We start from the raw sequence: 55255 nt of genomic DNA, 5'->3' as shown, positions 1-55255 counted from the left end.
CTTCCTGCCGCGCGAGGAGTTGCCCGCGTTTTACTCCGCGCTCGACGCGTTCGTCTTCCCGAGTCCGGTCGAGACGCAGGGGCTCGTCGCCCTGGAGGCGAACGCCTGCGGGACGCCCGTCATCGCTGTCGACGCCGGGGCGCTCTCGAACACGGTCGAATCCGGCGTTACGGGCTACCACTACGACCCCGGCGACGTCGCGGCCTGTCGCGAGGCGATCGATCGCGTCCTCGACGAACGGGCAGCGCTTTCGGCGGCCTGTCTGGACCGTCGCGAGGAGATGAGCGTCGAACACGCGGTCGACGAACTGTCGGCACTCTACGAGCGGGTCGTCGGCAAAAACCGCACTCGGCCGGTCGCCGAGTAGTCAGCGGACGGGCAGAAGACGGGAGCGGAACTTAGTCGTCGAGGTCCTCGACCGCTTGCGCGATCCGCTGGAGCTGTCGCGTCGCGTCGCGGACCTCGTCACGGAGCTGTCGGACCTCGCGAACGAGTTCCTCGTTGTCAGCGCCGCTTTCCTCCTGGCCGCTTCGCCCCGGCGGGCCGCCACCGCCGCCCATTCCCGGCGGGCCGCCACCGCCGCCCATCCCCGGCGGGCCGCCACCGCCGCCCATCATTCCGCTCATCATCTGTGCGAAGGGGTTGCCGCCGCCACCGCCGCCCATCATCTCCTCGGGGTCGGGGCGGTCGCCTTCTTCGCGTTCCTCCTCGCGCCGTTCGCGGATCTCCTCGACGCGTTCGCGGAAGGATTTCTCCTCGGCTTCGGACTCGGCGTCCGACGCTTTCTCGGCGTCCGGCGTTTCCTCGGCATCGTTCCCCTCGGCGGGGTCGTCTGTGTCGTCCGACATACCCCTGAGTTCAGTCTCCCCCCGCAAATGGCTGTTGGTCGGCGGTGGGATCGATCAGCCACGAGAAGAGACAGCCCGGAAGCCAGGACGGGGACGAACCGGTTACGCGACTGCGGAGTCCTCGTCGGGGTCGCCGACTGGTCCGGACATCTCCTCGATGACGTCGTGGAGGGTAACGTCGTTGACGAGGATGACATCGCCGACGGCGCGAATCCACCGGTACGGGAGGATGACGCCTTTCTCGGAGGTTACCAGATCGCCGAACAGTTCGTTGTTGACCTGCGTGAGCGCGAGTCCGGTGACCGCCTGTCGATCGACGAGATCGAGCCTGACGTCGGCGACCTCGCCGACGAAGACGCCTTCGTTCGAGTACACCTCGCGGCCGACGAGGTTGGTCATCTTCTGTGGGGTTTCGTCCATATGCCGATGGTCGGGAGCGTGCATCTTAATTGTTCGCTGCGAACGACCCCGGAGCTGCCGCGATGGGATCGGAGACGGCTGACAGGCGTCAGACGGGACAAATGGCCCGGTTTCGCGGGTCAAAACGGCGACGGCAACCCGACGTCAGACGGCGTCGAACTCCGCTTCGGTCACGCGGACGACGACCGTCTCCTCGACCGGGCGGAGATCGTAGGCGGGGACGGTGCCGTCGGGGCGACGCGTGACGTACATCGGCTCGACCGGGCGGCCGCCCTCCAGCCCGTAGACCGCGAGCAGCTCGCCGGTCTCCTCGGGTTGGACGTCGCCATCGCGGATCGCCGTCGCGAGCGAGCGGCTCAGCCACTCGTCGGCCGCGACGCTCGGCTCGCGGACGAGCGTGAGATCGACGAACCGAACGAGGTACCAGTTCAGGTCGTTACACAGCGAGACGGCCGCACCCAGACTCACCGTATCGACGGCAAGCGAGTTCTCGAAAGGTGTGTGCCGCTCGTACGTGGAGAGCGCCTCGCGGGCCGTCTCACGGGAGAGCAGTTCGTACTGGACGTTGACGTCCGGCGCTCCGACGAAACAGACCCGCGTCACGGTTGTGCTGGAGAGAGGAACTCATATATCGGTTGCGGTGCGGGAGAGGAGACGGCGGAGAACTGCGGGACTCATACTGATTACTCTCGTCTTTTCCCGCCGAGCGCATCCCCGCTGGCGGTGCTCGACGGTAACAAGTGAGAGTAATCAGTATCAGGGGCTCGCGGCACTGTCGAGCCACGCTGTCGCACAGGCCTCATCGCAGAAGGAGAGCAGTCGCCGCTCCCGCGTCAGTTTCATCTCCTGTCCGGGCGTCCGCTTGCGATCGAGTTCGACCTGATAGTGCGACTCGCGGCGGTCGACATCGTCGCCGCAGGTGGGGCACGGCTCGACAGCGGCGTCCCAGTCGGAGCGCGGGACCACTTGCCTCACGGTCCACTCCGCGTCGACGGTCGACGGGGAGGGACGGCACGTCTTTGACATCAAACAAACGTAGGGCCTGGAAGTACCTAAATCCATTTCAACCCGGTCTTTCACACAGATAGTATCGATCGTTAACGATCTCGCGAGGGAAGGTGAACAGACACACAACGTCAGTCGGTACACGTTCACACGGCTCAGATCAGGTGACGGTCGGACGCGCCTGACTGAGAGACGTCTGTGCGGTCCGGATCGGACGGCGGTCAGACGCGCCTGATCGAGAGGTCTCTGAACGATCCCGACTGAGAGGCGCTCAGCGGGATACTATTTCGGCCTGCCCGCCAGCCGCGTGCGCCAGTTCGAGGAGATCGTCCGGCTCAGCGTCGCGGACGGCCGCGAGCGTCGCGTTCGTCTCCGGATGCGCCGGCGCGATTCGATCGCAACCCACCGGCAGGGTCGCATCCGCGTAGGTCCCGAGATCACGCGCCTCCGCGACGATTTCGGGCTTGTCGACGGTCAAAAGCGGTCGGTGGACGGGCAGCGGGACGGCGGCCTCGGTGACTGCGAGGTTCGGGGCGGTTTGACTGGACTTCTGGCCCAGCGCCTCGCCCGTCGCGAGGCTGTGAGCATCCTCTGCTTCGGCGACACTCTCGGCGGCCGCGAGCATCGCTCGCCGGAGCGAGAGCATTCGCGTGGCCGTCGTGGATTCGACGACCAGCTCAACCAGGTCGGCGCCGTCGACAACCCGGGGCCGGAGGTCCGCTCGTGGGGCCCGCTCGGCGAGTGTGTCGATCACCTCCACTGCTCGCGCGCGATGATCGGCCCCGCCGTACTCGCCGAGATCAACGTAGACTGGGATCGCGACACAGCCGCGGCGGAGCAGCCGCCACATCGCCACCGGGGAGTCGATCCCGCCGCTAACGAGGACTGCGATGCGCCCCTGCGTCCCGACCGGCAGCCCACCCGGACCGTCGAATCGACGGGCGGAGACGAACGCTTCCGTCTCCCGTGCCTCGATCCGATACGTCCGGTCCGGGTCGTCGAGATCGACCGATGCACCGGTTGCCTCGCCGACGATGCGTCCCACCTCGACCTTCAGGTCGCGGTTCGAGAAGTCGTGTGTCGCCGCTGGGCCGATCCGGTCGCTGTCGATCGCATAGGACTCTTTGGGCGGGTGTGCGTCCGCCGCCAGCCGCCGGGCCGCCGCGCTGATCGCGGGCAATCGCGGGTCGACGGCGACCGCCGGGCGAGCAAAGGAGACACCGGGGAGGGTTGCGGCGATCTGCGCGGCGTCAGTCGGCCGATCAGTCCGTATCACGACCCGTGACCACAGCCGCTCGACCGTCGCGTCGATCCCGGCAGCGGCGAGCGCAGCCTCGATTTCGCCCGCGACGCGTTCTGCCATCTTCGCGCGGACGCCGCTGCTCTTCGCTCCGAAGTCGCCGTACCCGACGAGGACCGCGTTCGGGCCGTTCGCGTCCGGAGTGGCATCCGAGGAGTTCGTCACACTCGACGTTGGAGGCCGAATCGCTTCATACTGACTGTTGTACCTTTTTCGGGTGCTCGCTCCCTCCGGTAGCGGCGAGCACTGCGGAGAGACGACGACAGACAGTATCAGAACGTCGAAAGGTCGCCGTCGATCACGCGGCGCGTAACGTCGGTGACGTTGGCCAGCCGGTCGTCGATGATCGCGTGGATCTCCGGTTCGATCGCCGCCAGGTCGACGCCCGGTTCCGTGACGACCTTCGCGTCGGCAACGTGCGGCTCGTCGATGGGACGACCGATCTGTGAGAGGAGTCGGACCTGCAGGTCGCGGATGCCGTCGACCTCCGCGACGACGGCCTCGGCGATGTCGGTCGAAAGCAGGTTGTAGATCTTCCCGATGTGGTTGACGGGGTTCTTCCCCGAGGTCGCCTCCATACTCATCGGCCGGTTTGGCGTGATGAGTCCGTTGGCGCGGTTGCCGCGGCCGACGGAGCCGTCGTCGCCCATCTCCGCGCTGGTGCCGGTCACCGTGAGGTAGATCGATCCCTCGTCGTAGTCGTCGGCGGTGTTGACGTCGACGTGGACCTCGCGGTCGGTGAGCCCCCGGGCGACGTCGCCGACGTGTGAGCGGACGCGCTCGACGGCGTCGTCGTACGCATCCAGATCCGCGATGTGGGTGTCGACCATCGCTGCCGCGACCGTGATGTCGATCTTTTCACCCTCGCGCTTGCCCATCACCTTCACGTCGGGGCCGAGTTCCGGGTTGTCGGCCGCGTAGGGCCCGTTGAGTTCGGTCTCGACGGTCCGGACGATCTCCTCGGTTTCGGTCAGCGGCGCGTGACCCACGCCGTAGGATGTGTCGTTCGACATCGGGACCTCCGCGCTGTCCTCGCTGAAGACGTCCTGGAGATCGCCGGAGCCCTCGCCGATGCGGGTGTCGACGACGATGTCGGTTCCAACATCCAGTTCGGGGACGTGCTCGTTGAGATATTCGCGGGCGGCCGAGAGAGCAGTCGCGTCGATCGGAAGCCGCTGCCCGTCGTAACTCTTCGTCGCGCGGCCGACGATCAGGACGTAGATCGGTTCGACGACCTCACCGCCGCCGAAGCGGGGCGCCGACTCGCCGGCGACCAGCTGAGTTTCGTCGGTGTTGTAGTGGAGGACGCGGCCGACGCGGTCGAGATAGAGCTGTGAGAGCGCCCGCGAGACGTGCTCTGCGATCCCGTCGCAGATCGAGTCCGGATGGCCGATGCCCTTCCGCTCGACGATCTCCACCGCCTGATCCTCGACGGCGTCCCGGTCTGCAGCCTCGATCGTAATGTTCCGCTCAGTCATTGTGCTGGCCTTCTGTCCCGCGTGTTCTATAACTTGCGGAAAATTTCGATCCAGATATTATAACCCGAGTGTATGCGAGAGTCGCCTCCCGGCCAGCGGGGTCGACTCACTCGCCGCCCGGTGACTCCGAGTTCTCGCCGTCGAGCAGCAGACCGAGGTACGAGGTCCTGATCTGATCGGCCGGTTCCAGCCCGAGCCGTCTGAGGACCCCCGCCGCGCCATCTCTGACGGCGGCGACGTCCGCGCTGTCCTCGGCGTGCCCTTCGATCTCGACGAACTCGCCGAGGTCGGTGACGCTGTCGAGGGTGACCGTGTAGCCGTCGAGGGCGAAGAACTCCCGCTCCTTCTCGACGACGGCCGCCGGCTCGAAGCCCAGGCCGTCGAACACCGCCGCGGCGCCGTCGCCGTCGGCGACGACCGTCTCGTGTTCCTCCCGCGTCTTCGAGTCCGCGTCGACCAGCGGGCCCTTGTAGGTGAGTATCGCCGTTTCGGCGTCGCTGTTCGGTCCGTCGTTGGATCCGGAGTCCGACTCGCGCATCTCCCGACGCAGTCGGAGCGCCTCGTCGGTCTCGGCGAAATCGCGGTGGGGAGCGTCGTAGTAGGTGTCTACCTGTCTGACCCGCTCGACCCGCTCGGCGTCGGCGTCGAGCAGGGCCGGGCGGACGGCATCGTGGGACGCGGGGACCTTGATCTCGACCTCGTACATACGCCGACAGTCCGTCCGCGCGGGGAAAAACCGTCCCATCTGCGGAGTGGCAAGCGGCCCATCCGCCCGGGGAAAAACCGTCCCATCTGCGGAGTGACCCTCGGAAGGCTCCGGCCGGTCGACACCGCGAAAAACCATTACCATTTATCATTATGGATTGCGAAACGGTATCACAGAACAATGAGCGGCGAAACGTCGGAACCAACGACGACGGTTGATGAGGAACTGGTCGATTCCTTCGAGATACCGATCACCGGCCGCGTCGTGTTCGCCGCGATGGGTGGCGGCCTCCTCGGGACGGTAGCGATGCTGCCCGTTATCGTTGGCGTTCCCAGCTTTCTGGGCCTCTTCAGGACCGAACCGGTAACGAACTTCGCCGGGTTCGCGGAGTTCTTCGGGATCGAACCGACCGTCACCCTCGGCCTCGTCCTGTTCGCCCTCGGCGGAACAATCTTGCTCCCGCTGACGTTCCTCGTCGTTGGGGCGTTTCTCCCCCCGGAGTCGCCGCGGTATCTCCGTGGCGTGGCGTTCGCGACGATGTTCTGGACCGGGTTTGTCCCCGCGTTCTGGCCCGGGGCGGGGTTGGCGACGGGGGCCGCGTTCCTCGTGTTTTCCCTGGCAGGGCACTGGGTCTACGGACTCACGCTGGGCTACGTTCTGACGAGAACGACCGGGATTCCACAGCACGACGTCTGACACCGTCCACGCGGCGAGAGTCGTGTGGGGTTCCCGGCCCGGGCGTCGCTTCGCCCGGGGTCTACCCACACAATCTATAAGTATTGTTCAAGACAAATATTGCGAGTGGTGTGGTATCGATGTACACACACGTCGCCGGGGCGGTCGCGGGCTGGATCGCACAGGCGGGGCTGATCCCCCGGGGGACGCGAACGGCCGTCTTCGGCCGCATCTTCGAGGTGTTTCTCCTCCTCGGAACGCTCGTCGGCGTCGTGGTCGTCGCGTATATGGTCTACAACGCCTACAAGTACCGAGAGGGGGCATCGCACGACCACGACTTCGACCCTCCCCAACTCGGAGAGCTTCCCGGCGGAAGCGGCGGCGGTCGGAAGCTGTTCACCTCCTTCGCGCTCAGCACCGTCATCGTCGTCTCGCTTGTCGCCTGGACCTACGGAACGCTGCTCTACGTGGAAGACCCGCCGTCGCCGGAGATGGAAGTCGAGGTCGACGGCTACCGGTTCGGATGGGAGTTCACCTACCCGAACGGCCACCAGACCGACGGCGTTCTCCGGGTCCCGCGTGACGAGGTGATCCGGCTCCGCGTTACGTCGAGTGACGTCTTCCACAACTTCGGTGTGCCGGAGTTACGCGTGAAAAGCGACGCCGTCCCCGGTCAGACCACGACAACCTGGTTCGAGGCCGAGGAGACGGGGAACTACACGGCACAGTGTTACGAACTCTGCGGTAGCGGCCACTCGTATATGACGGCGACTGTCGTCGTGATGGAACCCGACGAGTACGACGAGTGGTACGCTAACACGACAACATCCGGCTCATGACGGACAGAGACAAAGAAGACGGGACTGGCACTGGAGCGCCCGACGGCGAGACGGCGGCCGCCGACGGGGCGACGAACGACGAGGGCTCCAACGGGGCGAAACCCGACGGTGGAACAGCCGTTGGAGGGGCCGATGAGGCGAAAGCCGACGCCGGAACGGCCACTGGAAGGTCCGAGGGAACCCCCGACGGCGGAACAGTCTCCCCGGAGGGATTGACGGGAGAAGAGCCCGTCCCGGGAGCCGTCACAGAGGGCTCTTACCCCTCCCGGGAGAGCGTCCGCTACTGGCTGACGACGACGAACCACAAGGACGTCGGCATCCTCTATATCGTCACCTCGGTTTTCTTCCTGTTTCTGGGCGGGCTGCTCGCGTGGCTGATGCGGATCCAGATGTGGGAGCCCCGTGCGGTCGGTGAGGGGGTCCTCAGCGCGATGGCGTACAATCAGGCGGTCTCGGCACACGGGCTGATAATGGTGTTTTGGTTCCTCTCGCCGTTCGCGTTCGGCTTCGCGAACTACGTCGTCCCCTTGCAGATGGGCGCCGACGACCTCGCGTTTCCGCGGCTGAACGCCCTGAGCTTCTGGCTGTACCTCGCCTCCGGGCTCCTGTTTGTCGCCTCCTTCTTCCAGGGTGGGACCTTCGCCGGCGGGTGGACGATGTACGCTCCGCTGAACCTCCCGACGTTCACCCCGGACGTGGGCGCAAACACCGCCATCCTCGCGCTCGTTCTCTTCGTCGCCTCGGTCACCGTCTCGTCGGTGAACTTCCTGACGACGATGCACCGGATGCGTGCGGAGGGACTGACGCTCAGACGGCTCCCGATCTTCACGTGGTCGATCCTGCTCACCGTCTGGATGATGCTTTTCGCCTTCGCGGCGCTTTTGGCCGCGCTGCTCATCCTCTCGTCGGACCGGATCCTGGGCACCGCCTACTTCGTCCAGGAGACGGCCGGGGGATCGCTCCTGTGGACGCACCTGTTCTGGTTCTTCGGCCATCCCGAGGTGTACATCGTCTTCTTCCCCGCGCTGGGAGTGATGGCCGAGGTGTTCCAGACGTTCACCGGCCGCCGGATCGTCGGCCGGAAGTGGTTCATCGCGGCGATGGTGCTCGTCGCGCTCCAGAGCTTCGTCGTCTGGATGCACCATATGTTCCTGACCGGGATCAACCTCCAGATCAAGACGCTGTTTATGGTGACCACGATCGGAATCTCCCTGCCCTTCGACCTGATGGTGTTCTCGCTGATCTACACGCTCGTGAAGGGACGCATCCGGTTTACGACGCCGTTTCTGTTCTCCTTCGGCGGCCTGTTGCTCTTCATCCTCGGGGGGATCACGGGTGTCTTCCTGGGCGCGATTGTCCTCGATTACGAGTTCCGCGGGACCTACTGGGTCGTCGCCCACTTCCATTACGTGATGGTCGGCGGCGTCACCGCGCTCATCGGGGGCCTCTACTACTGGTTCCCGAAGATCACCGGGCGGATGTACGACGAGTTCCTGGGGAAGGCGCACTTCGTCGCGTACTTCGTGGGCTTCAACCTGCTTTACTTCCCGATGTTCGTCGCCTGGGAGACCCCGCGGCGCGTCTTCCAGTACGACGCGTGGATGGCTCCCTGGCACAAACTCGCCACCGTCGGCGCGTTCATCCTCGGGCTGTCGTTCATCCTGATGGTGTACAACCTGACGAAGAGCGCCTTCGACGGCGAGCGCGTCGGCAACAAACCCTGGGAGTTCTCCCGCACCGCCGAGTGGGCAGTCCCCTCACCGCCCCCCGCGGGGAACTTCCCGGGCGTGCCGTCCTACAGCGGCGGACAGCTCTCGTTCCGGCGTGATGCCGCCGACGGCGGGAGTACGGGGACGGCCGACGGCGACACGGCCGCGTCGCCGCGAGCAGATGGCGGGGCCACAGCGGAGGCTCACGCGAGTGACCACGCCCACGGCGACCACACCAGCGTCTGGCCCCTCGCGGTCAGCGTCGGGGCGTTCCTGCTTTTCCTGGGCCTCTCGGGCGTCCGCGAGGGATCGCTCGTCGAGGGGATGGCCGGCACGGCCTACGCCTTCGCCGCCCTCGCCGGGGGCGTGATCGTTCTCGGATCGCTCGTCGCTTGGGCGATCGAGCCCTTCGAGGCCCCCGAGGGCGGCTTCGGGGAGGCCTGGCCGTTCGACGGGATCGAAAACGGAAAGGTCGGGATGTGGATCTTCCTCGCCTCCGACGTCGTCCTCTTCGGCGGCTTCATCGGCGCGTACGTCTTCACCCGCGTCGCGGCCGGGTGGACCGGATGGGAGCCGGTCCCAGCCGACCCGATCCCGGGACTCGTGAACACGTACATCCTGCTCGCGAGCAGTTTCACCGTCATCCTGGCGCTGGTCGCCGCTCAGAAGCGCCACCGGGGCGGGCTGATCGCGAGCCTGACGGTGACGTTCGTCCTGGGCGTCGGGTTCCTCGGCAACAAGGCCCTGGAGTGGCAGCACCTGTTCCACGAGGGAGTCGATCCGACCGCGACGGTCCGGACCTCGACGTTCTTCCTGACGACCGGGCTGCACGCCGCGCACGTGATCGCGGGGCTAATCGGGACGCTGTATCTCCTCGGACGCGCGATCGGCGGGTCCTACCTGACGGACCACCGGCCGGTCGAGTACTTCGGGCTCTACTGGCACTTCGTGGACATCGTCTGGCTGTTCCTCTTCCCGCTGTTCTACATCCTGTGAGGTGACCTATGACAAACACGAAACTGTACACGGCGGTGTTCGCGGTCCTATTCGTCTCGGCGACGATCCAGGTGCTCGTCGAGTTCGCGGGACTGGCCTACTGGACGGCGTTCGGAATCATCGTCGCGCTCTCGGCGTTCAAGGCCGTGCTCGTGGCGGCGTACTTCCAGCATCTCCGGTACGAGCCCCGCTCTTTGACGTACGTCGTCCTCATAGGGCTCGCGGCGGCACTGGCACTGACCCTCGCGGCGTCGTACTCGATCCTGTGACCGACGCCGATCGCACCGACTCCGAGGACTCGCGCAGACGGGTCGTCCTCGGGTACGCGCTCGTCTTCTCGCTCCCCGTCTGCGTCGGCGTCGCGGTGATGCTGCTCCAGGTGACCGGCTCCCGACCCGTGGACCCGATCGTCTTCGCGCCGAGCATCGTGCTCGCGGCTGCGGTGTTCGTCCTCGTCGTCGCCATCGGCGTGGGCGGTTCGACGGAGACGTGAGCGACAGTTCACTGGAACCGGAAGTGGCGGGTCCTCAGGATGGTGTGCGGTAGTCGCCGAGACGGTGAGTGACGGATGATAAGGAGGCTCCAGGAACGTCACCGGCAGCAGTCGGGGTCAGTTAAACGTCAACATTTACCACGGCCGAGCACCAATCCGGCGACGATGAACGGAACGACTCTCGCGCTCGCGGTCGCCGTCGCGCTCGTCGTGGGCGGGCTGGCGGCACTGCTCACAGCGGAGGCGATGGGCCTCGGGACGGCGATCGTCGCCGTCTTCGGGGCCGTCGTCGTCGGCGGCGTCGGCGTACTCACCGCCGTCGTCGCCCGCGCCCCCGAACCCGAGGGCGGCGAGGAACACGGAGTCTGAGTCCGCACCGCGGCGGCGACAAGCCGCCGATCGTTCAGCCCGGGAGGCTGAACGCCACGACCCCGGCAACGACGAACGCGGCGTACAGCAGGCCGATCGCGACGACTACCCGCAGGTGCAGGCGGAACAGTTCGTCGCTCTCTTCGCGCCGGGCGCGCTCGTAGGCCTGCTGTTCGGCCGCGGCCGGGTCGTGTCGCTCCCCCACGTGGATGGCGCGCTGGCGGTCGGTGACGAACGGCCGGTCACAGTACGGGCAGCGTGCGACCGCCGCTTCGTCGCCCACCGATTCGTCGTCCGGCAGCGCGGTCTCGGGAGGTGGCGTTCGGGACATACTACGCGAGTCCGGCCGCGGTCGGCTGTGCGACGATCCAGAGGCTCGTCGCCGTATAGCAGACGGCTACAGCTGCGAATGGGTACTGGCTCCTGACCGGCTGGACCCGGCCCGCGAACAACGCGAACGCGCGGGCGTGAGCGACCCAGACGGCGACGACGTGACCCACGACGACGGCGATGATCTGCACCGCGCCGAACCAGGGCGGCAGCGACAGCACGGTGAGGGCTGCCGGCGGCGCAAGCGGCGCCGCGGCGACCGAAAGCACCGTCGGCGCGAAAGAGAGGAGATAGCCGGCGAAGTGCGCGAGGTGGTAGCCGGCCGCGATCGGGATCAGCGCCGTGGCGAACCACCCCGCGAGGTACCGCGTCGTGACGTACGTCGGCGCAGTTCGTCTGACAGCGCGGGCGGCGAGCCAGTAGAGCCCCGCGAAGCAGCCGAACCCGCCACCGAGCGCAAGGAGCGTGAGCACCACCCGGGGAACGCCGACGCCCGCCGCGGCCGTCGCCACTCGTCCCCAGGCGGCCGTCGAGACGAGCCCGTCGAACGTCGTCGCCCACACGAGCGCGATCACGAACGCGACCTCGCCGCGGTCGTAGACGGTCGACTCGCGGATCAGCCCCGTCCCCGGGAGAGCGAGATCAAGGCCGGTTCCAGACCGGCGAACCGGCGCAAGCAGCCCGTAGCAGCGGAACGTCCGCGCCACCGGATCGACGCGCTCGAACCACGCGTCGCCGAAGACGACCGCACCACCGACTGTGACCGCAGAGTAACAGCCCACGGCGAGCGCGAGGAGTCGGGAGTCGGCCGCCAGCGGGCTCGACACCTCCGCAGTGACGAGCGCGAGGAGGCCAACGACGCTCGGCCACACCCCGACGCTGTCGGGGAGCGACCGCCGTTCGCTCGGGATGACTGACGCGACCGTTCGCCAGGGGTTCACCGCCGGCCAGCTGTTTCCGACGAGATACGTTGTCGCCGTATACCCGGCCCACCACACGATCCAGACCCCGAGCGTGAGCAGGTTCGCCCGCGGGGATTCGGGACCGACGATGCCGACCGCGACGGCGACGACCACGACACCCACCGCCGCCCATCTGAGGAGCGTCCGAGCGGGTGGGGCGATCGGTGCCAGCCACCGGACCGCTTGTGACGACCGGGCCCGCCGCGGGACCGCTTCGACGAGCGTCCGGTCGGTCAGCAGGCTCGTGAACAGGAACGACGCCCCGACCACGCCCACGCCGGTCCCGATAACCAGCCAAGACGGGATGGGGGCGGTCCGAGTGGTGCCGAAAGATCCGGCGTGTGCGACGGCCGGATCAGCGAGCAGCGCGGTCGCGAGCACACCGGCGATAGCAGTCGACAGCGGTCGGCGGAGCTCCCGGGCGCCGACCATCGGTCAGGCGAACCCGAGCAGGCTCGCGGCGACGGCGACAAGCACCAACAGTCCGAGCGCCCACGACCCGAACGCGGCAGCCTGCGCCGCGTGCAGTCCCCTGGCGCGCGCGGCGACGAACGTCCCGTAGAAGACGTACCCGACCACGAGGACCGTCCCGAGTGTGGCGAGCAGGGTAGTCGCTCCGGCGGAGACGTCCGTAGAGACGCCGTACCCGCCGACCGCGAGGACGGTCGCACCACCGGCCAGGAGGGTCAGGAGCACGAACGTGGCGGCCCATACCGCCGGCTTGCGCGTCGCCCGCCCGAGGCGCTGCGCGAGATTTCCGGATCCTGCAAGATCAGCCGAGTGATGGTATCGCCCGCGCGTGAGCAGGACGACGAGCCCCACCACGAGACCGATCCCGAGGAGGAAGCTCACGAGGAGCATCGTCTGTGCCATGGGAACACACCACTATATGCATCTTGTTCGTTCGTGATAAATCTTCGTCGCGACCGTAGCGCCGTCCATAGCCCCAGCCGAGGTATTTCGGCCCGAAAGCCGCCGGATCGGCCGCAGTACGGGCGCGGACCGAAACGTGATTCTTAAGAGTCGCACGGGTGATGGTTCGGATATGAGTGACGAACAGCGGGAAGACGCCGACGAATCGCAGGCTGACGCCGACGCTCCAGAGGAAGAGACAGAAGGATACGAGGACGTCGCCGAAGCGGACGATGTCGCAGAAGCGGAGGGCGACACCGAGGACGGAATCAGCGACGGTGACTTCGTCCGCCTCGCCTACACGCTCCGAACCGCAGACGACGGCACCGTCGTCGACACCACGGACGAGGAGACGGCCGAGGAAGCCGATATCGACACCGAGGAGTACGAGTTCGAGCCGCGGGTCGTCGTCGTCGGCGCCGGGCACGTCTTCGAGAGCGTCGACGAGGCGCTCCTCGGCGCGGAGGTCGGCGACTCAGGCACCGTCGAGGTCTCTGCCGCCGAGGCGTTCGGGGAGTACGACGACGACGAGGTCCGGACCGTCAGCGCCAACAAGATCGACGAGGACGAGCGCTACCCGGGCGCGCAGGTCCAGATCGACGGCGACCAGGGCCGGGTCGTGACGATGGTCGGCGGCCGCGCCCGCGTCGACTTCAACCACCCGCTCGCGGGCGAGGACCTCGAATACGAGTACGAGATCCTCGAAGTGGTCGAGGACCGCGAGGAGCAGGCCGCCAGTATGCTGGAGATGTACCTCCAGGAGGCCCCCGAGGTCTGGATCGAGACCGACACCGTCGAAGAAGAACAGGTCGTCGAGCCCGACGAGGACGAGGAGGAAGACGAAGAGGCCGAACCTGAGACCGAGACGGTCGAAGTCGAAAAAGAGACGCTGTACATCGAGGCGACGCCGCAGATGACGATGAACCAGCAGTGGATGTTCTCGAAACAGCAGATCGCCCAGGACGTGATGGATCGCCTGGATCTCGATCGCGTCATCGTCCAGGAGACCATCGAAGGGATGGGCGGGATGATGGGCGGCCTCGGCGGAATGATGGGCGGAGGCGGCGGCGCTGCGCCCGAGGACCTCGAAGAGGCGATCGAGGACGTCGACGTCGACGCAGACGAACTCGCCGACGAACTCGACGAGTAACGGCGGACTGACACTGCTTACGCTCACTGTTTCCGTCGAGCGCCACCCCCGTCGACGGCGCTCGGCAGGAGGAGACGAGCGTAAGCAGTATGAGAGGAGCGATCGCGTTTCCCGACCTGCAGACCGCTTCTGGGGGTCTCAGGCGGGTCCACACTGCCGCCAGCCATCCTGTAATGTCCGAAGAATCAACCGACTCCCCGCTCGCGGACGAGACGCTCGCCGCGACCGACGACCTGCGGGTCGCGGCTGTCGCCGCCGTCTGTACCGTGGCGCTGACGCTCGGACTCCGGTATGGGCTCGGCCGCGAGATCGCCGCACTTCCACGGTTGCTGCCGCTCGGGCCGTACTTTCTCTCGCTTTTCACGAGTCGACTCGACCTCGGCGGACTAGATACGCCCCGCAACTGGTCGCTTGTGACCGTCGCGGTCACGCTCGCGGCGTTCGGTTACTTCGGGGTCGTTGTCTGAACGCCGACAGCGTTCCCCCGCAGTTATGCGATGTCCCGACTGGTGTCGACGGTGACGCGGTCGCTGAGGCGGAGTTTGATGGTCTCCTCCGGGGGCTGGCCGCCGCGGAACTTCGGAACCGCGAGGCGGTTCTCGATGTCCGACCCTTTGACCTCCGTCCGGAGGTCGAAGACGACGTCGGTCATGTGCTTCGTGAAGCCCCGATTGCGCGGGTTCTCGTCGCTTTTCATCCCGTGTAGGACGGCCAGTCCGCCTGTGTTGACCATATGCGTCTGGAGTTCGTTCAGGAACTGGCGGTACCGCGCCGGTTCGGTCTCCTCTAAGACGTCGACGACGTCGATAATCAGGTTCGCACCCTCCGGCAGGTCCCGCACGAAGCGGTTCGCCGTATCCAGCGGCGCGTTGCCGCCGACGTCCCGGACCGTCGGGTCGCCGACGCGGCCGGGCGTCCGATCGACCGCGTCGAGAATGGCCTGATCCGACCGGATCGTCGTGAGATACAGCGTCGCGCGGACCGCAGTGAGTTCGTAGAGAAACAGCTCCGACTGGCTGGCGGGATCGGCCGTGAGGAGCACGATGCTCCCCGGCGGGATCCCCCCGTCGAGTTGGCGATCGAGGATGTTCACGCCGGTCGAGAGCCTGTCTGCCACACTGGGAATTAGAGGCCGATCGGCTTAGCCTTTCGGTCGCTCGCGGAGCGCGTCGGCGAGATTGTCGTACGCGCGTCTGACAGACGGGTCCGAAAGCGGAGTGGCAGCATTCCCGTCGGCAGCCCTCGGGATCGTTTCGAGCACGGGACAGCCGAGCAGGTCGTCGACGCCGGTTGGAGCGAGTCGCGCTCTCGTCAGTACGCCGCCGATCAGCGGCGTGCCGACCGCGCGGGCCATCGCCGCCGTCTTCGCTGCGTCCCGAAGCGCGGCGATACAGGGTGTCGAGACGACGAGCACGGCGTCCGCGATCCGGAGCGGCACTGTCGCGTCCGGCCCCGCACCGGCAGGGCAGTCGACCAGAACGCTCGGGGTATCGTCGGCGTCTTCGGCGTCGTGCAGCCGACGGAGCCGTTCGCCGACGCCGTCCGGTTCGTGGGACCGCGCCGGCAGAATCCGCGTCTCTGTTCCCCTCGCGTCCGGATCCGGATGACCGCAGGTACCGGTCGGCGGATCGCGCGGCACGCCCGCAAGTCGATGCAGGTTCGGGAGATCCGAGTCGGCGTCGACGGCGAGGGTCGGAGCGTCGATCGATCGCGCCAGGCCGAGTGTCGTGGTCGTCTTGCCGCTGCCGCCCTTGCCGCCGGCGATCGCGAGCATACCGGGCGTGGCCGCGGCTTCGTATATGAAGGCTCGGCGCTCTCGCGCCGAGTGAAAACGCAAACGACGGCGACGAGGACAGGTTCCCCTTCGAGCGCGCTGATTGCCGCCGCAGTGTGAGTTGCGCGGGCTCAGTCGTTACAGCAGCCGCCGGCTTCACCGCCGAAGTCGACCGCAAGCGGGTCTGAGATCGCCTCGTTGATAGCTTCGAGGCGGTTCTGTAGCTCCTCTTGGGCGTCGAGGAATTCGGCCATCTTCGGCATCGCGTGCAGTTCCTCCTGGGCCGACTGGACCTCACGGAGGTCCGCTTCGGTCGCGTTGCCGGTCTGTCTGGCGTGCATAAACTGATCGCGGAGATCGTGGAACGCCGAGATCTTCTCCTGGACCTCGTCGTCGGCCTCGACCGCCGCTTTCGCCTCCTCGAACGCCTCGTATTCGTCGGTCTCGGCGATCGCCTCGCCGAGTTCCTGCCCGAGTTCTTCGAGTCGATCTGTCTGAACGCTCATCGGTTGTGCTACGGCCGCCTCGCGTTTCAAACTGCCGGACGCGGCGACGTCGCCGACTCGTCTTCGAGACTCCGTCTCAGGGCCGTTTTCCGGAGTCTCGGAACCGCCGGCGTTATGCGTCTCGATCGGCAATGACGGTGTAATGAGCCAGGACGCCACGGAGGGAGACCTCCGAAACACCGGGATGTCGCTGAAACACGACCGGGAGTGGGACTACGAACTCGACCGCATCGTCGAAGCGGTCGACGAACGGGACGCAAAGCGAGTCGGACTGCAGTTCCCCGAGGGGCTGAAGCGTCGCGGCCCGGCGGTCGCCGACGACCTCCGGGAACTGTGCGACGACGACGTGACCTTCCTGCTCTCCGGACAGCCCTGCTACGGCGCCTGTGACCTCGATACGTATCTGATGCGCCGGACAGACGTCTTCGTCCACTTCGGGCACTCCCCGATGAAGGAGTCCGACAAGATCATCTACGTGCCGCTGTTCTCGAACGTCGACCCGTTCCCGATCCTCGAAGAGGCCGTCGGTGACCTGCCCGAGGAGGACGTCGGCCTCGTGACGACTGCCCAGCACATGAACCGCTTCGGCGAGATGGTCGAGTGGCTTGAAGACCGCGGTTACAACGTCCATACCCGCCGTGGCGACGAACGGCTGACCTACGAGGGGCAGGTGCTCGGGTGTAACTACGCCTCCGCGGACATCGACGCCGACCAGGTCCTCTACGTCGGCGGCGGGAAGTTCCACCCGCTCGGGCTGGCGATGGAGCACCCCGAGAAGAAGGTCCTGATCGCCGACCCGGTCAACAACGTCGTGACCGTCGCCGACACGGAGAAGTTTATGAAACAGCGGTACGGCGCGGTCCACCGGGCGATGGACGCCCAGAAGTGGGGCGTCATCTTCTGTACGAAGATCGGGCAGGGCCGGATGGAGATCGCCGAGGAGATCATCGCGGACAACGACGACGCCTACCTCATCACGATGGACGAGGTGACGCCGGACCGCCTGCGGAACTTCGATATGGACGCGTTCGTCAACACCGGCTGCCCCCGGATCACGACCGACGACGGCCCGCAGTTCCACAAGCCGATGCTCACGCCCGGCGAGTACCGGATCGCTGTCGGCGACAAACCGCTCGACTCCTTGGAGTTCGACACGTTCCACGGTACCTGGTGACGTACCGAGGCCGTCAGAGAACGTGGCCCGGTGGTTGTTTTGGGCGAAAAATACGCGAACCAGTCCGTAGAGTCAATGTGCGTCTCTTGCGACAGCGGTACTGTTGGGCTCCTCAATCACGGTTTGTACCCGACTGCAGGCGAGTTCCTTTGAGTTCGACGGTAGCAGGCGGTTCCGCCGTGGCGAGGATAAATTCCGTTCCATCTGTGTCCTCGAAACCGATGAACAGTTGCTCGATGTCGTCGGCTTCCTCCACACTGAGAGTCACTTCGATGGGGATAGTTTTCTCGGCCATACCACAGTGTGACTGACTTGGGTGTTTGTTATGGGTCGTATTCTGCCTGCAGCTATCCGGTATATGGTGTATAATTGGTTATATTTCCAACATTTATAGTTGAGAGAGCTTTACATCAAGAGAGTCTCTTCTCGATAGAATTGCCGATGGAGCGCCCGTCTACAGTATATTCCGATCGATGGTGGAGACCCCCTGACTCCCCCCGAAGTACCTGCAGGCGCCCCCGGTCCGTCGCGGTCCGCTCGACACTGATTCCCCGTGGCGCGTCTTTTCGAGCGCCGAAGCGGGCTCAACCGCTATTTTCGACCGCGTCCTCGACGTACTCGACAGCCGCTTCCGCCGTCTCGACAGGTTCGACGTGCGCGGCGTCGTGGGTCCCGATGCCGGCGGTCGGTCGATCGTAGACGGCGGCGTAGCCGAGTTCCGAGAGCGTGCCGCCGCCGCCGTCGACCGCGACGACTGCGTCGCCGTTCATCACCACGAGCGCGTTACGCGCGTGCCCCAGTCCCGTCGCGATAGCCTCGTCGACGAAGGCGTTGGCGTCGGCCCGGCGGTCAGTCGGGAGAATACCGATGGTGTGGCCGTCGGCCTCGGCAGCGCCCCGACAGACCGCCTCCATCACGCCGCCGAGGCCGCCGCAGACGACCGTGTGCCCGCGCCGAGCGAGGTGTCGGCCGAGCGCGGCCGCGGTTTCGGCCTCCGCCTCGTCTATCGTACTACCGCCGATAACACTAACTCGCATAGCGGCGGCTCGTGGCGACCGGTGGTAGTGGTTTCGGCTCGTGAGCACGGTGGTCCCAGGCGGGAGCCGTTACTCTCCGTCGGAGTGATCACCGACGGGCGATCCGTCGGGTCGCTTTGCGCCCTCGGAGTCGTGGACGACCACGCCGTCGACGTCCCGGGGCTCGTAGTTGTCGCGGACGGCGATCGCTTCCTCGATCTCCCGGACTGCCCGCTCTTTCAGCGCGGCGGCCAACTCCTCGGCGTCCTCGCGGGCGATGTCGCGGCCGAGTCCCTCACACTCGTGGGCGCGGACGATGCCCGCTTCGTCGACAGCCTCGCCCATCGGCTGGCTCGTCCCGCCCAGCGCGACGCTGAACGGGTACGTCTCGCAGATGAGCGGCCGGTCGTCGTGGACGCTGCAGGCGCCTTTCGGACTGCCGTCGGGACGCTCACCGACCTCCTCGTAGAAGACGCAGTCGCCGCAAGCATCGGTCTGCAGCGCCCACTCGAACGTCTCGCCCTCGGAGCCCTCGTCGCCCCCGACGAGGCCGTACGGCATCGGCCGGGCGACGTCCCGCCAGTCGTAAGTCTCCGCCGCCTCGCTCGTTCCAGTCCCGCCGCCGTCCGTCGTCTCACTCGCGGCGTCCTGCAACCGCCGCACCTCGTCCGGGAACACTGTCGCCGTGTGGGGTTCCCGATCACCACCGTCTTCGCTCGGATGGCCCCGACAGCACGCACCACAGCGCGTGCACTCGAAGCCGATCGACTCGATCGCGTCCGCCAGCGCCGCCACCGACAGGTCGCGAGCGCGGGCGAGTTCCGTCTCGAGCGTCGGGGCGTCGCTCATAGCCGTCTCTCGCGGCGGCGTGAACTAAACCCTCCCGGTCGGGGAATCGCGGCTTCGACAGGGACGTGGGCAGAGTCCTCACCGTGGTGTGACTGTCTCGGTCTCGCGATCGAATGCCACGTGCCTCTCCGCGTCAAGTTTCTCCAGGTGGGCGACGACCGCCGCGCGGGCGAACCTTCGAACCCCCGTGAGGTCGCGATCGTAGACCGCATCGAGGATGGCATCGATCTCGTCAACGCCGTCACGGACCGCAGCCAGGATCTCCCGTTCGCGGTCGAGGCGTCGGCGAAGGAGGCGCTCGCAGGTCGCCCGCGGGTCGTCGATAACCGGTCCGTGACCGGGGTAGAGTCGCGGCGGATCCCGGGCGTAGAGCCGCCGGAGCGCAACGAGGTACGCCCGGACGTCACCCTCGGGGGCGCCGACGGCCACGCTGCCCTCGGCGATTGCGACGTCCCCACAGAACGTCCCGGCGTCGGTCTCGAACGCGACGTGGTCAGGTGCGTGGCCAGGGACGTCGATCACGCCCACCCCGCCGGCGATCGGCAGTTCGCTGCCCTCGAGAAACGTCCGGTCGGGTGCGACCACCGCCGTCTCCGCAAATCGGTCCTCGCGGCCGCGGCGACACCAGACGGTTGCACCAGTCTCTGCGGCGTACGCCGCGATGCCGCCGACGTGGTCGGGGTGGGCGTGCGTGACCGCAATGTGTTCGACGTTCGCGGCCGTGACAGCCTCGTCGAGGTCGTCGGTTCGGCCGGGGGGGTCGATCAGGAGCGCCGGGTCCTTGCCGACGAGATACGCGTTCGTCGAACCGGACGGGACTGATGCGGAAACCGGAACAGAAACCCGGCGGATCGGAATCGCGGCGCGAGAAGAGCCAGTCACGGCTCATCGTTCCGTGTGTCGGGAAAAAACGCTGTCGTCGCGCAGTCGTCTATCGGTAGCGACCTCGACGGGTTGATCGGGGCAGCACCCGCTCCAGCGCTATTCGACCACGATCAGCGTGGTCACGTGTTGAGGAAGTAGACCTGCTTGCGGGCGTCCTGGAAGCTGTAGCGCGAACCCACGAGTTCCGCATCCTCCAGACGGTTGAGTGCGTAGCGGACGGTCCGATCCGGGAGGAGCGACTCCTCGGCGAGTTGGCCCTGCGAGAGCGGCGCGTCGCTTTCGAGTACTTTCGCGACGAGTTTCGCGCTCGGCGGCAGTTCGCGGAGGCGGTCGCGGTACTCCGATTCCGAGAGGAGGTCATCCCCGTCGAGGTCTGCGGTACTGGTGCTCATAGGATCACAGATCCATCCCCAATTGGTAAAGGTTGCCTACAAGTGTGACAATACAATCCGTAGACCTTATACTCATATAAGGTCGTGGTCAGGGGCAAATAGGAAAGTCACCGGGAACCGCGAGCGGCCGGGCGTGACCGACGCGTATCCAGTACGGTTTTAATCCGCGGGCGAGGACGGACAGGTAGTGAAAGGAAAGGAGTGGTATCAGGCCGACGACGTCGCCCAGCAGTACGACTCGAAGCGGTTCTCCCGCGGCGGCAGACTTATCGACAGCCGCGAGAAGCGAGCCGTCATCGAGGCGCTGGGTCCGGTCGACGACCTGGACGTGCTCGAAATCGCGTGTGGGACCGGCCGATTCACGGCACTGCTGGCCGACCGCGGGGCGAACATCGTCGGACTCGACATCTCCGCGGCGATGCTGTCCCAGGGTCGGGAGAAGGCCCGTGACGCGGGTGTCGCGGATCACATCGAGTTCCTCCGCGGCGACGCCGCCCGACTCCCGTTTCCCGACGACCACTTCGATGCGGTGTTTGCGATGCGGTTTTTCCACCTCGCGGAGACACCGACGAAGTTCCTCGCGGAGATGGCTCGCGTCTCGAAAGACATCGTCTTCTTCGATACGTTCAACGGACGGAGCGCCCGCGTCGTCTACAACTGGCTGCTCCCGATGGGATCGCATCTGTACTCCAGAGAGCAGGTCGATCGGCTGCTCGACGATGCCGGGCTACGGCTCGTAAACGCCGAACACGACTTCCTCCTCCCGTATGGGTTCTATCGGAAGATTCCCAACAACGTCGCCCAGGAGTTCCGCGATCTCGACACAACCATCGGGTCGACCGCGGTCGGTGACGCGCTGGCGTCGGTCTCCTACTGGACGGCGTCTGTCGACGCTGACGAAGCGGACTGAGAGCCACCTCCGGGAGTGCCGAACTGGACTGAGACGCAGAGACGCCGCTTCCGGGAGTCGTGAGCCTATTCGCGGCGGATTCGGCGTGGTACTGGCGAGGTGCGACATTTAAGTTCTCGTGCACCGACCGGAAAATATGGAGCTCTCGGTAGTGATCCCGACACTGAACGGGCGGGATCACCTCGCGGGCACGCTCGGCGTCCTCGCCGACCGTGCCCCCGACGCGGAGATCGTGGTGGTCAACGGCCCGTCGGCCGACGGCACCACCGGGATGGTCCGCGACCGAGACGACGTCGACGTGCTCGTGGAGGTCTCGGACCGGACGCTCAACGTCTCCCGGAACGCGGGGATTCGCGCCGCCTCGGGGGACGCCGTCGCCTTCCTCCGGCACGACCTCGCGATCGAGGAGACGTGGCCGGAGGCCATCGAGACGGGGCTTTCGGACTCCGCGGTCGCGACAGGACCGGTCCACGAGACCCTGCCGGCCGGGATGACGACAACCGAACCGGAGAGCCGTGAGATTCGCGGGCGATCGATCACGTACTTCAACGGCGGCAACGTGGCGTTCCGGGCGGACGCTTTGGATGAACTCGACGGGTTCGACGAGTATCTCGAAACGGGCGGTGCCCGCGACGCCGCCCACCGGCTCGCAGGGGCCGGGTACGACGTTTCCTGGCAAGCGGATATGTGCGTCCAGACCGAATACGAGGCCGACGGCGGCGTCAGCGAGCGCGATCACGGCTGGAAATATCGTGCGCTGACCTACCGGCTCGTGAAGAACTACGGCCTCCGTCCGACGATCGTCCGGCGCATCGTCACACACGCCGGTGCGGACGCCCTTGTCGCCGCCCGGGAGGTGCTCGCGGGCGATGCGACGCCGTCGGGCTGGGTCGGGACGGGACGGGACGTCGTCGTCGGGATCGCCACCGGCTGGTCCGACGGCCTCGTCGCCCGAGCGCGGGACCGGACGACCGCGCGGAACCCACACGGGTGCTCGAAGCGCGCGGATCGGGCGGTCGCGAAGTACGACTGGCGGTAATCCCGGCGATTTTCGATCGCGGAGCGGACAGCGGTGTCCCGAGCCACCGGCGACGCTAATCCGCCCGATCGGGCTCCGGCATCGGCGTCCCGCGGATGTTGGCCACGGTGAGTTTCCCGAGTCGGCGGAGCGAGCGGCGACGGGCGAAGAGCAGTCCGGCGCCGAGCATCAGGTAGATGGCCGTGTACGAAAGCAACAGGTAGATCGAATACTGCTCGGCGATCGCTTCCGGATAGATCCGGATCAGTGCGAACTCGAAGATCACCTGCGAGAGGAAGAGCACGAGCAGGGTGACCGCTTCGCGGACGCTGATCCGGAAGTTCACGAGGATCGCGATCGCGAAGAAGCTCTGGGCGGCGGTGAGCCAGATTTCGGCGGCCTGTTTGAAGTCGAACGGCAGAACGCCGTACGCACCCAGAGAGAGGCTATAGACCACCGAGAGCGTCCCGATCAGGAGCGTCCACTGATTCAGTTTCGAGGAGATCAGCGCGTTGAACGCCGCAGTCGACCGCGCCTTGTTCACGAGGTAGGCGGTGATGACGAGTTCCGGACTCTCGGAGGCCAGCGGTGCGATCCACTGAATCATAAAGAACTCCGGGATCCCGAACTGCAGTCCCAGATCCTCCAGCCCGTGTGCGAACGGTTCGACGGCGGTGAAGATGAGAAAGCCGGAGTAGACGAACAGCGCGAGGACGACCGGCACACGGATCCGCCGTGCTGTCGCCTGGAAGTACGCCGGGACGCCGATCTGATCCTCGACCTCCTCGACGTCGCCCCGGATGATGATCGCGATGTAGGTGACGTACAGCCCAACGAGCACGATCGTGTCGATGGCGTCGATCCCGCCGTTCAGCGGGACGAAGAAGGCGAAGACGGTCGCCAGGAACAGAAAGAGGATCTCCGTGGAGATATCCGGGTCGAGTTTCACCGCGTCACGGAGTCTCCCGTCGTTGTCGACGACGCTCGTATCGGCCCGGGAGCCGGTGGTCGCCTTGTAGATAGAAAAGAGCGCGATGCCCGACCACCCGAGTCCGATCAGAATGCGGTTCGCGCCGGTCATATTGGCGACAGCGAGATTCGCTTTCGAGGGATCGGTCGCCGCCTGCCACGCGTAGAGGGCGTCGACGGCGTACTCCGGGGCGACAGCGAGCACCGCCAGGACCGCAATCGCAAACGCCCGCGGGACGTCCTTTTCGGCGGTTTCTGCGCCCCACGCGAGAAGAAAGGACGCTCCCAGGACCGCCAGACCGCTGACGCCGACGACAGTCGTCGGGCCGAAGCCGAGCGAAACGCCGCTCGCCCAGGAGGCGACCCAGGGAAGCGTCAACGCGACACTGGCGACGACGGCTGCGAGCGGGTGGCGCAGACGCGAGGTCATCACCGGTGGTCGGCCCTTGCGTGGCCTATCTCTTGCGGTTCGACGGCGACCATAGCCCTGTCACGGGCACCCCCGAGGCCCCGAGAGACTGGCCGCCGAACCACCCTTTAATTCGGTCGCGGGTTGACGCGTTCGTATGCAGGTATTCGGACTGCTCGGAAATCCCGTCGAACACTCCCTGTCGCCGCCGATGCACGAGGCGGCTTACGAGGCGCTCGGACTCGACGCACGATACGTCACCTTCGAGCCCGCACCCGACGCCGCCGCCGACGCGGTGGAAAGCGCGGCCACGCTCGGGATCGCGGGGCTGAATGTCACGATCCCGTTCAAACAGGACGTCCTCGACGCGGTCGACCCGGACGACGTCGCCCGTCGCGTCGGCGCCGTAAACACGATCGACTTCTCCGGGGCGACGCCCAAAGGGTACAACACCGACGTAGCGGGCGTCGAGCGGGCATTGACGCATCACGACGTCGTGATCGAGGGCCGCGACGCCGTCGTCGTCGGCGCCGGCGGCGCAGGACGCGGGGCGGCGTTCGCCTTAGCCGATGCCGGCGCGTCCGTCCACATCGCGAATCGCACGGTCGAACGCGCGGAGTCGCTCGCCGCCGACGTCCCCGGCGCGACAGCCGGAGGACTCGATACGCTCGATCGAGTCGCCGAGGCCGACCTCCTCGTCAACGCGACGAGCGTCGGGATGGAACCCGACGAGGACGAGACGCCGGTGCCCGCCGAGCATCTCCACCCGGGGCTGGCCGTGCTGGACGCCGTCTATAGCCCGATCGAGACGCGGTTGCTCAGGGAAGCCGCGTCGGCCGGCGCGACCACCGTCGACGGCGCCTGGATGCTGCTGTTCCAGGGTGTCGAAGCATTCGAGCAGTGGACCGGCCGCGATGCGCCGGTCGACGCGATGAACGAGGCGCTCCGTGCGCAACTCGATTGAGTGCGGCGGGAAGAGTTGCTCCCTGCGCGACTACGCCGGCGTCGATAAGCACCACGAGATGTGGTCCCACGTCCGCTCGTAGACGTAGTCGGTGCCGGTCTTGACCACGTTTGCGGCCAGGCCGATGTTCACCGCGTCGCCGAGGCCCCCCACGACGACCCACGCGACGAAATCGGTGATGACGACCATTACCAGCCGGTAGCAGAGCGTCTTGACGACCGCCCGCTTCCGTGCCTGCAACGCGGACCGCGAGAACCCCTCACTACGAATACGGCTACTGGGGAATGGTGAGACAATTGACATCCTCCCCGCGCTGAAGCACGGGGCTTTCTCCTCGGTTTTCCGTAACCACCGGGAAACGTGGTAAATAAATTATCGTGCACAGTCCTGTTTGGTGAAAAAAGTGCATAATTTTTTATTCAGGAAGGGTCGTTGCAGCGTATGGGAGACTCACTGGACGACCGTCAACGAGACGATCGAGTGGGAGACGAAAATCTCCCGCCACGATTGGCTGAAGATCGGTTCTACCGGGCGCTGGCGGCATCCCAGCGTCGACGGCTCCTCTATTATTTGCTTGCGGAAGAAGAAAGCTACGTCGACGAACTCGCTACTGTTCTCGGCGGATGGAACGCGACGGCAACAGGGACGATGCACACGTCAGCGGACCGGTCGGAACTTCGCCTCACCCTGGTCCACAATCACTTGCCCCTGCTCACCGAGGCGGGACTGATCGACTACAACCCGCAGGACGGAACCGTCCAGATTGCACCGCTGCACCCGCGCGTCGCCGATATCATCCGCTGGAGTATCACTGCAGAGCAGCGTCTGGAACCGTAAGGATGCTCGATTCGTTGATTGCCGAACTTCGAGATCGCGAGCATCAGTTCACCATCTACCGGAGTGGTACCCAATCCGACATCGAAGCGTGGCTCGCAGACCACGGTGTCGCCATTGAGTCTCGCTCGCTGCCACCTGGGGGTCCGGAGCCGTTCTTCGAAATCGAAACCGCCGGCGAGGTCGTGGGGATCATCGGGATCGACGCGATCGAGGGGCTGGTTGAACCGCCGATCCGCCGCCCTGACGACAGAGACGATATATCCGAGGGCTACCGGGTGCTCTTTGACGTCCTCGAGCAGACAGTGATTTCGGGGATGAATCGCCGCGAACTCCTTGCGGTCAGCCGCGAAATCGAAGACCGCGCCTATCGCGTGGGGGAAGGAACGCTGCGGGTGAGTTTCCAGACCCTCTCGACGTTCAGGTCCCAGATAGACCTCTATCGGACACTCGCAGCGGAAACAACGCTGTATATCCACATCTACGGCCTCGACGATTGGACACCGCCGACGATCACTGGGGTCAGCTATCACACCGAGGAGGCCGAACGGTTCGAGCCCTACTGGGCACTTGCGTACGACGGCGGGCCGACTGACGGGCAAGCCTGCGGGTTGGTCGCCCGAGAGCACTCGAATGGCTACACTGGATTCTGGATGAATGATCCAGCGCTTGTCGAGGAGGTCGTCGCGGCGCTTACCGCAGGGGAAGCCGGCTCCAGAGAGGCGGATGCTGGCTTCTAGCTGGACTGCCTACACGCTCCGTATTCACCGTCCTTCGAGGCGGAGGCCCCGCCCTCAAGGAGCGAGCCGAAAGGCGAGTGAGTAGGGCGGGGTAGTTTACCACGCGGTTTGTCTCAGTCGCGAAGGGATCCGACAGGGTCACAGATTCGTCCACTCGTCCGGTCCGAAACGACTTCCGGCAACTGACTGGGGCGTCGTGCGACCGCCGACCGTCGTTCACGCTAATCGTTCGGCTGCCAGGTCTGCACCCTCGACGAGCGCTTCGAGTTTCTTCCAGGCGATCGCCGGATGGACCGCGTTCGCGCCCTCGACGACCGTCTCGAAGCCGCAGTCCGCGCCGGCGACGATCCGCTCGGGGTCACCGACCGCGTCGGCGAACCGTTCGAGGCGGTCGGCGACGACCTCCGGGTGTTCGACGATGTTCGTCTTCACGTCGATCACGCCCGGGATCAGGCGCCAGTCGTCGGGGAGCGGATGTTCCGCGAAGGTACGGTACTCGTGTTGGTGTCGGGGGTTCGCTCCTTCGACCACCAGGCCGCCGACGTCGGCCTCGTAGAACGCGCCGATTACCTCGTCGAGTTCGACGTCCCGATGGTGTGGTCCCGGATAGTTCCCCCAGCAACCGTGGAGGCGGATCTGTTCGTCCGGGATATCGGAGATGGCCCGGTTCAACGCCTCGATGTGCGTCCGCACGCGCTCGCGGAACTCGGCGACCGAGTCGTCCTTGTAGGTGAGCGTGAACCCCGCCAGCAGGTCGGGGGCGTCGATCTGGAGGATCGCCCCTGTCTCGGCGATCACCTCGTACTCGGTCTGGAGTGCGTCCGCGAGATCGAAGAGGTACGCCTCGTCGGAGTCGTGGTAGGCCGTCTCCGTGAACCGAAGGACGGCCCCCGGCGACGGAGCCGTATGGAAGCGCCTCGGGAATTCGACGTCCTCGGCCGCGACTGCCTCGTCGAACCGGGACAGTTCCCGGCGGAGCGCGTCCTCCCCGACGTACTCGATTGGTTCCTGGGCGACCGGACCGCCGATGTTCTCCGTATCGCCCAGAAGCTCCTCGGCGTAGTCCGGGAAGTCATCGAGGTCCGAGGGCCACTCGCGCTCGACGGTCCCCTCGCCGAACCCGCGGAGACGGTTGGTGACGTCGACCGAGTAGGCGATCCGGCTCTGCTCGCCGTCGTTGGCGATGTCGATTCCGACCTCGGCCTGCCGGCGGACGACGTCTCGGATCGACTCGGCGACGGCCGCCTCGAACGCCTCGTCGTTCCGGCCGTCCGAATCAGTCAAGAGTGCGCGCAGGCGCTCCGAGCGCGGGAGGCTCCCGACGTGGGTGGTCTCGATCGTGGGTGCGGTCATTGCTCGTATTCAGACGGCCGGATCACAAATCGGTGTCGGAGACGGAGCTCACACTGTCGGCGACACGGCCGTGACGAATTCAGTCGCCCAAGGTGACGAATCGCGCGAAGCGGTCGCGTCCGAGGGCATTACCAGTACAGCCACACGAGGAGGGCGAAGCCGATAGCGAGGGAGGTGGGAAAGAGCATCGCCAGAACTTCGATGCGGGCCAAGGCGCTGACCGAGACCAGGTCGGCGAGGTCGGCCAGAAGCCACATACTGGCCGCAAAGAGCACGACGCCGACGACGGCAGCGGTCAGTTTCTCTCTCATAGCGGCGCTCGGTGGCACGCAGTTTCGCCGCGGCGGTTGTAAGCGTTACTCCGGCGACAGGGGCGTCCTCGGCGCGATATCGGAGCCGAACCGGGGCAACGGACGTCGCTCGAAGGCCGACGGTCCCCACCTATTTCACGGGCGCTCGAATTGGGCCCGTATGCGCGAACGAACCGTCAGGTCGTCGGCTGGCACGTCCGTCAGGACCGCCCGTCCACCGCGAGTCGAACCGCAGGCCCGCTCGGATGAGTGTCACGATGAGTGAGTGGACCGGCTACAGGGGAGGTCCGCGGCGGTCCGCGGCAGTCACCGACGGACGCCCCGTTCGAGACGCCGCCGCCGGCGAGCGGTGGGCTGGTGGACTGGCGGGCGCCCAGGTACTCCCGAACGGAATTCGAGTGGCGGACGGGCGGGTGTACGTGGGGCGGACCGACGGCCTCTCGGTACTCGACGCCGCGACGGGCCGACAGCTGTGGCGGTACACCGAGGCTGCGCCAGCGTGTGGGTTCTTTGTGGATCCCGCCAAGCACGAAGACGACCACCGGTACGTCGTCCTCGCGACGCCGGACGGTGTCGTCCGGTTGGAAGAGCCAACCGACGGCAGCCGCTCGTATGCGGTCGATTCCACCGTCGACTGCGAGATCGACGCCGACATCGAGTCCGGTGGCGCGCTCTGCCACCCGCCGAAGGCGGCGTATTATTATGTGACGACCGGGAGGGAGGGCGAGCGCGACCTCACGCTGGTCCAGCCCGACCTCCGGCAGGACGACCCGTTCTTGGCGGCGCCGGATATCGACGGCTCCGTCGTCCCGCCGCTCAGCGCGGATTACCGGTCGCTCGTCCCGTCGAAGATCCCGTCTTCGAACGTCTACATCGGCGTCAGCGAGGAGTGGCCCGAACACCTGGCCGACAGGGCAGTGATCACGGAGGGCACCGGCGCGGTCGACCCGGCGTACGAAATCCCGTTCGAGTCCGACCTCTCGCCGCCGATCGTCCCTACCTCCGCGGGGCTGTACGCCTGGGACTGCGTCGCGGACTCGACGGTCCTCTTCGAGGAGCAGGGGTACCACCGACTCGAACTGGGTCCCGGCGGCGAGTACGAGGGGACCAGCATCACCGACTATCTGCCGGACGCCCCGCCGGTCGTCACCGACGACGGCATCTACTGTACCGCAGAACACGGTGCGAAGTTGACCGCGGCGACGCTCGAAGGGGCGCTGCGCTGGGAGACCGACATTCCGGGTCGGTCCCGCGACGTGACCGGCCCCGTCGCCGTCGGCGACGTGGTCTATCTCGGGACCGAGAACAGACTCCTGGGCTACGATACGGCGCGGAATCGGGTCGTCGACCGGCGGTTCGACTCGCAGATCACGGCCCTCGCAGGGGCAGCCACCGGCGTCTACGTCGGGACGGAGAGCGCCGTCTACGCCTTGACCGACACGGAGACGAGCGTATACGACGAGTCAGACTGAGTCGAAGACCTGCGGTCCGGCAGCGTTGCACCCCGCCAATCCCCACTTCAGCGGGAGATATCAAGTAAGGGGATACGTTTCCACGTCCGGATCGTCGTAACGGGTCTGGAACGCAAATCGCAATACGGCGTATTCGCCCCCTTCCCAAAAACCTAACTCAGTCGAAATAGTTCCTCCCAGTAGCGAGTATGTGTCGGGAAATGAACCGGGAGCCTGCCTGGGTGGCGGCGATCCGGCTTGCGATGCTCACGGGGCGCGTCGACGTCGATGCTGTCATCGAGGAAGCGAACCTGGTCGAGGGGCGGGAACGGACCGTCCGCGACGTGCTGTCCACGCTCGCGGAACGTGGGGTGTTACGGTCGGCCGGCGACGGCACGTACCGGCCGGGTGAGACTCTGTTGAACTCCGATCGGTACAACTTGGACTTCGAGAAGGCCTCCGACGGGGGCGCCCACCGCTGGAAGTCCTCGGTATAGTCCGGCCGGTCGTGGTACTTGCCACCGATCCGCGCGTCAGACATAGCGTAAACTATGTATGAACTACGAGATATGGGAGACTATGGGCAATCTAACCGATACGAAAGTCTCCGAGAAGAACCTGACGACGGTCCCCAAGCCCGTCCGGAACTTCCTCGACGTCGGCGCCGGCGATCGCATCGAGTGGCACGTCGAGGACGGCCGGATCATCGTCGAAAAACTCGAGCCAGAAAGCGAGTGAGCGAGTCGGCGAACCCGACACGACCGCGTTCGCTCGCCGTCGGGTCCCGACGCAAAATTGCGCCGCTCATCAACTACGGCAGATCTGTCGGCTCGTCAATATCGTGGCGAACTCCCTCGTCCGACACTGCCACGCACGCGCTGTCGTCGCTCTCCAGCAGGATTTTGCGCCCGCCGACGTCGCCCTCGACGTCGGTGAGGTCGGCGAAGAAGCGACGATCGAACAGGACCGGGTTACCGCGAACGCCGTCGTAGGCGGCCGCGAGGGCGTCTCCGACGCCTGCCTCGTAGGCGGCGACGAGCGCCTCGACAGTCGCGGGCTCGACGAACGGCATATCCCCGAGAGCGAGTACTGCAGCGTCGACACTCGTCGATCGGTCTTCGAGGGCAGTGATCCCGACGCGCACCGACGAGGACTGTCCCTGGGCATACGCGGGATTGGGAACCGTCTCAACGTCGAGACCATCCAGGGCGGCAGTCACGTCCTCAGCGTCGTGGCCGACAACCGCGACGATCGGATCGAGGCCGGCGGCGACGAGTGTCTCCGCCGCGTGCCGGACGAGCGGGTCGCCGTCGACGGTCGCGAGCAGTTTGTTCCGGTCGCCGAAGCGGTCGCTCGTCCCCGCGGCGAGCACGATTCCGCCGACGCGGGCGGGGTCGCGGTCCTCCCCGGCGACCCCTGCGGCATCTCGGTCTTCCCGGTTCGCGAACGGCGGCGCGACGATCGGCAGCCCCTCGTCGGTCGTTGCGGGATCGGGCGACTCCCCGCTCATCGGCGGGTTGCCGGCCCGACGGGCGGTTCACGGATCATCGCTCGACGACGGAATACGGGACCACCTCGACCGTCTCGTCGCGATCGACGCCGGATTCGGTGAGCACGAAGCCGTCGGCGCGGGTGGCGCGGGTACTCGACGAGAGGACGCTCGGGTCGAAGGCCGTCTCGTAGACCGTAAGCGGCGAGTCCGCGTGTCCCAGCGGCATCGCCGTCCCGTCGTCGAGGGTGACTGGGATAGCGTACGCGAATCCGGGCGTCGTGATGGCGACGTCGCGGGCCATCTCCGCGGACACCGTCGACAGCGACGCCGATCCGGTGAAGAAGGGGCGGGCGACCAGCGACGTGACCGCGTGCGCGCCGACCGGCTTGCCGGGGATGGCGAACGCGACCGCGTCGTGGGCTTCGAGTTCCGCGACCGCGATCGGTTTGCCGGGGCGGAGCCGCACGCGGTGGAAGAGCACCTCGCCCAGCGACTCCAGCGCCCGGATCACGTAGTCCTTGTCGCCGACGCTCGTCCCGCCGGTCGTCACGACCACGTCGTACTCGTGGGCCAGCGCGTCGATCCGTGACTCGACGCGGTCGTACTCGTCCGGGACAGTCCCCTCGTAGGTGGCGTCGTGGCCCCACGACCGGACGAGTCCGGCCAGCATCGGCGAGTCGAGGTCCGTGTGTCGTCCCTCGTGGATCTCCGTGCCGGTCGCCAGCAGGCCGACGTCGAACCGCTCGCGGACCGTGACGCGCTCGATACCGAGATCACCCAGAAGGATCGCGTCCTTCGGACCGAGCCGCTCGCCGGCCGCAAAGAGCCGTTCGCCCTCGGCGACGTTGCTCCCGCGCTCGTAGACGTACGTCCCGGGGTCGAGGTCGGTCCCGGTGAGTTGCCCCTCGTCGACCGAGGCTTCCTCGCGTTTGAGCACCGCGTTCGCCGACGGCGGGAGCGGCGCGCCGGTCGCGATCCGGACCGCCTCCCCGGACTCGATCCTCGGCGGATCATCCTCCGGGAACACGTCGGCGTCGACAACCGAAAGCGGGTAGTCGTCGGTCGCGTCGAACGCGAACCCGTCCATCGTCGCGTGGCTCCACGCCGGGACATCGGTCGGCGCGTCGATCGGTTCCGCGAGGGCGCGCCCGGCGATCTCGCCGAGGCCGACAGTCTCGGTCCCTAAGCGTGATAACCACCGTTCACGGAGATCCTGCACCCGCTCGGCGCCGTCGTCCCAGCCGATCAGATCGTCGTGGTCGTGGCCGCCCGCGCCGGTCATTGCCGCGCACCCGTCGTGTCAGTCGGTCGCACCGAGCCAATAACACAAACATTTATTGGGGATCTATCTGTAACCATCGTACGCGTTAATAGTGTGCACATAGTGCAGTCACTTAAAAGATAGCGACCGACGATCGACTGACCGGACACAGCGACACACAACACAACGATGGAATTTGACGGAGAATTCGAGTTAGACGGCGTACCGCCCGAGAAAGCCTGGATCGTCCTCTCGGACCCGATGGCGGTCCGAGACTCCCTGAAGGGGTGTCGATACATCACCCCGATGGACGACGACTTCAACTTCGACGAGTACGAGCCCGAAGAGGACGTCGAGATGCTGCCGGACGCGGATCCGGAGACGGTCGCCGACCGCGCGTTCGTCGAGGGCCAGAAGTACGCGGCCCTGATGCAGGTCGGTGTCGGGAGCGTCAAACCCCGGTTCGAGACGACGGTCACCATCGAGGACCGCGACGACGAGAACTTCGAGATGATCGCCTCCGGCGGCGGCGACGCCTCGGGGAGCAGTTTCAGTATGGAGTCCGGGATGCGCATCCACCCGACGGAGGACGGCGAGAGCTCCGAGATCGAGTGGTGGACCGAAGCGGACGTCTCCGGCCGGATCGCCCAGCTGGGATCGCGGGTCATCAACCCGGTCGCAAACAAGATCGTGAACAACTTCTTCAGCAGCATCGAAAAGCAGATGACAGACGTCGACGAGACCAGCTCCGGCGTCACAGACCGGATTCGAGGAATGTTATGAAAGCCGCACCGTTCGAACATCACGAACCCGAGACGGTCGAGAAGGCGGTGAGTCTGCTGGAGAGCCTCGACGAGCCGACGATCATCGCCGGGGGCCAGAGCCTCGTGCCGATGCTCCGGTTCCGGCTCGCCCGCCCCGACACCGTCGTCGACATCAACGGCATCGACGCGCTCGACTACCTCGAGGAGGACGACGGCTACCTCAAGATGGGCGCGCTCGCCCGGCACGCCGACGTCGAGGACGCCGACGTGATCGACGAAGACGACTACGGGAGCTTCGCCGACGCGGCACCGCTGATCGCGGATCCGCAGATCCGCAACCGCGGCACCATCGTCGGCTCGATGGCGCAGGCCGACCCGAAGGGCGACTGGGGCAGCGTCCTCATCGCCCACGACGGCGAGGTCGTCGCCCGCGGACCGGACGGCGAACGCGTCATTCCGGCGGACGAACTGTTCCTGCTGCCGTACGACACCTCTCTCGGCGAGAACGAACTCATCACCGAGGCGCGGGTCCCGACTCCCGCACCCCACGAGGGCAGCGCGTATCACAAGCTGAAGCGCAAGACCGGCGACTACGCGATGGTCGGCGTCGCCGCTCGGCTGATTCTGGACGACGAGGGGCGGATCGAGGACGCCGGCATCGGGATGACCGCGGTCGACATCACCAACGCACGCGCCGCGGAGGCAGAAGCACACCTGGAAGGTGAACGGCCGAGCGCGGAGCTCTTCGAGACGGCCGGGGAACTCGCCGCCGAGGAGTCGAACCCCGAATCCGACGAACACGGCGACGCCTCGTACAAGGAACGAATGGTAGACGTACTGGCTCAGCGGGCGCTCGGCGACGCCGCCGAACGCGCGGGGGCGGTCAAACGGAGGGTTACACAGTGACAGACGAACGTGAAATCACGCTGACGATAAACGGCACCGAACATTCCGTCGAGGTCGAACCGCGACGACTGCTCGTCCACGTCATCCGCGAGGATCTGGATATGACCGGGACGCACATCGGCTGCGACACCGGCAACTGCGGGGCCTGTACGGTGCTGAAGGACGGCGAACCGATCAAGTCGTGTCTGATGTTCGCCACCCAGGCGGACGGCAGCGAGATCATGACCGTCGAGGGGATGGAAGAGCTCCCCGAGGCGGAGGGCGAACTCCACCCGCTGCAGGAGGGCTTCCGTGAGGAACACGGCCTGCAGTGCGGCTACTGTACGCCCGGGATGTTGATGTCGGGGAAGGCGCTCCTCGACGAGAACCCCGATCCCGACGAAGCGGAGATCCGCGAGGCGATCAGCGGCAACCTCTGTCGGTGCACCGGCTATCAGAACATCGTGACCTCGATCGAGTACGCGGCCGAGAAACTCGAGGGCGAGCCGGCGGCCGCCGACGGCGGAACCGTCACCGCAGCACAGCAGTTCGACTGCGGCGTCGAGGACTGCTGTGGCGGCCCGTCGACGGAGTACGACCACCTCGAAGGAGCGGACCCGCAGTTCGAGAACGTCGATGCGGAGGGAGACACACAATGAGCAGCGACTCAGACGATCTCACGGCCGAACCCAGGGAGTATCAGCACGACGACGACGGCGGCCCGCAGCCGGAGAAACACTGCGGCCACGGCCGCGGCGGGATGGGTGAGGAAGTTACCCGCAAGGAGGACAAACGCTTCATCACCGGGCGCGGCAACTACGTCGACGACATCAAGAAGCCGGGGATGCTCCACTGTGAGATCGTCCGCAGCCCCCACGCCCACGCCCGAATCGAAGACATCGACGGGTCGCGCGCGATGGACCTCGACGGCGTCGTCGCGGTCCTGACCGCCGACGACTTACTGGAGCACGACTTGGCGACGATGCCGACGCTGATGGACGACACCCAAGACGTCCTGGTCAACGACAAGGTGAAATTCCAGTCCCAGGAGGTCGCCGCCGTCATCGCCGAGGACCGCTACACCGCGAAGGACGGCGCCGAGAAGGTCGAAGTCGAGTACGACGTTCTCGAACCGGTCGTCGACGCCGAGGAGGCGCTCGAAAAGGACGCCCCCCTCATCCGCGACGAACTGGACGATCAAGAGGACAACCACATCTTCGATTGGGACACCGGCGACAAGGAGGCCACCGAACAGGTGTTCGACGAGGCCGACGTCACCGTCGAAGAGCAGATGGAGTACCAGCGCCTCCATCCGGCCCCGATCGAGACCTGCGGCGCGGTCGCCGACTGGGATCCCGGGAAGGACAAGATGACGGTCCACATGACCTCCCAGGCGCCACACGCCCACCGGACCCTGTTCTCGCAGGTGTCGGGGATCCCCGAGCACAAGGTCCGCATCGTGAGTCCAGACGTCGGCGGCGGCTTCGGGAACAAGGTCCCGATCTATCCGGGCTATGTCGTCGCCGCCGCGGCGTCGTACGTCCTCGAACGGCCGGTGAAGTGGATCGAAGAGCGCTCCGAGAACATCCAGACCACCGGCTTCGCCCGCGACTACGATATGACGGGCGAGATCGCCGCCACCGAGGACGGCGTCATCAAGGGGGTCAAGGTCGACGTGCTCGCCAACCACGGCGCGTACAACGCGGCGGCCCAGCCCTCGAAGTTCCCGGCCGGCTTCTTCAACATCTTCACCGGCTCCTACGACATCGAGGCGGCCTACGGGTCGCTGACAGGGGTGTTCACCAACACCGCACCCGGCGGCGTCGCCTACCGGTGTTCGTTCCGCGTCACGGAAGCGGTCTACCTCATCGAACGGATGGTGAAGGTACTCGCGGACGAACTCGACGTCGATCCCGCGGAGATCCGGCGGCGGAACTTCATCCCCTCGGACGCGTTCCCGTACGAGTCGGCGACGGGCTGGAACTACGACTCCGGCGACTACGAGAAGGCGCTGGACAAGGCCTTAGAGATGGCCGACTACGAGGAGTACCGCGAGGAGCAACGTCGCCGCATCGAGGAGGACGCCGACAAGCTCCTCGGGATCGGCATCTCCTCGTTCACCGAGATCGTCGGGGCGGGCCCCGGCAAGCAGTGTGACATCGCCGGGATCGAGATGTTCGACTCCGCGGAACTGCGGGTGAATCCGACCGGCAACGCGGTCCTCCGGATCGGCGTCCAGACGCAGGGCCAGGGTCACGAGACCACCTTCGCCCAGATCGTCGCCGAGGAGCTCGGAATGGACGTCGATTCGATTACCGTCGAGCACGGCGACACCGATACGGAGCCCTACGGGCTGGGCACGTACGGTTCGCGCTCGACGCCCGTCGCGGGCGCGGCAACCGCAGTCGCCGCCCGGAAGGTCCGGGACAAGGCCAAGTCGATCGCGGCCAACGAACTGGAGGCCGCAGAGGAAGATATCGAATGGGACCGCGAGTCCGGCGAGTTCCACGTCGCCGGCGCGCCCGAGCGCTCGATCACCATCACGGAGATCGCAGCCGGCGCCTACATGAATCACCCCGGAACCGAAGAACCGGGACTCGAGGCGGTGAACTACTACGACCCGCCGGAGATGACGTACCCGTTCGGTTCCTACATCGTCATCGTCGAAGTCGACCGGGAGACCGGCGAAGTCGACTTCGAGAAGTTCGTCGCGGTCGACGACTGTGGTAACCGCATCAACCCGATGGTCATCGAGGGCCAGATCCACGGCGGCCTCGCACAGGGGATCGGCACCGCGATGATGGAGCACGTCACCTACGACGACAACGGCAACGTCACGGGCGGTGACTTCATGAACTACCTGCTGCCGACGGCCAAGGAGATCCCCAACTTCGAGACGGGCCACACCGTCACGCCGTCGCCGCACCACCCGATCGGCGCGAAGGGCGTCGGTGAATCCCCCACGGTCGGGTCGCCGCCGGCCATCGTCAACGCCGTGGTCGACGCGATGTCCCACGGAGGTGTCTCGCACGTCGAGATGCCGATGACGCCCGACACCGTCTGGGAGAAACTCGACGAGGCCGACCTCGCGATCAAGCCGGCCCAGAACGTCAGTTTCGACTTCGAGGGCGGCAGCGAAGAACCGGCTGACGACTGACAATGACAGTTGTAGTCTCCTACCGGTGCTCGACGGTACCTGGGGTGGCGAGCACCGATAATCAGCTACAACAGTCACTGTGAACGGCCGCCACAGACGCGATCCCCATTTGGGGCGCCGCCACCTATGTTCATTTAGAGATGACACAGAACGAGACTGACGACGACGGAGCGACAGACGACTCTCACCGACCACCCGACGGCGACATCGCGGGGCTCGAACGCGAACTGGCCGAGCGGGGCGAGACGTACGCCCGGATCACGGTCGTTCGCCGGGAGGCCCCGGTGTCGGCCAACGTCGGCGATCGCGCAGTCGTGACTGCCGACGGAACCCTCCACGGCTGGATCGGCGGCGTCGCCTGCGCGCAGACGACAGCGATCAGCCAGGCGACGGAGGCGCTCGCGGACGGCGAACCGCGGCTCGTGGGAATCGCCCCCGACCCCGACGACGTCGCCCGTCCCGGACTGGAGGCCTTCCCGATGCACTGCCACAGCGAGGGCGTCCTCGAACTGTTCATCGAACCGGTGAACACGGCGCCTGCGCTACTCATCGTCGGCGGATCGCCGATCGCCCGCTCGCTTTCGCGCCTCTCGGCCGAACTCGATATCGACGTGACGGTCGTCGATCCGGACGGCGCCGACGACCTCCCGGTCGAGCGGACACTCACGACGACCGACCCTGACACGATCGTCGAGGCGGTCGGCGCTGGGCCGCTGGTCGTGGTCGCCTCGGTGGGGCAGTACGACGCCCGCGGCGTCGCTGCCGGCATCCGCTCGGATGCGCCCTACATCGGGCTGGTCGCCAGCAGCACCCGAAACGAGGAGGTGATCGACCGCGTCGCCGACCGCCTGGAGACGGACCGGGAGTCGGTAGCGGCAGCGGTGACCAATCCAGCGGGGGTCGACATTTCGGCGCATACGCCGGGCGAAATCGCGACGAGCATCCTCGCGGAAGTCGTCGACGCGCGGGCCGGTTCCGGGGCGGCCGCTCCGCGTGCGGAAGTAACCGACGCGGATTCGTCGGCTGCCGGCGGCGACACCACAACCGCGGCTGCCGGCGACGACACCACAACCGCGGCTGACGACGACGCGGGGGAGGAGGCAATCACTGACGAGCACGGCGAAGACGACGGCGAACGCGAGGGGCTCGCGACGGATCCCGTCTGCGGGATGACCGCCGACCCCGAGACCGCCCCGGCGGTCGACTACGACGGGACGGTCTACTACTTCTGCTGTGAGGGCTGTGCCGGCTCGTTCCGGGACGATCCGGAAGCGCATCTCGACGAGGGACAGGGAGTGGTGTCGCCGTGACCCGAGACGCCTTCGAGGGACTGTCGGCGTCGGACCTGCGGTCGCGGTTCGAATCCGCCGACTACGTCGCCGACGACCGAACGGTGACGACAGTCCAGTTGGCGCTCACGATGGGCCGGCCGCTGCTCGTCGAGGGGCCGCCGGGCAGCGGGAAGACCGAACTCGGGAAGGTGCTCGCGGAGTCGTTCGACACCGAACTCATCCGGTTGCAGTGCTACGAGGGGCTGACAGCCGAGAACGCGCTCTACGAGTGGAATTACACGAAGCAACTGCTCGCAGTCCAGGCCAACGAGGGAACGGTCGCCGGGGAGTCGACGGCCGGGAGCGGCGATCGGCAGGGATCGGTGTTCGACGAGGACTTCCTGCTCGAACGGCCGCTGCTCCGGGCGCTGACGGCCGGTAACGGGACGCCGCCGGTTCTCCTCGTCGACGAGATCGACCGGGCAGACGAGGAGTTCGAGGCGTTCCTGCTGGAGATGCTGTCGGACTTCCAGGTGTCGATTCCCGAATTCGGCACCGTCAGGGCCGAGCAGCCTCCGATCGTCGTGCTCACGTCGAACCGGACGCGTGGTCTCTCTGACGCGCTGAAACGGCGCTGTCTGTACCTCCACGTCGAACCCCCCTCGTTCGAGACCGAATACGAGATCGTCCGGCGGAAGGTGCCCGAACTCGACGTCGCTGTGGCCGCGGAGGTCTGCGCCGTCGTCGATCGGCTGCGCGAGGAGTCGTTCCTCAAACAGCCCGGCGTCTCCGAGACGCTCGATTGGGCACGGGCGGTCGCACAACTCCGCCACGACGACGAGGACCGATCGCTCTCGACCGAGGAGATCGAACGGACACTGGGCTGTCTAATCAAGGAAGCGGAGGACCTCGACCGGATCGACACCGACCTGCTCGAACAGCTGCGGCTCGCCGCGGCGGCCGCAGAGGATCGACTCGAAGCGTGAAGCCCATATCGGCTCCGGCGCGTAGAGGACGGATGAAAGCTCCGGTCGGGAGTGTACGAACGCTCCGGTTCGGAGTGCACGAACCGATGAATGCCGCGAACGCCACTGACCAATGACCGGCGACGGGACCCAGGACACACCACGTGTGGACGAGCCGAGAGACGGGCTCGACAGCGATGCAGGCAGCGACGGCGTGCCGGACTTCCCGGCGGCCCGTCGGCATACGCTGATCGAACTCCTCCGACTCGCGGCCGAGCTCCGGAGCGAAGGCGTTTCGATCCCCGCGAACGCGTGTCTCGAATCGGCCCGGTCGCTCGCGGTCGTCGGACTCGGTGACCGCGACCGGGTCGCGGACGCGTTGCGGGCGACGTTGCTCTCGGAGGCGACCGACCGCGACGCGTTCGAGTCGGCGTTTCCGACGTTCTGGCACCGGCTCCGCTCCGGGCTCGACGCTATCGGCACGGATCACGACGGACCGACCGCCGGCGAGGAGGAGGACGACGAGCGGGAACCCGCTGGTCCGGAGGACGCCGCAGACGAGGTCCCCGGGAACCTCGACGACGCGGACGCGCCGGATGTCGATCCCGACGGCGACGGCGACGTCGAGGTCCGGATTCCGACGGAGCGGCAGCAGGCGACCGGCGACCGGCCCACAGATACCGGCGACGACGACGCACGACGGTACAGCAGCGTGGGCGGCCGCGAACGGGTCGAGGTCGACACGATGCCGCTGACGAGCGGCGAGCGCGCGGCGATCGACCGGTTCGTGGACGCGCTGTCGACGCTTCCGGGGCGACGGCGGCAACGCTCCTCGGCCGGCGACCGCGTGGAAGCCAGGCGGGCGCTCCGGGCGAGCCTGGAGACCGGGGGTGCGCCGATGGATCTCCCGCAGTCCGAACCCGTCCCGAACGAACTCAGGTGCTGCCTGCTCGTCGACGTCAGCGGCTCCGTCCTCGATACTATCGATCGCAGCGTCCTGCTGTCCTTCGCCGAGGAGTTGCACGACAGCGCCCGTCAGGCCCGAGTGTTCCTGTTCGACACCGAACTGGTCGACGTCACAGAGCAGTTCGCCCGTGCCGGCGGTGATCCGGCGACGGCACTCCGTGAGGCCGAAGTGGAGTGGGGCGGCGGCACACAGATCGGCGGCGCCTTCGAGACGCTCCGGCGGCGATACCCGTACGCCGTCGATCGGCGGACGGTCGTGATCGTCGTCAGCGACGGTCTCGACGTCGGCGACCAGGACCTCCTCGCCGACGGGATCACGTGGCTGTCCGGGCGGAGCGACGCCCTCATCTGGCTGAATCCCCTCGCGGTCTCACCGGAGTTCGAGCCGCGGTCCCGCGGGATGTCGACGGTCGAACCGTACATCGACGCCCTGTTCGGCTTCGCGGGGCCTGAGGATCTCGCGGCGGCGGCAAAACAGATCGAAAAGCGGGGGCTCGGAGCGGGCGTCGGCTACGAACACGATCCCCGGCGACGCGCCGCAGAACGGAGGACCGAGAGCGATGACTGAGCCGCTCCCGGAGGCCAGGAACCGGCTTCGTTCGGCGCTCTCGCCCGCAACGACCGTAGAGCGGATCACCATCGGCGATCGGGTGGTGCTCGTCGAGGTGGCGGGGTCGGCGGGGAAGACCGCCGGCCTCGCCCACCGGCCCGAAGGAGAGCCACCGTCCACCGAGCAACTCGACGTGGAACGGCTGTTGGAGGCGGCGACCAGAGACCCCGAGAACGCGGCCGACCGTCTCGAACGCGCACTCGGGATCGCGACGATGAACGCGCTGTCGGCGCCGGCGATCGACTGGCAGACGGGCGACCCGATGGCCCTGCTCGACGACGACGTCGACCGGATTGTCACCGTCGGACTGTTCGGCCCCGCGTTCCGGAAGTTCGACGACGTCGAGGTCCGCGTGATCGAGCGCGAACCGCTCGACGACGTCTCGGTGCAGACGCCGGAGGGAGTACGCGTCCGGACGTTTACCCCTGCGGAGACAGACGCGGCGATGGCGGACGCGGAAGTCGTCTTCGTAACGGGGTCTGCGTTCATCTACGGGGGCGTCGGACGGTATCTGGCTGCCGCGCCGGCCGACGCGACGGTAATCGTCATCGGCGCGACAGCGTCGTTCCTGCCGGCGCCGCTTTTCGCGGCGGGCGTCGACGTCGTCGCGGGGGCATCGGTGACCGACGTCGAAAGCGTGCGCGAAGCGGTCGAGGCGGGAGCGTGCGGGACGGATCTGCACGATGCGGGGGTCGCGAAAGTATACGTCGCCGCCGAGCGCACGGCCGGCGTCCGACTCGAAACCACGATCGAAGACGAACCCACAAACCTATGACTCAAAGCGACTGGAGTGTTCCCGAAACGGCGGTCGTACAGCGAATCCGTGACCGACTCGATGCCGACGAAACCGACGTGCTTGCGACCATCGTCGACGTCGAGGGGAACGCCTACCGCAGGCCGGGGGCGAAGATGCTCCTCGACGAGGGCGGGACGGGCGTCGGCAGTATCACCGCCGGCTGTCTCGAGGACGAACTCGTCGCCGTGGGCGAGGAAGTCCGCGAGACCGGCCGCCCCAGGCTCGTCACCTACGATCTGATGGAGGACGACGAGGAGGACACCTGGGGGCTGGGCGTCGGCTGCAACGGCATCATCAAAGTACTGCTCGAACCGCTGAACCGGACGTACCGGCCGGCCGTCGAGGCGTTCTTCGACGGGCGCGACGTCGGCATCGTCACGGTCCTCGACAGCGGGGGGACCGCATTCGAGCAGGGCGACCGCGCTTACTACCACCCGGCTGACGGAGCGTTGCGGACGCCGGAGGGAGACGCGGCCACCGAGTGGCCGTCGGCGTCACTCAGCGGCCCTGCCGGAGAACTAGCGGACCGCGGCAGCGCAGACACCGTCACCGTCGACACCGACGACGGCGAGTTGACGGTGTTCATCGACGGGCTGGCGGCACCGCCGGAGTTGGTGGTCTTCGGAACCGGTCACGACGTCGGGCCCGTCACCGAGTTCGCGGCGAAAAACGACTTCCGAGTGACCGTGGTCGGCTTCCGCGGCGCGGTCGAGCTCGAAGAGCGGTTCCCGGCCGCGGATCGGGTCGTGACGACCGCACCCGGGACCGTCGGGGACGACCTCGATCTCGACGACAGCACGTACGCGGTGGTGATGACCCACAACTTCGTCGACGATCGGCTGACGGTCGAGGCACTGCTGGACGCAGACGTCCCGTACGTGGGATTGATGGGTCCCCGCGACCGGTTCGAGGAGATGCTCGACGACTTCGAGGCGGAGGGTACCTCCTTCAGTGAGGACGCGCTATCGTCGTTGTACACGCCGGTGGGCCTCGATCTCGGCGGCGGCTCGCCGTTCCAGATCGCCCACAGCATCGTCGCGGAGGCGCTGGCTGTCTCGAACGACCGGACGCCCCAGCATCTCAAATCGCGCGAAGGCGCGATTCACGACCGCGTCGACGTCGAGTCCGACGCTGACGCGCCGGCGCAGTAGCTCGGGTCGGGTCGGCATCGCGAAAATGGGGTATTGCCGGAAATCGGGACGGAACGTCGGCCGAGGTTACATATAGCCGAGGTCGCGGAGCCGTTCCATCAGGTCCTCTTTGTCCTGGGCGCGGCCCGCGCGCTCGGTCGTGTTCTCGATGTCCTGCAGCCACGCCGGTTCCTCGGTCGTCTTGTCGGTGGAGACCTCGCTGCCGAGCGACCGGAAGCCGGCGAAGTACTTCGGCGAGATCGGGATATCGGCCATCGTCAGGCCGTTCGGCAGATCGTCGGCGCTCTCCGGGACGTAGCCCTCCTCGGGGTACCCCTCGACGGTCTCCGGAACCACGAAGTTCCAGAAGGCCTCCCAGACCGCCGCCTCGTCGAACTGGAGGATGGGCTGGATGCGGTCGTGCGGCGGGTAGATGTCGGGGTCGTGCCGCGGCGAGAAGAACGTCTCGTCGGCGCGGGCTTCCTGTTCGTCCCAGCGGACGCCGGAGATGACGCCGTCGATGTCGTATTCCTCCAGTGCGTCGTTGAGCGCGACCGTCTTCAGCAGGTGGTTGCCGACGTAGGTGTCCAGCAGGAACGGGAAGGTGTCCTCCTCGTATTCCAGCAGGTTGCGGATGTGGTGCTGGTTGTGCTCAGAGAGCTCCGAGACGGGGATGTCGTCGCCTGGTTCGAGGTCGTGTTCGTCGACGTAGTTGCCCACGTCCTCGTTGCGGGCGTAGACGACGTCGAGGTCCCACTCCTCGGCCCAGTGGTCGACGAAGTCGTGGATCTCGTCGAAGTGCTGGAAGTGGTCGATGAAGACCGCCGGCGGCGTCTCGAGGTCGTACTTCTCTGCGACCTCCTTGATGAAGTACAGCGTGAGCGTGGAGTCCTTGCCGCCGGTCCACATCACGGCCGGGTTCTTGTACTGTTCGAGACCGCGTTTCGTGACTGCAATCGCCTTCTCGATCTTGTCCTGGATCGATGGGTAATCTTCGGGCGTCTCGCCTTCACCGTCGCTGTAGTCGACGTCGAGGTAGTCGGGGAAGCCGTCTGGCATTGTGTAATTATATCTAATTACCGGAGAGTAAATGTCTTTTGCAACGGGGTGGGCCAGGGTTTATATATCATATAATTGACTATTTTGTTATAACATCACTTATTTCATCTATAAATAAGGTATCAGTTTGGATTTGTGCGATGTTTATTTCCTATATTTTCGCCTTTAAGAATTCTAAAAAGCGATTCTCCGATTGCCAATAGCGACAATAACATATTTTACCAATTACTTCTGTTAATATATTTAATCTGATCATAATGCGCATTTCTCAGAGTAGAGCCACGGAGCAAACGAATGTTTTCAGAGTTCGGATTCGCTCCTCAGCAGCACCCGCCCCACTGTTTCCCGATCGCTCCGCCATCAAGTAAACATATATACCGTGGTGTCGTTTTGAGCCTGTCTACTAGATGCACTGTCCGTGGTGGAAAGCTCCACCAGACGGAAACGAATGAGCAATCACGGAAACACGAGTACACGTATGAGCCTCACTATCGACGAAATCGAGACAGTATCGTTCACATATCCCGTCGACGACGCCAGGATGGACCCCAGTGCGGGGAAACTGATGTACTCGCCGGGCGAGACCTACGAGCGGACGGCCCACGGCGTCCGAATTACCGCGGAAAACGGGCTCCGAGGGGAGTATATCGGCGCTACGGGCGTCGGGTTGGCACAGATCGATCTCTGTGCGGAGTACCTCCTCGGCAGGAACCCGCTGAAACGCGAGAAACACTGGGACGCGATGCAGCAGATCCTCCGGAAGTACGACCAGATGGGGCTGGGACCGATCGATATCGCGCTGTGGGACCTCGCCGGCAAGTACTACGACGCGCCGATCCACGAGCTGCTCGGGACGTACCGGGAGCGCCTGCCTGCGTACGCGTCGACGTATTTCGCCGAACGCGGCCGCGGCTTCGACTCGCCGGAAGCGTTCGCGGATTTCGCCGAAACGTGCCTCGATCACGGCTATCCGGCGTTCAAGACGCACACCTGGAGTGACGAGGAGCCATCCGACATCCAACAGGAGGTAGAACTGATCCGCGCAGTCGGCGAGCGCGTCGGCGACCGGATGCAGTTGATGCACGACCCGGTGTGCTCCTACGAGACGTTCGCCGATGCCGTCAGGGTCGGAAGGGAATGCGACAAATACGATTATTTCTGGTACGAGGACCCGTTCAAGGACGGTGGCCGCTCCCAGCACGCCCACAAGCGACTGGCACAGCGGATCGATACGCCGCTCCTGCAGACCGAACTCGTCCGGGGACTGGAACCGACAGTTGATTTCCTCGCCAGCGGGGGGACCGATTTCGCCCGGGCCGACCCCGACTGGGACGGCGGTATCACCGGGGCGATGAAACTCGCTCGCGCCGCAGAGGGGCACGGACTCGATATCGAGTATCACCTCGCCGGACCGGCCCAACGGCACTGTATGGCTGCGACACGAAATTCGAACTACTACGAACTCGGATTGGTGCATCCGGACTCCCCGCTCCCGCATACGGAAGCGCCCATCTATCAGGGCGGGTACACGGATCGAATCGACTCGATCGACGACGACGGAACGGTCGGCGTGCCGAACGGGCCGGGACTGGGCGTCGAGTACGACTGGGAGTACATACGGGAGAATCAGACAGGGAGCACAGTATACGACTGATACCGCGCCGCCGAAAAAAGCCGCCGTTGAGCCTCAAATATACAGGTGGATCAACGCATAGCCGATCCAGATGGCGACCAACCCGAGCAGATACGGAACGACAGCGCGCGCGACCCTGATGTAGTCGAGTTCGGCGATCCCGCTGATGATGTAGAGATTCAGGCCGTACGGCGGGGTAATGAAGCCGACGGAGTCGCCCATCATAAAGATCATTCCCCAGACGACGGGGCCCCAGCCGATTTCCGCGGCCGCGGGTGCGAGCATCGGCGCCGTGAGAAGTAGGTTCGGCGTCGCGTCCATCACCGTTCCGGCGATCCAGATGACCGCCAGGATCGCAACGAGGATGAGGAGCTGGTTTTCGAGCCCGATGACCGCGTTGGCAATCACCGTCTGGAGCCCCATATTCGACATACTCTGTTGGATCAAGACAGAGGTGACGACCATCGGGATGATCACCCCGAGCAGGAGTAGCGACGAAAAGGAGGCACGCATAATCTGTCCCCACGACGAGATCCGGCCTGTACCAACTGCGAGGGCGAGAATGTAGATGACTGCCACGGCGGCAGATTCCGTCGGGGTGAAGATGCCGGCAAAGATTCCACCTAGCAGGATTGCGATTGTCCCGATCCCGATCTTCGCGTTCCACGCAGCTTTGGTCACTTTGCCCGGATCGATCCCGAGGGCAGTCTGGGAGCCGTAGCTTTCCTTTTTCGAATAATAGGTGTTGATGCCGATGAGGACGACCAACATCGCGATGCCGGGAGCGATCCCGGCCTTGAACAACTCGACGATAGAGACCCCGAAGGCGACGCCATAGATGATCAGCAGGATACTCGGCGGGATGATCGCACCAAGGACACCGCCGGCGGCGATCGTCCCCGCCGCGTAGGTGTCCTTGTACCCCTCTTCTTCCATCTGGGGATACAGTGCGTTCCCGACTGACGCCGTGGTCGCAGCGTTCGACCCGGTGATCGCCGAGAAGATCGCTGCAGTTCCGATCGCTGTGTTGCCAGTCGAACCCGGCCACCATCCGATCGTTTCCTTGGTGAAGTCGACGACCTCCGCGGCGATCCCGGATTCATATATAAGATCTCCGACAAGTATGAACAGCGGAATCGCCGTGAACGGGAAGGTCTGTAACACGTCGTAGTGTTCGAGAGCGATGTTACTGATCGGGAAACTCCCCGAGGTCGCGTGGTATACTAACCCCCAAGCGCCGAAAACGAGATAGATCGGAATCCCGATGAAGAACAGGATCACACACAGCACTGTAGCGAGTAGTAGTATCTCGCCGGTTGAGAGTAACTGTAAGATCATATGTCGACCTTCGAGGTCGGCGTGATGTCCTCACCCTTCTTGTACTGTCGATGGATCAGTACCGCCTTTTGTAACGATCTGATGATGATGATAATCATTCCGACTGTGACCGCAAGATACGCTGTCCAGAGCGGAAGCGGCGTCCCGAGTATCTCTCGGCCCGACTCGAACCGTCGCTGTAACGGCTCGAACAGATACCAGGCCACGATGCTGGCGAAGAATATCCACGCGACGAGATCTACGTACCTCAGGACGTAGTTCGCTCGATTGGATAGCCCTTCTCGAAGCAGCGTGAACCGAAAGTGCGAATCGTGACGGATGGCCCAGCCCGCGGCCAGCCACGTCATCCACGTGAACAGGTAGAGCGTTACCGAGAGCGTGTACTGGGGCGGATCCCACGGTGCCGATCGGGACAATATCGTATATCCAATAAGGAAGGTGTATGCAAACAGCATAATCGTCCCGACATACCCCTCGAAATTCCGTTCCAGTTTCCGGAGAATAGTGTCATTCATAAATGAAACACAAAGAATGCAGGTTCACATTTCTTGGAGGTAATCGTCCCACCACGCGTCGATGGTGAAGTCGTCACCCCAGAAGTCGTCGGGCACTGCGGACTCCCGTGCGGAGTCGTGCAGGTACTCGTGGAACGCTTCGCCGTCGACGCCGATCTGGTCTGCGCTGTCGACGATGTCTGTATAGAGGTCCGGATTCTGATCGTACGTCACCTGATCCGCCCATTTCTGCTGCTCGTCGCCCTCCACGTAGTTCACTTGGAGATCGTGTTCGACCACACACGAGTCCTCCGGTGGGTCGTCCGTGTGGGTCCCAAGGACCTCCCGGTGAATCTGGGGGTTCCTGCGGACGAGATCCCGATAGAGCTTCCGCGACTCTTCGGCGATGACAGTCAGGTTCTCGTCCGAGAGGCCTTTGAGCCATTCAACGCTGGCCCACTTGACGTCGTTGTGGATCGTCCACTGGTTGTGGACGCTCTCGCCCAGCGAGTCGGCCATGTTCCCTTCGTACGCACAGATGGGTGAAATCGCCGCTTCCATTCCCCCGACGACGCCGGAGCGGAGCCCCTGGAGGCTGTCTGCCCAGGATACGGAGACGGGGCTCATTCCCCATTCGTTGAGGCAGATTCCGGAAACCTGACTGCCGGTACGCCGGCAGTCTATCCCTTCGACGTTTTCAGGTACTCTGTGGTCGAAGTCCTTGTTTTCGGACCTGTCGAGGCCGATGTTGATCGACCGCAGCGTAGGTGCGTGCATCCACAGAGGGACGACGCCGAACTCCTGAGCGAACGGGACCCACCACTGTTCCCACGTCTCGGCCTTCTGGTGGACGTATCCCAGCGATTGCGGGCTCGGGAACGTGAACGGCAGCATCCAGATGTCGTTCATCGGATAGAACTTCGTCGAATTCCCGATCGAGGCGCTCCCGATTTCGACTGAGCCCTGTCTCACCTTCTCCGGACAGGTCAGCTCGCCGCAGAGTTGCCCCTCGGCGACGTTCTCCACTTGGATACGGCCGTCCGTCCGTTCTTCGACCCGCTTTTCGAACTCCCAGTGCCCGGACGGCTGTTCGCCCTCCCACTGGCTTCCCGGCGGAGACATTACCCCCGCGATCGTCAGCGAGAGTTCACTGTCCGATCCACCGGAGTCGCCATCAGTATCTCCGCTGCCGGTCGTCGTCTCTTCGCCGTCACCGCCGCCGTCGTTCGATCCGCTGTCGCCACCACCGCCTCCGGAGCACCCGGCTAACCCGGCTGTTCCGACTGCTCCGATGGTTCCAGCGGTTTTGACCAGTTCTCGTCAAGATACGCCACTGTCAGGTGACATACAACGTGCACTATATTCCTGGTTAATAAATATATTGGTGGTTTTATAATCAAGGATTGACCTCAGTAGCGAGAACCGGGGAAACATCAATTATACTAGAAAATGTTTATATATTATTGTTTTGGAAAAGGACTGTGATGAAGACTACTGCGATAGTGATGGATGAACCGGGGACAATCGAGCAGCGTGAAATCGAACTCCCGGACCCGGGTCCCGACGACGTTCTCCTGCGTGTCGAACTATCCGGTATCTGTGGGACGGACGTGCATATGTACAACGGGGGAATGGATCTGGAATTTCCCGTCATCCCGGGACACGAGTTCGCCGGTGAGATAGAACACGTCGGCGAGAACGTCGAAGAAGATTCGAAGGGGGCCGAAATCGAGGAGGGCGACAATCTTGCCGTGGTGCCGGCGATGCCGGGCGGCAGCGACGACTGGTATGCCCGAAACATGCCGGGGCGACCGCGATTGAGCAAGAATCCTGATCGATTCGGCTTCGACAACGTCGGCAAGCAGTACACCGGCGGAATGAGCAAATACAACGTGCTGCCGTCCAAAGCGGCGTACTACAAACTGCCGGACGATATGGACGGCGAGCTCGGTGCGCTAGTCGAACCGCTATCAGTCGGGATGCACGCGTTCGAACGTTCGATGCAGCCCGGGCTGCCGCATATGCGCGAAGGGTTCGGTGTCGGCCGAAGCGTCGCAGTACAGGGTGCAGGGCCAATCGGACTGTTCGCGATCTGTTCGGCAAAGGCCGCCGGCGCGGGACAGATCATCGCGATCGATGCAATGGAAGAGCGGTTGGACCTGGCCGAACAGTTCGGCGCGACAGACGTGGTCGATCTGACCGAGGTTGGGGATGAACTCGTGCCGACAGTAAAAGGACTCACCAACGGAAACGTCGGCCCTGACGTCGTGATCGAAGCGGCCGGCGTGCCGCAAGCAGTCGAACAGGGGCTGGAACTACCACACGACGGCGGCACGTACGTCGAAGCCGGTCACTTCGCCTACAACGGCGAGAGCGAAATCAATCCGACACGGATCGTTCAAAAGGAGCTGAACATCTACGGGAGCCTGGCGTATCCGCCGACGCAGTTCGAGTCGGCGATCGAACTGATGGATCAACTGAAAGACGAGGTGCCGTTCAGGAAGCTCTTCAATTTCAAAACGGCGCTTGACGACGCGGAGGAAGCGTACAAGGCACAGGAGTCGGGCGAAGCGTACCGCGCCACGATACATCCGCACGGAATCTAACGCGGCGCAAAGGAGTCCCGCTTTCAGACGAACGTCCCGTCCGCGGGCCCTCTTGGACGGACTGCTGCAGTCTCGTACCGCTGCTCACAGCACCGGATCGTGTGACCCGGACACCGATACAGCAGTCCTCTCACCGCACGACGCTGTCGGCTACGCGTTCGTTCCCTCGTGGAAGCCAACCAGCTTCTCCCGGCTAAAGTGCTCGGTGGCGTATTTGATTCCCTCTTTTCCCATCCCGCTGTCTTTGAATCCGCCGTAGGGCATATGATCGGTCCGGTACCCGCTGACGGTGTTGATGTTGACTCCACCGGCGTCGATTCGGTCCGCCGCCCGCTTGGCCCGGTCGATATCCTGCGTGAACAGGCCCGCTTCCAGCCCGTACTCGGTGTTGTTTGCCTCTTCGATCGCCGCCTCGAAATCGGTGACCGGGATCACCGGAATCACCGGACCGAACACCTCCTGTGTCGCTGCTGGCATCTCCGGTGTGACGTCGGAGAGGACCGTGGGTTCGAAGACGCGATCGCCGAGGTCCCCGCCGTACCGGCCACCGTATTCGACCGTCGCCCCCTGTTCGACGGTCTCCTCGAACAGGTCGACGGTACTCTCGAATTCGTCGTCGTTCACCATCGCGCCGATATCGGTCGCAGCGTCGTGTGGATCACCGACTGAAACGTCCGCGACGGCGTCGACCAGCGCCGCCACGAACTCCGCTTCGATTTCCTCCGCGACGAGGACGCGCTCGACGCTGTTGCAGACCTGACCGGCGTTGGAACAGGCGCCACCGACGACCTGTTCTGCGGCCCACTCGAGGTCGGTGTCGTGCCAGACGATCGTCGGATCGTTGCCGCCGAGTTCCAGGGTGAGCTCTTTCATCCCGCTGTTGTTGGCGAGGTGTTTCCCGACGGCAGTGGAGCCGGTAAACGATATCGCTTCGACCGCGTCGTGTTCGAGGAACGCATCGCCGACAGTCGATCCGCTGCCGGTCACGACGTTGATCAGCCCGTCGGGAGCCCCAACCTCTTCTGCGGCTTCGTCGAGACACTCGAAGAGTGCTATCGAGGAAAGCGGCGTGTCGGTCGCCGGCTTCCCGACGACGGCATTCCCCGCTGCCAGCGCGGGACCGACCTTGTGAGCCATCAACATAATCGGGAAATTGAACGGGGTGATCGCGGCGACGACACCCAGTGGTTCGCGCTGAGTGAAACAGTGATCCCGGGGGGTCCCTTTCTGCGGATCCATCGGAACGAACTCTCCGAACTGCCGCTTTGCTTCCTCGGCCGACAGCCGCAGCGTCTGTGCAGTTCTGTCGACTTCGTTTCTGGCCTCCGTGATCGGTTTCCCCTCTTCGCTCGTGACGATCTGGGCGAGTTCTTCGAGGCGGCTTTCCACGCGATCCGCGGCCGTCGAGAGTAGTTCGTACCGATCGTACGCCGAAAGCGTCGAGGTCTCGACGGCGGCAGCAGCCGCGTCGATGGCGCCGACGACACGGGCTTTCTCGACGACTGGGACGGACCCGACGACAGTGTTCCGATACGGGTGACGAACGTCCGTTCGGTCCTCAGCGCCGCTCCATTCACCGTCGACAAGTATGTCTTTGTCTAACCGACCGAGTTGGTCTACCGACATAGGAACAGTCGGCACCTTATCGGATTTAAAATTTTCCTACCACTCGGAACTGATTGCACCCGGGAGAACGCCAACAGGGGGGCCGGCAGACCCGGAACCTGTTCGAGTAGTTCGAACAAGGTTGCTCCTTACACGCAACGACTCCGGATCAGCACGCCCTTTCTAATCGCCCTTGGTTCCGTAAGCGCCGCTGCCCCGGCTGCTACGCAAACGGACGTGTTCGAATCACCCGAACATTTATTCTCCAAAGGAATCCTATACCGAATATGGCATCAGGTTCGTCCGAACAGGAACAGCCGTCCACCCTTCTGGACATTGTATCTATATTGGATCGGGAGGGAGCGATGGGGGTGACGGAGTTGGCGAACGAGCTCGGGGTCGCAAAGAGTACCGCGCACTATCATCTCAGCACGCTCCGGCGGAACGGGTTCGTAATCAAGGATGGGACGCAGTACGAACTGGGCCTTTCCTTTCTCAAGATGGGCCTGCAAACGCGCCGTCGGGAACCGCTCTTCGAGGCGGCCAAAGACGAGATAGACAAGCTCGCCACGGAAACGGGCGAGCTGGCGATTCTTTCGGTCGAACAGCGAGGTCTGGCCGTGTATCTCTACAAAAGTGGGGGTACCGACGCCCTCGATATCGATGCTCCGATCGGCGGTTCCGCGACCCTCCACAATCGTGCCCTCGGGAAGGCGATGCTCGCGGAGTTTCCCGAGGAGCGAGTCGACGAGATCATCGGCCGTCACGGTCTCTCGAAGACGGCCGACCAGACGATTACGACACGAGAGGAACTGAAGCAGGAACTACAGGCAGTTCGGTCGGAGGGAGTCGCGTTCAATCGAGAGGAGTCGATCACCGGCATCCACGGGGTCGGGGTGGCGATCACCAGCGCAGAGGGGGACGTCCTCGGCGCGGTGAGCGTCGCTGGACCCGCAGAACGCCTCAACGGGAGTACGTTCACCGACGACCTGCCTGATCTCCTGTCCAGGGCTCGAAACGTCATCGAACTCAACTACCAACACGGTCAGGAATACTGATAGGTTTCGGGACAACGCTGAGTGACTGGTTACTGTCACAATAGCGGCCTCCGCCGTCCCATCCGTTCTATTAATTCGAACAGATTCAACCGCGATCAGTAGCGAGTGATTGGCTGGTCAGTCCCCGATTTGCCTCGTCGATAGACAGCCACGCCGAGTAAGATAACAACTGCGCGTTTGACGTTCTATGTCCATCGACTGGGCAAGGGTGTTACACCGGTCTGGCTGGTCAGTCCCTTGCTTGTCCGAATCCCCCAGATCCGTTGCTTTGATTGATCACGCTACGATTACCTGCAGGACCCAATCCATTATAGGGAGAATCCCGTCCGATTCAGTTCGTGGGCGCCGGCCAGATAGTAACGAGTGTACTTCTGTTATACGTCGTGAGTCGCCCTGGACCCAGTTGCCAGATGACTTGAATACTGTTGAAGCTCTCCACGGCGACGTTATCGAGTCAGCCCGGCGGAATTTGCAAAGGAGATTATACCGCTATCACCGATTTGCGTCCATCGATAGCAACTGAAAACATCCTTGTGACGGGTCCGTACGGCGAGGCCGAAAAGGCGATTCGGTCCGCGTTCGGCGGAGCGAGGACATCCCGACTCCAAAGAAATTTCACGACACGCGGCCGATGGTACGGCGATGACCGACACACCGTCCGTCTACGTCACGCGGGAGATCCCCGAGGTGGGGCTCGAACGGCTGCGAGCCGAGTACGACGTCGCCGTCTGGGACGGGAAGCTCCCGCCGGCGAAAGCACACATCGAGCAGCGACTGGCGGAGCTTTCCGCCGACGGCCTCGTCTGTCTGCTCTCCGACGAGATCGACGGCGACGTCCTCGACGCCTCTCCCGACCTGTCGGTGGTGAGCACCTTCTCCGTCGGGTACGACCACATCGACCTCGCGGCGGCTGCGGAACGCGATATCGCCGTCGGCCACACGCCTGGCGTCCTGACCGAGACCACCGCCGATCTGACCTGGTCGCTTTTGGCCGCCTGTGCCCGGCGAATCGTCGAGGGACAGGCGTACGTCGACGCAGACGAGTGGGAGACGTGGGGACCACGCCTGCTCACCGGGCCGGATATCCACGGTGCGACACTCGGCATCGTCGGCCTCGGGAACATCGGGACGGCCGTCGCGCGACGCGCCGCCGGGTTCGAGATGGACGTGCTGTACACCGGGCGGAGTCGGAAACCCGATCGGGAGCAGGAACTGAAAGAGGTCGGCGTCGACGCGACCTACGTAACCCGAGACGACCTCCTCGGCGAGAGCGACTTCGTGTCCCTGCACGTTCCGCTCACGGACGCGACGGAGGGGCTCATCGGCACGGACGAACTCCAGCAGATGTCCGAGGAGGCCATCCTGCTCAACACGAGCCGCGGCGGGGTAATCGATACAGACGCGCTCGACGCCGCGCTCGAAGACGGGTGGATCACCCGCGCGGGACTCGACGTCACGGATCCCGAGCCGTTGCCGGCCGACCACCCGATTCTACGGCACGCGCCCGAACGCCTCGTCGTGACGCCGCACATCGGCAGCGCGAGCATCGGCACGCGGAACCGGATGGCCGAGATGGCCGCCGAGAACGTCGTCGCCGGCATCGAGAGGGTACCCCTCCCCCACTCGGCGCTCGCGGATGCCGACCTGGAGTGAAAGCAGAGACTCGCCTCGTCCCAAACCGCCGCTCACTCCGGAACGAGCAACACGCGGAGGTCGTTGACGTTCGTGCCCGTCTGCCCGGTCCGCACGAGCGCGCCCCGGTCGGCGAGGTAGTCGTAGACGTCGTGCTCTGCGAGCAGCGGCCGCGCGTGCTGGATATCCTCGACCGTGTCGCCGTCCACGACTGCCCCGGCCGCGTCGGTCGGCCCGTCGATCCCGTCGGTGTCGACGGCGCAGAGCACCGGCCCCTCGCCGAGTTCGAGCGCCGCACTCATCGCGAATTCCTGGTTCGGGCCGCCTGTCCCCGGGTCACCACGCCGGATCGTCACGGTCGTCTCGCCGCCGGACAGCACCGCGGCGGGCGGTTCGACCGGGTTGCCGCTGCGTTCGATCTCCTCGGCGATCGCGACCTGGGTCTTCGCGGCCTCCCGGGCCTCCCCGCGGACGGACGAGGAGAGAATCACGGGATCGTAGCCGGCCGCGACACAGACCTCACGCGCTGCGGCCAGCGCCGTGAAGTTGTCCGCGACGACGTGGACCGAGACGGTCTCGAAGACCGGATTGTCGGGGCCAGGCGTCTCGGGGATCTCGCCCGCGACACCCCGCCGGAGGTGTCGCGTCACCGATTCGGGCGCGTCGATCTCGTATTCCGATACGACGGCGCGGGCGTCCTCGTAGGTCTCCGGATCCGGCGACAGCGGCCCGCTGGCGACGACCGAGGGATCCCCGGATGTGACGTCGCTGAAAACGAGGCCGACT

61 protein-coding genes (2 of these 61 only partly in view) are annotated in these 55255 nt (G+C 65.2%); 31 read left to right on the top strand and 30 right to left on the bottom strand.

Annotation, left to right across the window (positions count from 1 at the left end):
* On the top strand, positions 1-367 hold the 3' portion of the coding sequence (locus tag RJT37_RS08370; RefSeq protein ID WP_313689403.1) for a glycosyltransferase. 770 nt of this gene lie to the left of the window's left edge; the window shows 367 of its 1137 coding nt (coding positions 771-1137); the start codon falls outside the window, past its left edge; the stop codon is at positions 365-367.
* A gap of 31 nt (positions 368-398) precedes the next feature.
* Here RJT37_RS08370 and RJT37_RS08365 read toward each other — a convergent pair whose 3' ends face one another.
* The 7 genes from RJT37_RS08365 to cyaB form a co-directional block, all read right to left on the bottom strand.
* A complete protein-coding gene (locus RJT37_RS08365) occupies positions 399-848 on the bottom strand; it encodes a hypothetical protein (RefSeq protein ID WP_313689400.1) in 450 nt (149 codons plus the stop codon).
* Positions 849-950: 102 nt separating this feature from the next.
* Complete coding sequence (locus tag RJT37_RS08360; protein ID WP_313689397.1) at positions 951-1268, bottom strand: PRC-barrel domain-containing protein; 318 nt, start codon at positions 1266-1268, stop codon at positions 951-953.
* Between the two features lie 144 nt (positions 1269-1412).
* Positions 1413-1871, bottom strand: coding sequence for a DUF5804 family protein (locus RJT37_RS08355; protein ID WP_313689394.1), 459 nt, complete (start codon positions 1869-1871; stop codon positions 1413-1415).
* A gap of 153 nt (positions 1872-2024) precedes the next feature.
* Positions 2025-2294, bottom strand: coding sequence for a hypothetical protein (locus tag RJT37_RS08350; RefSeq protein ID WP_313689391.1), 270 nt, complete (start codon positions 2292-2294; stop codon positions 2025-2027).
* A 250-nt stretch (positions 2295-2544) separates the two neighbouring features.
* On the bottom strand, positions 2545-3738 hold the full coding sequence (locus RJT37_RS08345) for a tRNA sulfurtransferase (RefSeq protein WP_313689388.1): 1194 nt from the start codon (positions 3736-3738) through the stop codon (positions 2545-2547).
* A gap of 107 nt (positions 3739-3845) precedes the next feature.
* Positions 3846-5051, bottom strand: a complete 1206-nt coding sequence (locus tag RJT37_RS08340; RefSeq protein ID WP_313689385.1) for a methionine adenosyltransferase — start codon at positions 5049-5051, stop codon at positions 3846-3848.
* Between the two features lie 106 nt (positions 5052-5157).
* Positions 5158-5757 carry a class IV adenylate cyclase gene (cyaB, locus tag RJT37_RS08335; protein WP_313689383.1) on the bottom strand — a complete coding sequence of 200 codons (600 nt, stop codon included), beginning with the start codon at positions 5755-5757 and terminating at the stop codon, positions 5158-5160.
* 180 nt (positions 5758-5937) lie between these two features.
* On the opposite strand from cyaB, the gene RJT37_RS08330 reads away from it, so the two are divergent.
* The 6 genes from RJT37_RS08330 (at position 5938) to RJT37_RS08305 (ending at position 10838) form a co-directional block, all read left to right on the top strand.
* Positions 5938-6453 carry a DUF6789 family protein gene (locus RJT37_RS08330; protein WP_313689381.1) on the top strand — a complete coding sequence of 172 codons (516 nt, stop codon included), beginning with the start codon at positions 5938-5940 and terminating at the stop codon, positions 6451-6453.
* Between the two features lie 119 nt (positions 6454-6572).
* Entirely contained in the window at positions 6573-7271 is a 699-nt protein-coding gene (gene coxB / locus RJT37_RS08325; protein ID WP_313689379.1) for a cytochrome c oxidase subunit II, read from the top strand.
* Positions 7268-9976, top strand: a complete 2709-nt coding sequence (locus tag RJT37_RS08320) for a cbb3-type cytochrome c oxidase subunit I (protein ID WP_313689377.1) — start codon at positions 7268-7270, stop codon at positions 9974-9976. The genes coxB and RJT37_RS08320 overlap by 4 nt, the downstream gene beginning before the upstream one ends.
* Positions 9977-9984: 8 nt before the next feature.
* Positions 9985-10245, top strand: coding sequence for a cytochrome C oxidase subunit IV family protein (locus RJT37_RS08315; RefSeq protein ID WP_313689375.1), 261 nt, complete (start codon positions 9985-9987; stop codon positions 10243-10245).
* Positions 10242-10469, top strand: coding sequence for a hypothetical protein (locus RJT37_RS08310; RefSeq protein WP_313689372.1), 228 nt, complete (start codon positions 10242-10244; stop codon positions 10467-10469). Before RJT37_RS08315 ends, RJT37_RS08310 begins: the two co-directional genes overlap by 4 nt.
* Before the next feature lie 165 nt (positions 10470-10634).
* Positions 10635-10838, top strand: a complete 204-nt coding sequence (locus tag RJT37_RS08305; protein WP_313689369.1) for a hypothetical protein — start codon at positions 10635-10637, stop codon at positions 10836-10838.
* 34 nt (positions 10839-10872) lie between these two features.
* Here RJT37_RS08305 and RJT37_RS08300 read toward each other — a convergent pair whose 3' ends face one another.
* From RJT37_RS08300 to RJT37_RS08290, 3 genes are read right to left on the bottom strand one after another with little or no spacing between them, the layout of a single operon-like run.
* Positions 10873-11169, bottom strand: a complete 297-nt coding sequence (locus RJT37_RS08300) for a DUF7410 domain-containing protein (RefSeq protein WP_313689368.1) — start codon at positions 11167-11169, stop codon at positions 10873-10875.
* 1 nt (position 11170) lies between these two features.
* Positions 11171-12562 carry a hypothetical protein gene (locus RJT37_RS08295; RefSeq protein WP_313689367.1) on the bottom strand — a complete coding sequence of 464 codons (1392 nt, stop codon included), beginning with the start codon at positions 12560-12562 and terminating at the stop codon, positions 11171-11173.
* Between the two features lie 3 nt (positions 12563-12565).
* A complete protein-coding gene (locus RJT37_RS08290) occupies positions 12566-13003 on the bottom strand; it encodes a hypothetical protein (protein ID WP_313689364.1) in 438 nt (145 codons plus the stop codon).
* 172 nt (positions 13004-13175) lie between these two features.
* Here RJT37_RS08290 and RJT37_RS08285 point away from each other — a divergent pair, with 172 nt between their 5' ends.
* Both RJT37_RS08285 and RJT37_RS08280 read left to right on the top strand, forming a co-directional pair.
* The gene (locus tag RJT37_RS08285) at positions 13176-14192 is read left to right on the top strand and encodes an FKBP-type peptidyl-prolyl cis-trans isomerase (protein ID WP_313689363.1); all 1017 of its coding nucleotides are present in this window, start codon (positions 13176-13178) and stop codon (positions 14190-14192) included.
* A 173-nt stretch (positions 14193-14365) separates the two neighbouring features.
* Positions 14366-14659, top strand: coding sequence for a DUF8049 family protein (locus RJT37_RS08280; RefSeq protein WP_313689361.1), 294 nt, complete (start codon positions 14366-14368; stop codon positions 14657-14659).
* A gap of 23 nt (positions 14660-14682) precedes the next feature.
* Here the strand turns inward: RJT37_RS08280 and RJT37_RS08275 are convergent, their stop codons facing one another.
* From RJT37_RS08275 to RJT37_RS08265, 3 genes are all read right to left on the bottom strand, one after another.
* The gene (locus RJT37_RS08275) at positions 14683-15309 is read right to left on the bottom strand and encodes an RAD55 family ATPase (protein ID WP_313689359.1); all 627 of its coding nucleotides are present in this window, start codon (positions 15307-15309) and stop codon (positions 14683-14685) included.
* A 24-nt stretch (positions 15310-15333) separates the two neighbouring features.
* On the bottom strand, positions 15334-15966 hold the full coding sequence (locus RJT37_RS08270) for a nucleotide-binding protein (protein WP_313689357.1): 633 nt from the start codon (positions 15964-15966) through the stop codon (positions 15334-15336).
* Between the two features lie 131 nt (positions 15967-16097).
* A complete protein-coding gene (locus RJT37_RS08265; RefSeq protein ID WP_313689355.1) occupies positions 16098-16472 on the bottom strand; it encodes a YlbF/YmcA family competence regulator in 375 nt (124 codons plus the stop codon).
* 142 nt (positions 16473-16614) lie between these two features.
* On the opposite strand from RJT37_RS08265, the gene dph2 reads away from it, so the two are divergent.
* Positions 16615-17646: a diphthamide biosynthesis enzyme Dph2 gene (gene dph2, locus RJT37_RS08260; RefSeq protein WP_313689353.1), complete on the top strand. Its 1032-nt coding sequence runs from the start codon at positions 16615-16617 to the stop codon at positions 17644-17646.
* 112 nt (positions 17647-17758) lie between these two features.
* Here the strand turns inward: dph2 and RJT37_RS08255 are convergent, their stop codons facing one another.
* From RJT37_RS08255 to RJT37_RS08235, 5 genes are all read right to left on the bottom strand, one after another.
* Positions 17759-17941 (bottom strand): hypothetical protein, encoded by a 183-nt coding sequence (locus RJT37_RS08255; protein ID WP_313689351.1) that lies wholly within the window; start codon positions 17939-17941, stop codon positions 17759-17761.
* A 289-nt stretch (positions 17942-18230) separates the two neighbouring features.
* Complete coding sequence (locus tag RJT37_RS08250) at positions 18231-18683, bottom strand: TIGR00725 family protein (protein ID WP_313689350.1); 453 nt, start codon at positions 18681-18683, stop codon at positions 18231-18233.
* A 69-nt stretch (positions 18684-18752) separates the two neighbouring features.
* Positions 18753-19511, bottom strand: coding sequence for a YkgJ family cysteine cluster protein (locus tag RJT37_RS08245; RefSeq protein WP_313689349.1), 759 nt, complete (start codon positions 19509-19511; stop codon positions 18753-18755).
* Between the two features lie 78 nt (positions 19512-19589).
* Entirely contained in the window at positions 19590-20369 is a 780-nt protein-coding gene (locus tag RJT37_RS08240; protein ID WP_313689913.1) for an MBL fold metallo-hydrolase, read from the bottom strand.
* A 146-nt stretch (positions 20370-20515) separates the two neighbouring features.
* Positions 20516-20788: a MarR family transcriptional regulator gene (locus RJT37_RS08235; RefSeq protein WP_311171062.1), complete on the bottom strand. Its 273-nt coding sequence runs from the start codon at positions 20786-20788 to the stop codon at positions 20516-20518.
* A gap of 187 nt (positions 20789-20975) precedes the next feature.
* Here RJT37_RS08235 and RJT37_RS08230 point away from each other — a divergent pair, with 187 nt between their 5' ends.
* Both RJT37_RS08230 and RJT37_RS08225 read left to right on the top strand, forming a co-directional pair.
* A complete protein-coding gene (locus RJT37_RS08230; protein WP_313689348.1) occupies positions 20976-21698 on the top strand; it encodes a class I SAM-dependent methyltransferase in 723 nt (240 codons plus the stop codon).
* 136 nt (positions 21699-21834) lie between these two features.
* Positions 21835-22737, top strand: coding sequence for a glycosyltransferase family 2 protein (locus RJT37_RS08225; RefSeq protein WP_313689347.1), 903 nt, complete (start codon positions 21835-21837; stop codon positions 22735-22737).
* Positions 22738-22792: 55 nt separating this feature from the next.
* On the opposite strand, the gene RJT37_RS08220 is transcribed toward RJT37_RS08225, so the two are convergent.
* The gene (locus tag RJT37_RS08220) at positions 22793-24115 is read right to left on the bottom strand and encodes a sodium:calcium antiporter (RefSeq protein ID WP_313689345.1); all 1323 of its coding nucleotides are present in this window, start codon (positions 24113-24115) and stop codon (positions 22793-22795) included.
* A 136-nt stretch (positions 24116-24251) separates the two neighbouring features.
* On the opposite strand from RJT37_RS08220, the gene RJT37_RS08215 reads away from it, so the two are divergent.
* A complete protein-coding gene (locus tag RJT37_RS08215; protein ID WP_313689342.1) occupies positions 24252-25058 on the top strand; it encodes a shikimate dehydrogenase in 807 nt (268 codons plus the stop codon).
* Positions 25059-25088: 30 nt separating this feature from the next.
* Here RJT37_RS08215 and RJT37_RS08210 read toward each other — a convergent pair whose 3' ends face one another.
* Positions 25089-25361 (bottom strand): DUF2061 domain-containing protein, encoded by a 273-nt coding sequence (locus RJT37_RS08210; RefSeq protein WP_313689339.1) that lies wholly within the window; start codon positions 25359-25361, stop codon positions 25089-25091.
* A gap of 138 nt (positions 25362-25499) precedes the next feature.
* Between RJT37_RS08210 and RJT37_RS08205 the strand changes: the two genes are divergently transcribed.
* Entirely contained in the window at positions 25500-25895 is a 396-nt protein-coding gene (locus RJT37_RS08205) for a DUF7344 domain-containing protein (protein WP_313689336.1), read from the top strand.
* Between the two features lie 2 nt (positions 25896-25897).
* Entirely contained in the window at positions 25898-26632 is a 735-nt protein-coding gene (locus RJT37_RS08200; RefSeq protein ID WP_313689333.1) for a DICT sensory domain-containing protein, read from the top strand.
* Positions 26633-26848: 216 nt separating this feature from the next.
* Here the strand turns inward: RJT37_RS08200 and RJT37_RS08195 are convergent, their stop codons facing one another.
* Together RJT37_RS08195 and RJT37_RS08190 are read right to left on the bottom strand one after the other, a co-directional pair.
* A complete protein-coding gene (locus tag RJT37_RS08195) occupies positions 26849-27985 on the bottom strand; it encodes a cobalamin-independent methionine synthase II family protein (RefSeq protein WP_313689331.1) in 1137 nt (378 codons plus the stop codon).
* Positions 27986-28113: 128 nt separating this feature from the next.
* A complete protein-coding gene (locus RJT37_RS08190; protein ID WP_313689329.1) occupies positions 28114-28296 on the bottom strand; it encodes a hypothetical protein in 183 nt (60 codons plus the stop codon).
* A gap of 257 nt (positions 28297-28553) precedes the next feature.
* On the opposite strand from RJT37_RS08190, the gene RJT37_RS08185 reads away from it, so the two are divergent.
* The 3 genes from RJT37_RS08185 (at position 28554) to RJT37_RS08175 (ending at position 30485) form a co-directional block, all read left to right on the top strand.
* The gene (locus RJT37_RS08185; RefSeq protein ID WP_313689326.1) at positions 28554-29768 is read left to right on the top strand and encodes an outer membrane protein assembly factor BamB family protein; all 1215 of its coding nucleotides are present in this window, start codon (positions 28554-28556) and stop codon (positions 29766-29768) included.
* Between the two features lie 200 nt (positions 29769-29968).
* Positions 29969-30244: a hypothetical protein gene (locus tag RJT37_RS08180; protein ID WP_313689323.1), complete on the top strand. Its 276-nt coding sequence runs from the start codon at positions 29969-29971 to the stop codon at positions 30242-30244.
* An 82-nt stretch (positions 30245-30326) separates the two neighbouring features.
* Positions 30327-30485, top strand: coding sequence for an AbrB/MazE/SpoVT family DNA-binding domain-containing protein (locus tag RJT37_RS08175; protein WP_311171050.1), 159 nt, complete (start codon positions 30327-30329; stop codon positions 30483-30485).
* A gap of 73 nt (positions 30486-30558) precedes the next feature.
* On the opposite strand, the gene RJT37_RS08170 is transcribed toward RJT37_RS08175, so the two are convergent.
* Together RJT37_RS08170 and RJT37_RS08165 are read right to left on the bottom strand one after the other, a co-directional pair.
* Positions 30559-31257 (bottom strand): nucleotidyltransferase family protein, encoded by a 699-nt coding sequence (locus RJT37_RS08170; protein WP_313689319.1) that lies wholly within the window; start codon positions 31255-31257, stop codon positions 30559-30561.
* A gap of 34 nt (positions 31258-31291) precedes the next feature.
* Positions 31292-32521: a molybdopterin molybdotransferase MoeA gene (locus RJT37_RS08165; RefSeq protein WP_313689317.1), complete on the bottom strand. Its 1230-nt coding sequence runs from the start codon at positions 32519-32521 to the stop codon at positions 31292-31294.
* 168 nt (positions 32522-32689) lie between these two features.
* On the opposite strand from RJT37_RS08165, the gene RJT37_RS08160 reads away from it, so the two are divergent.
* The 9 genes from RJT37_RS08160 to RJT37_RS08120 all read left to right on the top strand — a co-directional run bounded on the left by RJT37_RS08160 (position 32690) and on the right by RJT37_RS08120 (position 43065).
* The gene (locus RJT37_RS08160; RefSeq protein WP_313689315.1) at positions 32690-33283 is read left to right on the top strand and encodes an SRPBCC family protein; all 594 of its coding nucleotides are present in this window, start codon (positions 32690-32692) and stop codon (positions 33281-33283) included.
* The gene (locus RJT37_RS08155; RefSeq protein WP_313689313.1) at positions 33280-34170 is read left to right on the top strand and encodes an FAD binding domain-containing protein; all 891 of its coding nucleotides are present in this window, start codon (positions 33280-33282) and stop codon (positions 34168-34170) included. The genes RJT37_RS08160 and RJT37_RS08155 overlap by 4 nt, the downstream gene beginning before the upstream one ends.
* The gene (locus RJT37_RS08150; protein ID WP_313689310.1) at positions 34167-34808 is read left to right on the top strand and encodes a (2Fe-2S)-binding protein; all 642 of its coding nucleotides are present in this window, start codon (positions 34167-34169) and stop codon (positions 34806-34808) included. Before RJT37_RS08155 ends, RJT37_RS08150 begins: the two co-directional genes overlap by 4 nt.
* A complete protein-coding gene (locus RJT37_RS08145) occupies positions 34805-37306 on the top strand; it encodes an aerobic carbon-monoxide dehydrogenase large subunit (RefSeq protein ID WP_313689308.1) in 2502 nt (833 codons plus the stop codon). The genes RJT37_RS08150 and RJT37_RS08145 overlap by 4 nt, the downstream gene beginning before the upstream one ends.
* 140 nt (positions 37307-37446) lie before the next feature.
* Positions 37447-38616, top strand: coding sequence for an XdhC family protein (locus tag RJT37_RS08140; RefSeq protein WP_313689307.1), 1170 nt, complete (start codon positions 37447-37449; stop codon positions 38614-38616).
* Positions 38613-39563 carry an AAA family ATPase gene (locus tag RJT37_RS08135; protein WP_313689305.1) on the top strand — a complete coding sequence of 317 codons (951 nt, stop codon included), beginning with the start codon at positions 38613-38615 and terminating at the stop codon, positions 39561-39563. Before RJT37_RS08140 ends, RJT37_RS08135 begins: the two co-directional genes overlap by 4 nt.
* Positions 39564-39708: 145 nt before the next feature.
* On the top strand, positions 39709-41076 hold the full coding sequence (locus RJT37_RS08130; RefSeq protein ID WP_313689302.1) for a VWA domain-containing protein: 1368 nt from the start codon (positions 39709-39711) through the stop codon (positions 41074-41076).
* Positions 41069-41893, top strand: coding sequence for a Rossmann-like domain-containing protein (locus RJT37_RS08125; protein WP_313689300.1), 825 nt, complete (start codon positions 41069-41071; stop codon positions 41891-41893). The genes RJT37_RS08130 and RJT37_RS08125 overlap by 8 nt, the downstream gene beginning before the upstream one ends.
* Complete coding sequence (locus RJT37_RS08120; protein WP_313689298.1) at positions 41890-43065, top strand: XdhC family protein; 1176 nt, start codon at positions 41890-41892, stop codon at positions 43063-43065. The genes RJT37_RS08125 and RJT37_RS08120 overlap by 4 nt, the downstream gene beginning before the upstream one ends.
* Positions 43066-43131: 66 nt before the next feature.
* On the opposite strand, the gene RJT37_RS08115 is transcribed toward RJT37_RS08120, so the two are convergent.
* On the bottom strand, positions 43132-44103 hold the full coding sequence (locus RJT37_RS08115; protein ID WP_313689295.1) for a phosphoadenosine phosphosulfate reductase family protein: 972 nt from the start codon (positions 44101-44103) through the stop codon (positions 43132-43134).
* A gap of 478 nt (positions 44104-44581) precedes the next feature.
* Between RJT37_RS08115 and RJT37_RS08110 the strand changes: the two genes are divergently transcribed.
* Positions 44582-45757, top strand: a complete 1176-nt coding sequence (locus RJT37_RS08110; protein ID WP_313689293.1) for an enolase C-terminal domain-like protein — start codon at positions 44582-44584, stop codon at positions 45755-45757.
* A 33-nt stretch (positions 45758-45790) separates the two neighbouring features.
* Here the strand turns inward: RJT37_RS08110 and RJT37_RS08105 are convergent, their stop codons facing one another.
* From RJT37_RS08105 to RJT37_RS08095, 3 genes are read right to left on the bottom strand one after another with little or no spacing between them, the layout of a single operon-like run.
* Positions 45791-47074, bottom strand: coding sequence for a TRAP transporter large permease (locus RJT37_RS08105; RefSeq protein WP_313689291.1), 1284 nt, complete (start codon positions 47072-47074; stop codon positions 45791-45793).
* On the bottom strand, positions 47071-47589 hold the full coding sequence (locus RJT37_RS08100; protein WP_313689289.1) for a TRAP transporter small permease: 519 nt from the start codon (positions 47587-47589) through the stop codon (positions 47071-47073). Before RJT37_RS08100 ends, RJT37_RS08105 begins: the two co-directional genes overlap by 4 nt.
* A 24-nt stretch (positions 47590-47613) precedes the next feature.
* The gene (locus tag RJT37_RS08095) at positions 47614-48690 is read right to left on the bottom strand and encodes a TRAP transporter substrate-binding protein (protein ID WP_313689287.1); all 1077 of its coding nucleotides are present in this window, start codon (positions 48688-48690) and stop codon (positions 47614-47616) included.
* Positions 48691-49052: 362 nt separating this feature from the next.
* Between RJT37_RS08095 and RJT37_RS08090 the strand changes: the two genes are divergently transcribed.
* Complete coding sequence (locus tag RJT37_RS08090) at positions 49053-50174, top strand: zinc-dependent alcohol dehydrogenase (protein WP_313689285.1); 1122 nt, start codon at positions 49053-49055, stop codon at positions 50172-50174.
* Between the two features lie 150 nt (positions 50175-50324).
* Here the strand turns inward: RJT37_RS08090 and RJT37_RS08085 are convergent, their stop codons facing one another.
* On the bottom strand, positions 50325-51800 hold the full coding sequence (locus RJT37_RS08085) for an aldehyde dehydrogenase family protein (RefSeq protein WP_313689284.1): 1476 nt from the start codon (positions 51798-51800) through the stop codon (positions 50325-50327).
* Between the two features lie 266 nt (positions 51801-52066).
* Here RJT37_RS08085 and RJT37_RS08080 point away from each other — a divergent pair, with 266 nt between their 5' ends.
* Positions 52067-52837, top strand: coding sequence for an IclR family transcriptional regulator (locus tag RJT37_RS08080; RefSeq protein ID WP_313689282.1), 771 nt, complete (start codon positions 52067-52069; stop codon positions 52835-52837).
* Between the two features lie 642 nt (positions 52838-53479).
* Complete coding sequence (locus RJT37_RS08075) at positions 53480-54490, top strand: 2-hydroxyacid dehydrogenase (RefSeq protein ID WP_313689280.1); 1011 nt, start codon at positions 53480-53482, stop codon at positions 54488-54490.
* Positions 54491-54522: 32 nt separating this feature from the next.
* Here RJT37_RS08075 and RJT37_RS08070 read toward each other — a convergent pair whose 3' ends face one another.
* Positions 54523-55255, bottom strand: the 3' portion of a protein-coding gene (locus RJT37_RS08070) for a glycerate kinase type-2 family protein (protein ID WP_313689278.1). The gene runs 593 nt beyond the window's last position; the window shows 733 of its 1326 coding nt (coding positions 594-1326); its start codon lies off the right edge, out of view; it ends in the stop codon at positions 54523-54525.

The sequence above is a fragment of the Halobellus marinus genome, from assembly GCF_032113415.1.
GTDB lineage: Archaea > Halobacteriota > Halobacteria > Halobacteriales > Haloferacaceae > Haloquadratum > Haloquadratum marinus.
The sequence above is the reverse complement of the archived record's forward strand: the minus strand, read 5'-3'. Positions and strand labels throughout refer to the sequence as shown.

Bases quoted from the DNA above. Each gene is read 5' to 3' on its own strand.
- dph2 (WP_313689353.1), top strand. From the start codon at position 16,615: ATGAGCCAGGACGCCACGGAGGGAGACCTCCGAAACACCGGGATGTCG.
- RJT37_RS08120 (WP_313689298.1), top strand. From the start codon at position 41,890: ATGACTCAAAGCGACTGGAGTGTTCCCGAAACGGCGGTCGTACAGCGA.
- RJT37_RS08200 (WP_313689333.1), top strand. From the start codon at position 25,898: ATGCTCGATTCGTTGATTGCCGAACTTCGAGATCGCGAGCATCAGTTC.
- RJT37_RS08365 (WP_313689400.1), bottom strand. From the start codon at position 848: ATGTCGGACGACACAGACGACCCCGCCGAGGGGAACGATGCCGAGGAA.
- RJT37_RS08250 (WP_313689350.1), bottom strand. From the start codon at position 18,683: ATGCGAGTTAGTGTTATCGGCGGTAGTACGATAGACGAGGCGGAGGCC.
- RJT37_RS08105 (WP_313689291.1), bottom strand. From the start codon at position 47,074: ATGATCTTACAGTTACTCTCAACCGGCGAGATACTACTACTCGCTACA.
- RJT37_RS08180 (WP_313689323.1), top strand. From the start codon at position 29,969: ATGAACCGGGAGCCTGCCTGGGTGGCGGCGATCCGGCTTGCGATGCTC.
- RJT37_RS08110 (WP_313689293.1), top strand. From the start codon at position 44,582: ATGAGCCTCACTATCGACGAAATCGAGACAGTATCGTTCACATATCCC.
- RJT37_RS08080 (WP_313689282.1), top strand. From the start codon at position 52,067: ATGGCATCAGGTTCGTCCGAACAGGAACAGCCGTCCACCCTTCTGGAC.
- RJT37_RS08075 (WP_313689280.1), top strand. From the start codon at position 53,480: ATGACCGACACACCGTCCGTCTACGTCACGCGGGAGATCCCCGAGGTG.
- RJT37_RS08225 (WP_313689347.1), top strand. From the start codon at position 21,835: ATGGAGCTCTCGGTAGTGATCCCGACACTGAACGGGCGGGATCACCTC.
- RJT37_RS08165 (WP_313689317.1), bottom strand. From the start codon at position 32,521: ATGACCGGCGCGGGCGGCCACGACCACGACGATCTGATCGGCTGGGAC.
- RJT37_RS08185 (WP_313689326.1), top strand. From the start codon at position 28,554: ATGAGTGAGTGGACCGGCTACAGGGGAGGTCCGCGGCGGTCCGCGGCA.
- RJT37_RS08205 (WP_313689336.1), top strand. From the start codon at position 25,500: ATGGGAGACTCACTGGACGACCGTCAACGAGACGATCGAGTGGGAGAC.
- RJT37_RS08190 (WP_313689329.1), bottom strand. From the start codon at position 28,296: ATGAGAGAGAAACTGACCGCTGCCGTCGTCGGCGTCGTGCTCTTTGCG.
- RJT37_RS08330 (WP_313689381.1), top strand. From the start codon at position 5,938: ATGAGCGGCGAAACGTCGGAACCAACGACGACGGTTGATGAGGAACTG.
- RJT37_RS08155 (WP_313689313.1), top strand. From the start codon at position 33,280: ATGAAAGCCGCACCGTTCGAACATCACGAACCCGAGACGGTCGAGAAG.
- RJT37_RS08285 (WP_313689363.1), top strand. From the start codon at position 13,176: ATGAGTGACGAACAGCGGGAAGACGCCGACGAATCGCAGGCTGACGCC.
- RJT37_RS08340 (WP_313689385.1), bottom strand. From the start codon at position 5,051: ATGACTGAGCGGAACATTACGATCGAGGCTGCAGACCGGGACGCCGTC.
- RJT37_RS08125 (WP_313689300.1), top strand. From the start codon at position 41,069: ATGACTGAGCCGCTCCCGGAGGCCAGGAACCGGCTTCGTTCGGCGCTC.
- RJT37_RS08270 (WP_313689357.1), bottom strand. From the start codon at position 15,966: ATGCTCGCGATCGCCGGCGGCAAGGGCGGCAGCGGCAAGACGACCACG.
- RJT37_RS08100 (WP_313689289.1), bottom strand. From the start codon at position 47,589: ATGAATGACACTATTCTCCGGAAACTGGAACGGAATTTCGAGGGGTAT.
- RJT37_RS08315 (WP_313689375.1), top strand. From the start codon at position 9,985: ATGACAAACACGAAACTGTACACGGCGGTGTTCGCGGTCCTATTCGTC.
- RJT37_RS08350 (WP_313689391.1), bottom strand. From the start codon at position 2,294: ATGTCAAAGACGTGCCGTCCCTCCCCGTCGACCGTCGACGCGGAGTGG.
- RJT37_RS08085 (WP_313689284.1), bottom strand. From the start codon at position 51,800: ATGTCGGTAGACCAACTCGGTCGGTTAGACAAAGACATACTTGTCGAC.
- RJT37_RS08290 (WP_313689364.1), bottom strand. From the start codon at position 13,003: ATGGCACAGACGATGCTCCTCGTGAGCTTCCTCCTCGGGATCGGTCTC.
- RJT37_RS08220 (WP_313689345.1), bottom strand. From the start codon at position 24,115: ATGACCTCGCGTCTGCGCCACCCGCTCGCAGCCGTCGTCGCCAGTGTC.
- RJT37_RS08295 (WP_313689367.1), bottom strand. From the start codon at position 12,562: ATGGTCGGCGCCCGGGAGCTCCGCCGACCGCTGTCGACTGCTATCGCC.
- RJT37_RS08300 (WP_313689368.1), bottom strand. From the start codon at position 11,169: ATGTCCCGAACGCCACCTCCCGAGACCGCGCTGCCGGACGACGAATCG.
- coxB (WP_313689379.1), top strand. From the start codon at position 6,573: ATGTACACACACGTCGCCGGGGCGGTCGCGGGCTGGATCGCACAGGCG.
- RJT37_RS08090 (WP_313689285.1), top strand. From the start codon at position 49,053: ATGAAGACTACTGCGATAGTGATGGATGAACCGGGGACAATCGAGCAG.
- RJT37_RS08095 (WP_313689287.1), bottom strand. From the start codon at position 48,690: ATGTCTCCGCCGGGAAGCCAGTGGGAGGGCGAACAGCCGTCCGGGCAC.
- RJT37_RS08195 (WP_313689331.1), bottom strand. From the start codon at position 27,985: ATGACCGCACCCACGATCGAGACCACCCACGTCGGGAGCCTCCCGCGC.
- RJT37_RS08215 (WP_313689342.1), top strand. From the start codon at position 24,252: ATGCAGGTATTCGGACTGCTCGGAAATCCCGTCGAACACTCCCTGTCG.
- RJT37_RS08175 (WP_311171050.1), top strand. From the start codon at position 30,327: ATGGGCAATCTAACCGATACGAAAGTCTCCGAGAAGAACCTGACGACG.
- RJT37_RS08160 (WP_313689315.1), top strand. From the start codon at position 32,690: ATGGAATTTGACGGAGAATTCGAGTTAGACGGCGTACCGCCCGAGAAA.
- RJT37_RS08320 (WP_313689377.1), top strand. From the start codon at position 7,268: ATGACGGACAGAGACAAAGAAGACGGGACTGGCACTGGAGCGCCCGAC.
- RJT37_RS08265 (WP_313689355.1), bottom strand. From the start codon at position 16,472: ATGAGCGTTCAGACAGATCGACTCGAAGAACTCGGGCAGGAACTCGGC.
- RJT37_RS08210 (WP_313689339.1), bottom strand. From the start codon at position 25,361: ATGTCAATTGTCTCACCATTCCCCAGTAGCCGTATTCGTAGTGAGGGG.
- RJT37_RS08245 (WP_313689349.1), bottom strand. From the start codon at position 19,511: ATGAGCGACGCCCCGACGCTCGAGACGGAACTCGCCCGCGCTCGCGAC.
- RJT37_RS08255 (WP_313689351.1), bottom strand. From the start codon at position 17,941: ATGGCCGAGAAAACTATCCCCATCGAAGTGACTCTCAGTGTGGAGGAA.
- RJT37_RS08170 (WP_313689319.1), bottom strand. From the start codon at position 31,257: ATGAGCGGGGAGTCGCCCGATCCCGCAACGACCGACGAGGGGCTGCCG.
- cyaB (WP_313689383.1), bottom strand. From the start codon at position 5,757: ATGTACGAGGTCGAGATCAAGGTCCCCGCGTCCCACGATGCCGTCCGC.
- RJT37_RS08305 (WP_313689369.1), top strand. From the start codon at position 10,635: ATGAACGGAACGACTCTCGCGCTCGCGGTCGCCGTCGCGCTCGTCGTG.
- RJT37_RS08280 (WP_313689361.1), top strand. From the start codon at position 14,366: ATGTCCGAAGAATCAACCGACTCCCCGCTCGCGGACGAGACGCTCGCC.
- RJT37_RS08235 (WP_311171062.1), bottom strand. From the start codon at position 20,788: ATGAGCACCAGTACCGCAGACCTCGACGGGGATGACCTCCTCTCGGAA.
- RJT37_RS08360 (WP_313689397.1), bottom strand. From the start codon at position 1,268: ATGGACGAAACCCCACAGAAGATGACCAACCTCGTCGGCCGCGAGGTG.
- RJT37_RS08140 (WP_313689307.1), top strand. From the start codon at position 37,447: ATGACACAGAACGAGACTGACGACGACGGAGCGACAGACGACTCTCAC.
- RJT37_RS08145 (WP_313689308.1), top strand. From the start codon at position 34,805: ATGAGCAGCGACTCAGACGATCTCACGGCCGAACCCAGGGAGTATCAG.
- RJT37_RS08115 (WP_313689295.1), bottom strand. From the start codon at position 44,103: ATGCCAGACGGCTTCCCCGACTACCTCGACGTCGACTACAGCGACGGT.